The sequence below is a fragment of the Nocardia sp. NPDC050718 genome (genome assembly GCF_040654235.1).
Classification (GTDB): Bacteria; Actinomycetota; Actinomycetes; order Mycobacteriales; family Mycobacteriaceae; genus Nocardia.
On record NZ_JBFAHQ010000006.1, the window covers coordinates 1 to 56,255 of the forward strand.

The 56,255-nt window shown below is 70.6% G+C and carries 55 protein-coding genes, 2 rRNA genes and 1 pseudogene (1 of these 58 running past the window's edge); 35 read left to right on the plus strand and 23 right to left on the minus strand.

Going from position 1 to position 56,255, the window contains the following annotated elements; genetic code table 11:
- The 8 genes and pseudogenes from AB0H54_RS25615 to recN all read left to right on the plus strand — a co-directional run.
- Positions 1-145 (plus strand): 23S ribosomal RNA (locus AB0H54_RS25615); the annotation flags it as partial.
- Positions 146-262: 117 nt separating this feature from the next.
- A 5S ribosomal RNA gene (gene rrf, locus AB0H54_RS25620) occupies positions 263-379 on the plus strand.
- Between the two features lie 1,958 nt (positions 380-2,337).
- A pseudogene (locus tag AB0H54_RS25625) lies at positions 2,338-3,024 on the plus strand (hypothetical protein); the annotation flags it as partial.
- A 354-nt stretch (positions 3,025-3,378) separates the two neighbouring features.
- Complete coding sequence (locus tag AB0H54_RS25630) at positions 3,379-4,272, plus strand: HAD-IIA family hydrolase (protein WP_357348502.1); 894 nt, start codon at positions 3,379-3,381, stop codon at positions 4,270-4,272.
- A gap of 13 nt (positions 4,273-4,285) precedes the next feature.
- Positions 4,286-4,573: a hypothetical protein gene (locus AB0H54_RS25635; RefSeq protein ID WP_355281029.1), complete on the plus strand. Its 288-nt coding sequence runs from the start codon at positions 4,286-4,288 to the stop codon at positions 4,571-4,573.
- A 1-nt stretch (position 4,574) separates the two neighbouring features.
- Positions 4,575-5,396 carry a TlyA family RNA methyltransferase gene (locus AB0H54_RS25640; RefSeq protein WP_355281030.1) on the plus strand — a complete coding sequence of 274 codons (822 nt, stop codon included), beginning with the start codon at positions 4,575-4,577 and terminating at the stop codon, positions 5,394-5,396.
- Positions 5,393-6,349, plus strand: coding sequence for an NAD kinase (locus AB0H54_RS25645; RefSeq protein ID WP_355281032.1), 957 nt, complete (start codon positions 5,393-5,395; stop codon positions 6,347-6,349). Before AB0H54_RS25640 ends, AB0H54_RS25645 begins: the two co-directional genes overlap by 4 nt.
- Entirely contained in the window at positions 6,327-8,096 is a 1,770-nt protein-coding gene (recN, locus tag AB0H54_RS25650; RefSeq protein ID WP_357348505.1) for a DNA repair protein RecN, read from the plus strand. The genes AB0H54_RS25645 and recN overlap by 23 nt, the downstream gene beginning before the upstream one ends.
- Positions 8,097-8,144: 48 nt before the next feature.
- On the opposite strand, the gene AB0H54_RS25655 is transcribed toward recN, so the two are convergent.
- On the minus strand, positions 8,145-8,564 hold the full coding sequence (locus AB0H54_RS25655; protein WP_355281035.1) for an SRPBCC family protein: 420 nt from the start codon (positions 8,562-8,564) through the stop codon (positions 8,145-8,147).
- Positions 8,565-8,887: 323 nt separating this feature from the next.
- Between AB0H54_RS25655 and AB0H54_RS25660 the strand changes: the two genes are divergently transcribed.
- The 13 genes from AB0H54_RS25660 (at position 8,888) to AB0H54_RS25720 (ending at position 21,776) form a co-directional block, all read left to right on the plus strand.
- Complete coding sequence (locus tag AB0H54_RS25660) at positions 8,888-9,364, plus strand: hypothetical protein (protein WP_357348507.1); 477 nt, start codon at positions 8,888-8,890, stop codon at positions 9,362-9,364.
- A gap of 119 nt (positions 9,365-9,483) precedes the next feature.
- Entirely contained in the window at positions 9,484-10,683 is a 1,200-nt protein-coding gene (steA, locus tag AB0H54_RS25665; RefSeq protein ID WP_357348509.1) for a putative cytokinetic ring protein SteA, read from the plus strand.
- On the plus strand, positions 10,680-11,621 hold the full coding sequence (locus tag AB0H54_RS25670) for a copper transporter (RefSeq protein ID WP_357348511.1): 942 nt from the start codon (positions 10,680-10,682) through the stop codon (positions 11,619-11,621). The genes steA and AB0H54_RS25670 overlap by 4 nt, the downstream gene beginning before the upstream one ends.
- A 172-nt stretch (positions 11,622-11,793) precedes the next feature.
- The gene (locus tag AB0H54_RS25675; protein WP_355281047.1) at positions 11,794-13,515 is read left to right on the plus strand and encodes a CTP synthase; all 1,722 of its coding nucleotides are present in this window, start codon (positions 11,794-11,796) and stop codon (positions 13,513-13,515) included.
- A gap of 14 nt (positions 13,516-13,529) precedes the next feature.
- Positions 13,530-14,183 carry an NUDIX hydrolase gene (locus AB0H54_RS25680; protein ID WP_357348513.1) on the plus strand — a complete coding sequence of 218 codons (654 nt, stop codon included), beginning with the start codon at positions 13,530-13,532 and terminating at the stop codon, positions 14,181-14,183.
- Positions 14,184-14,215: 32 nt separating this feature from the next.
- Positions 14,216-15,154 (plus strand): site-specific tyrosine recombinase XerD, encoded by a 939-nt coding sequence (xerD, locus tag AB0H54_RS25685; protein WP_355281050.1) that lies wholly within the window; start codon positions 14,216-14,218, stop codon positions 15,152-15,154.
- Positions 15,155-15,407: 253 nt separating this feature from the next.
- Complete coding sequence (locus tag AB0H54_RS25690; RefSeq protein ID WP_355281243.1) at positions 15,408-16,241, plus strand: ParA family protein; 834 nt, start codon at positions 15,408-15,410, stop codon at positions 16,239-16,241.
- 17 nt (positions 16,242-16,258) lie between these two features.
- The gene (locus tag AB0H54_RS25695) at positions 16,259-17,122 is read left to right on the plus strand and encodes a segregation/condensation protein A (RefSeq protein ID WP_357349080.1); all 864 of its coding nucleotides are present in this window, start codon (positions 16,259-16,261) and stop codon (positions 17,120-17,122) included.
- A 70-nt stretch (positions 17,123-17,192) separates the two neighbouring features.
- On the plus strand, positions 17,193-17,849 hold the full coding sequence (gene scpB / locus AB0H54_RS25700; RefSeq protein WP_357348515.1) for an SMC-Scp complex subunit ScpB: 657 nt from the start codon (positions 17,193-17,195) through the stop codon (positions 17,847-17,849).
- Positions 17,850-17,857: 8 nt separating this feature from the next.
- Positions 17,858-19,117: a pseudouridine synthase gene (locus AB0H54_RS25705; RefSeq protein ID WP_357348517.1), complete on the plus strand. Its 1,260-nt coding sequence runs from the start codon at positions 17,858-17,860 to the stop codon at positions 19,115-19,117.
- 38 nt (positions 19,118-19,155) lie between these two features.
- A complete protein-coding gene (gene cmk, locus AB0H54_RS25710; protein WP_357349082.1) occupies positions 19,156-19,860 on the plus strand; it encodes a (d)CMP kinase in 705 nt (234 codons plus the stop codon).
- Positions 19,857-21,275, plus strand: a complete 1,419-nt coding sequence (der, locus tag AB0H54_RS25715; protein ID WP_357348519.1) for a ribosome biogenesis GTPase Der — start codon at positions 19,857-19,859, stop codon at positions 21,273-21,275. The genes cmk and der overlap by 4 nt, the downstream gene beginning before the upstream one ends.
- Positions 21,276-21,500: 225 nt before the next feature.
- Positions 21,501-21,776, plus strand: coding sequence for a YggT family protein (locus tag AB0H54_RS25720; protein ID WP_355281058.1), 276 nt, complete (start codon positions 21,501-21,503; stop codon positions 21,774-21,776).
- 25 nt (positions 21,777-21,801) lie between these two features.
- On the opposite strand, the gene AB0H54_RS25725 is transcribed toward AB0H54_RS25720, so the two are convergent.
- Positions 21,802-22,398, minus strand: a complete 597-nt coding sequence (locus AB0H54_RS25725) for a TetR/AcrR family transcriptional regulator (protein ID WP_357348521.1) — start codon at positions 22,396-22,398, stop codon at positions 21,802-21,804.
- A 102-nt stretch (positions 22,399-22,500) separates the two neighbouring features.
- Between AB0H54_RS25725 and AB0H54_RS25730 the strand changes: the two genes are divergently transcribed.
- A complete protein-coding gene (locus tag AB0H54_RS25730) occupies positions 22,501-23,388 on the plus strand; it encodes an alpha/beta fold hydrolase (protein WP_357348523.1) in 888 nt (295 codons plus the stop codon).
- A 39-nt stretch (positions 23,389-23,427) separates the two neighbouring features.
- On the opposite strand, the gene AB0H54_RS25735 is transcribed toward AB0H54_RS25730, so the two are convergent.
- From AB0H54_RS25735 to AB0H54_RS25750, 4 genes are all read right to left on the minus strand, one after another.
- Entirely contained in the window at positions 23,428-23,952 is a 525-nt protein-coding gene (locus AB0H54_RS25735; protein WP_357348525.1) for a hypothetical protein, read from the minus strand.
- On the minus strand, positions 23,949-24,809 hold the full coding sequence (locus tag AB0H54_RS25740; protein WP_357348527.1) for a metal-dependent hydrolase: 861 nt from the start codon (positions 24,807-24,809) through the stop codon (positions 23,949-23,951). The genes AB0H54_RS25735 and AB0H54_RS25740 overlap by 4 nt, the downstream gene beginning before the upstream one ends.
- Before the next feature lie 48 nt (positions 24,810-24,857).
- Complete coding sequence (locus tag AB0H54_RS25745) at positions 24,858-25,496, minus strand: TetR/AcrR family transcriptional regulator (RefSeq protein ID WP_357348529.1); 639 nt, start codon at positions 25,494-25,496, stop codon at positions 24,858-24,860.
- Between the two features lie 81 nt (positions 25,497-25,577).
- Positions 25,578-26,702: an ACT domain-containing protein gene (locus AB0H54_RS25750; RefSeq protein WP_357348531.1), complete on the minus strand. Its 1,125-nt coding sequence runs from the start codon at positions 26,700-26,702 to the stop codon at positions 25,578-25,580.
- A 201-nt stretch (positions 26,703-26,903) separates the two neighbouring features.
- Between AB0H54_RS25750 and AB0H54_RS25755 the strand changes: the two genes are divergently transcribed.
- Both AB0H54_RS25755 and AB0H54_RS25760 read left to right on the plus strand, forming a co-directional pair.
- Positions 26,904-28,160 carry an aspartate kinase gene (locus AB0H54_RS25755; protein WP_357348533.1) on the plus strand — a complete coding sequence of 419 codons (1,257 nt, stop codon included), beginning with the start codon at positions 26,904-26,906 and terminating at the stop codon, positions 28,158-28,160.
- A gap of 78 nt (positions 28,161-28,238) precedes the next feature.
- On the plus strand, positions 28,239-29,087 hold the full coding sequence (locus tag AB0H54_RS25760) for an alpha/beta fold hydrolase (RefSeq protein ID WP_357348535.1): 849 nt from the start codon (positions 28,239-28,241) through the stop codon (positions 29,085-29,087).
- A gap of 4 nt (positions 29,088-29,091) precedes the next feature.
- On the opposite strand, the gene AB0H54_RS25765 is transcribed toward AB0H54_RS25760, so the two are convergent.
- The gene (locus AB0H54_RS25765; protein WP_357348537.1) at positions 29,092-29,808 is read right to left on the minus strand and encodes a GNAT family protein; all 717 of its coding nucleotides are present in this window, start codon (positions 29,806-29,808) and stop codon (positions 29,092-29,094) included.
- Positions 29,809-30,020: 212 nt separating this feature from the next.
- The gene (locus AB0H54_RS25770; RefSeq protein ID WP_357348539.1) at positions 30,021-30,848 is read right to left on the minus strand and encodes an SAM-dependent methyltransferase; all 828 of its coding nucleotides are present in this window, start codon (positions 30,846-30,848) and stop codon (positions 30,021-30,023) included.
- 573 nt (positions 30,849-31,421) lie between these two features.
- Between AB0H54_RS25770 and AB0H54_RS25775 the strand changes: the two genes are divergently transcribed.
- Positions 31,422-31,712 carry a hypothetical protein gene (locus tag AB0H54_RS25775; protein ID WP_357348541.1) on the plus strand — a complete coding sequence of 97 codons (291 nt, stop codon included), beginning with the start codon at positions 31,422-31,424 and terminating at the stop codon, positions 31,710-31,712.
- A 12-nt stretch (positions 31,713-31,724) separates the two neighbouring features.
- Here AB0H54_RS25775 and AB0H54_RS25780 read toward each other — a convergent pair whose 3' ends face one another.
- Positions 31,725-32,207 (minus strand): TrkA C-terminal domain-containing protein, encoded by a 483-nt coding sequence (locus tag AB0H54_RS25780; RefSeq protein ID WP_357348543.1) that lies wholly within the window; start codon positions 32,205-32,207, stop codon positions 31,725-31,727.
- 145 nt (positions 32,208-32,352) lie between these two features.
- Positions 32,353-33,192, minus strand: a complete 840-nt coding sequence (locus AB0H54_RS25785) for an NAD(P)-dependent oxidoreductase (RefSeq protein ID WP_357348545.1) — start codon at positions 33,190-33,192, stop codon at positions 32,353-32,355.
- A gap of 105 nt (positions 33,193-33,297) precedes the next feature.
- Here AB0H54_RS25785 and AB0H54_RS25790 point away from each other — a divergent pair, with 105 nt between their 5' ends.
- Positions 33,298-34,035: a PaaX domain-containing protein, C- domain protein gene (locus tag AB0H54_RS25790; protein WP_357348547.1), complete on the plus strand. Its 738-nt coding sequence runs from the start codon at positions 33,298-33,300 to the stop codon at positions 34,033-34,035.
- Positions 34,036-34,193: 158 nt separating this feature from the next.
- Here AB0H54_RS25790 and AB0H54_RS25795 read toward each other — a convergent pair whose 3' ends face one another.
- Positions 34,194-35,051, minus strand: a complete 858-nt coding sequence (locus AB0H54_RS25795; RefSeq protein ID WP_357348548.1) for a TetR family transcriptional regulator — start codon at positions 35,049-35,051, stop codon at positions 34,194-34,196.
- A gap of 130 nt (positions 35,052-35,181) precedes the next feature.
- On the opposite strand from AB0H54_RS25795, the gene AB0H54_RS25800 reads away from it, so the two are divergent.
- From AB0H54_RS25800 to AB0H54_RS25810, 3 genes are read left to right on the plus strand one after another with little or no spacing between them, the layout of a single operon-like run.
- Entirely contained in the window at positions 35,182-36,390 is a 1,209-nt protein-coding gene (locus AB0H54_RS25800; protein ID WP_357348550.1) for an acyl-CoA dehydrogenase family protein, read from the plus strand.
- The gene (locus AB0H54_RS25805; RefSeq protein WP_357348552.1) at positions 36,387-37,409 is read left to right on the plus strand and encodes a phosphotransferase family protein; all 1,023 of its coding nucleotides are present in this window, start codon (positions 36,387-36,389) and stop codon (positions 37,407-37,409) included. Before AB0H54_RS25800 ends, AB0H54_RS25805 begins: the two co-directional genes overlap by 4 nt.
- Positions 37,406-38,149: an SDR family oxidoreductase gene (locus AB0H54_RS25810; RefSeq protein ID WP_357348554.1), complete on the plus strand. Its 744-nt coding sequence runs from the start codon at positions 37,406-37,408 to the stop codon at positions 38,147-38,149. Before AB0H54_RS25805 ends, AB0H54_RS25810 begins: the two co-directional genes overlap by 4 nt.
- Here the strand turns inward: AB0H54_RS25810 and AB0H54_RS25815 are convergent.
- Positions 38,146-39,126 (minus strand): diiron oxygenase, encoded by a 981-nt coding sequence (locus AB0H54_RS25815; protein WP_355281081.1) that lies wholly within the window; start codon positions 39,124-39,126, stop codon positions 38,146-38,148. The genes AB0H54_RS25810 and AB0H54_RS25815 overlap by 4 nt on opposite strands.
- A gap of 98 nt (positions 39,127-39,224) precedes the next feature.
- Positions 39,225-40,073 carry an SDR family NAD(P)-dependent oxidoreductase gene (locus AB0H54_RS25820; protein WP_355281083.1) on the minus strand — a complete coding sequence of 283 codons (849 nt, stop codon included), beginning with the start codon at positions 40,071-40,073 and terminating at the stop codon, positions 39,225-39,227.
- Between the two features lie 54 nt (positions 40,074-40,127).
- On the opposite strand from AB0H54_RS25820, the gene AB0H54_RS25825 reads away from it, so the two are divergent.
- Positions 40,128-41,126 carry an alpha/beta hydrolase gene (locus tag AB0H54_RS25825; protein WP_357348557.1) on the plus strand — a complete coding sequence of 333 codons (999 nt, stop codon included), beginning with the start codon at positions 40,128-40,130 and terminating at the stop codon, positions 41,124-41,126.
- On the opposite strand, the gene AB0H54_RS25830 is transcribed toward AB0H54_RS25825, so the two are convergent.
- The 3 genes from AB0H54_RS25830 to AB0H54_RS25840 are packed head-to-tail and all read right to left on the minus strand — an operon-like array spanning position 41,108 to position 43,214.
- Positions 41,108-41,698, minus strand: coding sequence for a dihydrofolate reductase family protein (locus AB0H54_RS25830; RefSeq protein WP_357348560.1), 591 nt, complete (start codon positions 41,696-41,698; stop codon positions 41,108-41,110). The genes AB0H54_RS25825 and AB0H54_RS25830 overlap by 19 nt on opposite strands.
- Positions 41,695-42,513, minus strand: a complete 819-nt coding sequence (locus AB0H54_RS25835) for a metalloregulator ArsR/SmtB family transcription factor (protein ID WP_357348563.1) — start codon at positions 42,511-42,513, stop codon at positions 41,695-41,697. Before AB0H54_RS25835 ends, AB0H54_RS25830 begins: the two co-directional genes overlap by 4 nt.
- Before the next feature lie 44 nt (positions 42,514-42,557).
- On the minus strand, positions 42,558-43,214 hold the full coding sequence (locus AB0H54_RS25840; RefSeq protein WP_357348564.1) for a TetR/AcrR family transcriptional regulator: 657 nt from the start codon (positions 43,212-43,214) through the stop codon (positions 42,558-42,560).
- A gap of 102 nt (positions 43,215-43,316) precedes the next feature.
- Here AB0H54_RS25840 and AB0H54_RS25845 point away from each other — a divergent pair, with 102 nt between their 5' ends.
- The 5 genes from AB0H54_RS25845 to AB0H54_RS25865 all read left to right on the plus strand — a co-directional run bounded on the left by AB0H54_RS25845 (position 43,317) and on the right by AB0H54_RS25865 (position 47,974).
- On the plus strand, positions 43,317-44,153 hold the full coding sequence (locus AB0H54_RS25845) for an SDR family NAD(P)-dependent oxidoreductase (RefSeq protein WP_357348566.1): 837 nt from the start codon (positions 43,317-43,319) through the stop codon (positions 44,151-44,153).
- 24 nt (positions 44,154-44,177) lie between these two features.
- Positions 44,178-45,101 (plus strand): ferritin-like domain-containing protein, encoded by a 924-nt coding sequence (locus tag AB0H54_RS25850; RefSeq protein ID WP_355281093.1) that lies wholly within the window; start codon positions 44,178-44,180, stop codon positions 45,099-45,101.
- The gene (locus AB0H54_RS25855; RefSeq protein ID WP_357348568.1) at positions 45,098-45,667 is read left to right on the plus strand and encodes an NAD(P)/FAD-dependent oxidoreductase; all 570 of its coding nucleotides are present in this window, start codon (positions 45,098-45,100) and stop codon (positions 45,665-45,667) included. Before AB0H54_RS25850 ends, AB0H54_RS25855 begins: the two co-directional genes overlap by 4 nt.
- Positions 45,664-47,148, plus strand: coding sequence for an NAD(P)/FAD-dependent oxidoreductase (locus tag AB0H54_RS25860; protein WP_357348570.1), 1,485 nt, complete (start codon positions 45,664-45,666; stop codon positions 47,146-47,148). The genes AB0H54_RS25855 and AB0H54_RS25860 overlap by 4 nt, the downstream gene beginning before the upstream one ends.
- Before the next feature lie 103 nt (positions 47,149-47,251).
- Positions 47,252-47,974: an HAD family hydrolase gene (locus AB0H54_RS25865; RefSeq protein WP_357348572.1), complete on the plus strand. Its 723-nt coding sequence runs from the start codon at positions 47,252-47,254 to the stop codon at positions 47,972-47,974.
- 4 nt (positions 47,975-47,978) lie between these two features.
- Here AB0H54_RS25865 and AB0H54_RS25870 read toward each other — a convergent pair whose 3' ends face one another.
- From AB0H54_RS25870 to AB0H54_RS25900, 7 genes are all read right to left on the minus strand, one after another.
- A complete protein-coding gene (locus AB0H54_RS25870; protein ID WP_357349084.1) occupies positions 47,979-48,407 on the minus strand; it encodes a cupin domain-containing protein in 429 nt (142 codons plus the stop codon).
- Between the two features lie 199 nt (positions 48,408-48,606).
- Entirely contained in the window at positions 48,607-50,784 is a 2,178-nt protein-coding gene (locus AB0H54_RS25875; protein ID WP_357348574.1) for an MMPL family transporter, read from the minus strand.
- Positions 50,781-51,977, minus strand: a complete 1,197-nt coding sequence (locus AB0H54_RS25880) for a peptide synthetase (RefSeq protein WP_357348576.1) — start codon at positions 51,975-51,977, stop codon at positions 50,781-50,783. Before AB0H54_RS25880 ends, AB0H54_RS25875 begins: the two co-directional genes overlap by 4 nt.
- 32 nt (positions 51,978-52,009) lie before the next feature.
- Complete coding sequence (locus AB0H54_RS25885) at positions 52,010-53,053, minus strand: NAD-dependent epimerase/dehydratase family protein (protein WP_357348578.1); 1,044 nt, start codon at positions 53,051-53,053, stop codon at positions 52,010-52,012.
- Positions 53,050-54,711 carry a fatty acid CoA ligase family protein gene (locus AB0H54_RS25890; RefSeq protein ID WP_357348580.1) on the minus strand — a complete coding sequence of 554 codons (1,662 nt, stop codon included), beginning with the start codon at positions 54,709-54,711 and terminating at the stop codon, positions 53,050-53,052. Before AB0H54_RS25890 ends, AB0H54_RS25885 begins: the two co-directional genes overlap by 4 nt.
- Positions 54,708-55,613, minus strand: a complete 906-nt coding sequence (locus AB0H54_RS25895) for a hypothetical protein (RefSeq protein ID WP_357348582.1) — start codon at positions 55,611-55,613, stop codon at positions 54,708-54,710. The genes AB0H54_RS25890 and AB0H54_RS25895 overlap by 4 nt, the downstream gene beginning before the upstream one ends.
- 8 nt (positions 55,614-55,621) lie before the next feature.
- Positions 55,622-56,255 carry the 3' portion of a 3-oxoacyl-[acyl-carrier-protein] synthase III C-terminal domain-containing protein gene (locus AB0H54_RS25900; protein ID WP_355281107.1) on the minus strand. Its footprint extends 416 nt past the window's final position, so the window shows 634 of its 1,050 coding nt (coding positions 417-1,050); its start codon lies off the right edge, out of view — the gene reads right to left on this strand; it ends in the stop codon at positions 55,622-55,624.

Genomic DNA, 56,255 nt, shown 5'->3' on the forward strand with positions numbered 1-56,255 from the left:
TAAGCGGGAAGCCTGTTCCAAGATGAGGTTTCTCTCCCACTTGATGGGTTAAGGCCCCCTACAGACCATGGGGTTGATAGGCCGGAACTGGAAGCACAGTAATGTGTGTAGGTGACTGGTACTAATAGGCCGAGGGCTTACTATCGAAGGTGTTACGCGTCCACTGTGCGGTATCTGAAACAACACACAGATCACCGAGACAACAATTCTCGACCCTTTGGGGTGGTTAGTTGTGGCTCTCTGTGTGACAGTTTCATAGTGTTACGGCGGTTATAGCGGTGGGGAAACGCCCGGTCCCATTCCGAACCCGGAAGCTAAGGCCACCTGCGCCGATGGTACTGCACTCGACAGGGTGTGGGAGAGTAGGACACCGCCGGAACATCCTTCGCGATAGGGGACCCAGAATTGGGTCCCCTATCGGCGTTTGTGGGCCGTGACGGCCCCGGCACGCCGGGCGGACGATGCCCCGTCCTCCGCCCGTGGTTGAATTCTTGTAGGCGGGGCCACGACAACACTCCCCGAGGTCGGGGAATCTAGAAAGGGATCGCCGTGTCGGAACACAACGACGGACGGAAGCCTTTCCGCCGGGACGGTGACGCCCGCGGCTTCGGCCGGCGCGGCGAACCGACCGATCGCCCCCGTGGCGGACACGGTGACCACCGTGGCGAAGGCGGCGGATTCCGCCGCAACGACGACAATCGTGGTGGCCGAGGCGGTTCCGAGGGCCAGCGTGGCGGCTTCAACCGCGACGATCGTGGCGGTGACCGTGGCGGTTTCCGGCGCAGCGACAGCGGTGACCGTGGCGGTTACCAGCGTCGCGACGACGCCGGTCGCGGCGGCTCGGGTGACCGGGGCGGCTTCCGGCGCAGCGACGACGACCGCCCCCGTGGTGGTGGCGATCGCGGCGGTTACCAGCGTCGTGACGACGCGGGCCGTGGTGGCTACCAGCGTCGCGACGACAACGACCGGGGCGGTTTCCGGCGTGGCGACAGCGACCGTGGCGGGTACCAGCGTCGTGACGACGCCGGCCGCAGCGGCTCCGGCGATCGTGGTGGCTTCCGCCGCCGCGATGAATCCGACCGTCCCGCAGGCGGTTTCGACCGCGGCGGTGATCGCGGCGGATACCGGCGCAATGACGACGACCGTCCCCGTGGCGGCTCGGACCGTGGCGGCGATCGTGGCGGGTTCCGGCGCAACGAGGGCGACGACCGCTCGCGCGGCGGCTACGACCGCGGCGATCGCGGCGGCTTCCGTCGCGACAACGACGACCGTCCCCGTGGTGGCTCCGGCTTCCGCAGGAACGAAGGCGACGACCGTTCGCGCGGTGGTTCCGATCGTGGTGGCGATCGCGGCGGTTTCCGGCGCAGCGACAGCGGTGACCGTGGTGGCTACCAGCGTCGCGACGACGCGGGCCGTGGCGGCTCCGGTGACCGGGGCGGCTTCCGGCGCGGTGACGACGACCGTTCGCGCGGCTCCTCCGATCGTGGTGGCTTCCGTCGCAACGACGGTGACGATCGTTCGCGCGGTGGCTCCGATCGCGGTGGCTTCCGGCGCAGCGAGGGTGACGATCGTTCGCGGGGCGGCTCGGACCGTGGCGGCTTCCGTCGCAACGAAGGCGATGATCGCTCGCGTGGCGGCGCCGACCGTGGCGGATTCCGCCGTAACGAGGGCGGCGAGCGCGGTGGTTTCCGTCGCGACGACCGCGACGATCGTTCGCGTGGTTCCTCGGATCGCGGTGGCTTCCGCCGTGGCGAGGGTTCCGATCGCGGTGGATACCAGCGGCGTGACGACAACGCTCGCGGCCCCCGCCGTGACGACGATCGCGGGCGCGGTGGATTCAAGCGTGGTGGCGATTCCGGCGGGAAGCGCTACGTCGGCGAGGACGGCGCACCGCTGGACGGCACCTACCGCGAGAAGCGGCGCGAGCGTGAGGGCGATGTCCTCGGCGTCGTGTCGTCGGCCGCGAATGCCGATGCCGCAGAAAGCGATTCGGCCGACATCGATTCGACGGTGAGCGACGACAGCGCCGCGTCCACTGAGCAGTTCGACGACACCTCGTCGGCCGAGGACCGCGCCGCGGACGTGGCGGACAGCGATCGGACGGAGTCCGCGGACGACGACGATCGCGCCGAAGCCATCGAGCCGACCGAGTCCGCCGACGCGGGCGACGACGATCGCGCCGAGTCGGTGGCCGTCGAGTCCGGTGACCGCGACGACGCGGCGGACCGCTCGGATCGTCGAGGCGATTCCGGCTACGGCGCCCGCGGCGGCGACGATCGGGACGACCGGCGTCGTGGCGGCGAGGGTGCCAGGACCGCGGGCGGACGGTCGTCGGACCGGCGTGCCGCGCGTCCGGACGAGCCGGATCTGCCGGAAGACGTGCAGGCCTCCGATCTCGATCCCGCCGTGCGCCGCGATCTGCTCAGCCTGGACAAGAACAACGCCGAGACCGTCGCACGGCACATGGTGATGGCCGTCGAGCTGCTCGAGGACGATCCCCGCCTCGCACTGGCCCACGCGCGGGCCGCGCGGCAGCGCGCGGGCCGGATCGCCGTGGTCCGGGAGACCGCAGGCGTGGTGGCCTATCACGCCGAGGAATGGGCGGAAGCGCTCTCCGAGCTGCGTACCGCGCGTCGGATGTCCGGTGGTTCCGGGCTGCTGGCGGTGATGGCGGACTGCGAGCGCGGTCTGGGCAGGCCGGAACGGGCCATCGAGCTCGGCCGCAGTGACGAGGCGCAGGCGCTCACCGGTGACGAGGCCACCGAGCTGCGGATCGTGGTCGCCGGTGCGCGAATGGATCTGGGTCAGTTCGACCAGGCCGTCGTGACGCTGCAGACCCCCGATCTGGACCCGGCGCGCACCGGCTCGGCCGCCGCGCGCCTGTTCTACGCCTACGCCGACGCGCTGGTCGCGGCGGGCCGCACCGACGACGGTCTGCAGTGGTTCCTCAATGCCGCCGCCGCCGATCTCGACGGCGAGACCGACGCCGAGGACCGCGCCGCGGAACTCACCGGCGACGCGTAATCCGGTAGCCAACGGCCGCCGGGCCGGGAAACCCTCGCGGGTTCCCGGTCCGGCGGCCGTTTCGCGTTCGTGGGTCAGCAGTCGCCGAACAGCGGGCCGGTCTCATTCCCGAACAGGCACGCCGGCACCAGGAACACGGCGAGCCGGAAGTGAGGTGACGGGAATCACCGCACCCCGCGACGCGCGCGAGGGCGGGCGCCGAAAAGCGGTACACCGTGCACGGACGGTTTCCGCATGCTCGATCATGAAGGGTGCGAGCGCGATTCGGCGGTTCCGCGGACGCGGATCTGTCGGTGGCCTCGCCTAGGGTCGGCGCAGGTGCTCGGCCCGGCAGTGACGACGGAGTGAGGGTGTGTGAACCGGCTACGCGATCAATACGACGCTTTGCTGCTCGATCTGGACGGAACGCTGTACCGCGGTCCCGAGGTGATCGACGGCGGCCCGAAAGCGCTCGCCCCGGACGGTGAATCGGCGCAGCGGCTGGTCTATGTCACCAACAACGCGGCCCGTGGGCCCGGTCCGGTGGCCGAGCATCTGGCGGAACTGGGTTACCCGGCGACCACCGAGGACGTGGTGACCAGCGCGCAGGCCGCGGCCGGGATGCTGGCGCATCGACTGGCTCCCGGTTCCCGCGTGCTCGTCGTCGGCACCGATGATCTGGCCGCCGAGATAACCGCGGTCGGGCTGGAGCCGATCCGGCGCTTCGGCGACACCCCGCCCGACGCCGTCGTGCAGGGCCATTCGCCCACCACGGCCTGGCCCGACCTCGCCGAAGCCGCCTACGCGCTGCGGGCGGGCGCGCTGTGGGTCGCCGCCAACACCGATCGCACCCTGCCCAACGAGCGCGGGCTGGCGCCGGGCAACGGCTCGATGGTCGCCGCGCTGCGCACCGCCTCCGACCGGGAGCCGCTGGTCGCGGGCAAGCCGTTCGCGCCGCTGATGGAAGACGCGCTGGAGCGCGCGGGCGCCCGTGCTGCGCTGGTCGTCGGCGATCGTCTCGACACCGACATCGAGGGCGCCAACGGGCTCGGGCTCGACTCGCTGCTGGTGCTCACCGGTGTCAGCACGCTGGCGGACGTCCTGATCGCGCCGCCGGCCCAGGTACCCACCTTCATCGCCACCTCGCTCGACGCGCTCAACGACGACATCGTGCCCGAGGCGGTCGCCCCAGCGGCGGTCGCGGAACTGTTGCGACAGCACCCCGGCCGGGCGGTACGCGTGCGCGCAGCCGATTCGGAAATCCGATAGCGTTGACGACACGATGAGTACTCCGAGTTCACCGACGCCCGGCGCGCCGCAGCCACCCCGTCCCGGGATCCCCCTGCCCGGCAGTCACCTGCCCGGTGGTCAGGCGCGGCAGGAACCGGCCGACCCGCATCGGATCAAGGCCGAGGTCGACGCGCTGCTGGCGGAGCTCGGCCAGGTACCGGTCGCGACCGGACCGGCCGAGAACACCGAGACGGGAGCCGACATCACCCGGCGTGCGCGCATTCTCGAGCAGGCGCACGACGTGCTGGTGGACGCCCTGGCGACAGTGGACAAGATCTGAGGTGGCCAGGCGAGCGCGTGTGGACGCCGAACTGGTTCGCCGGGGATTGGCGCGATCGCGAGAACACGCGGTCGAGCTGATCAGCGCGGGCCGCGTCCTGATTGCCGGCACCGTCGCCGTGAAACCGGCGACGGCGGTGGAGACCGGAACCCCGCTGATCGTGCGGGAGGAACCCGACGAGGTGTCGTGGGCGTCGCGCGGGGCGCACAAGCTGCTCGGCGCGCTCGAGGCCTTCGAGCCGCAGGGCCTCAGTGTCGCGGGCAAGCGCTGCCTGGACGCGGGCGCGTCGACCGGTGGATTCACCGATGTGCTGCTCTCGCGCGGCGCGAAGGAGGTGGCCGCGGTCGACGTCGGGTACGGCCAGCTGATCTGGCGGTTGCAGAACGACGACCGGGTCCAGGTGTACGACCGCACCAACGTGCGCAACATCACCCCCGAGATCATCGGCGGCACAGTCGAATCCGTCGTCGGTGACCTGTCGTTCATCTCGCTGGGCCTGGTGCTGCCCGCGCTCGCCGCGTGTGCCGCCGACGGCGCCGATCTGCTGCCGATGGTGAAGCCGCAGTTCGAGGTCGGCAAGGAGCGGGTCGGTTCCGGCGGTGTCGTGCGCGATCCGGCCCTGCGCGCCGAGGTGGTGGGCGAGGTGGCCGCCGCGGCGGGCGCGCTCGGGCTGCGGACCCAGGGTGTCGTCGCCAGCCCGCTGCCAGGTCCGTCGGGCAATGTCGAGTACTTCCTGTGGCTGCGCAAGGTCGGCCCGTTCGACTACGACGCCGCGGCGGTGGCAGCGCTGGTCGCCCGCGCGGTCGAGGAAGGTCCCCAGTGAACACGCACGACGACGGCAGGGAGATCCTGCTCGTCGCCCATCCCGGTCGCGCGGAGATCATCGAGACCGCGCACCGGGTGGCGAAGATCTTCGCCGAGGCGGGCATCTGCCTGCGGGTGCTGGCCGACGAGGCCGACAGCACCCGGTTCGAGAACGAGCCCGCCGGTTACCCGGTGCGGGTGGTGCCGCACAGCCCCTCCGCGGCGATCGGCTGCGAGATGGTGCTCGCGCTCGGCGGCGACGGCACCTTCCTGCGCGCCGCCGAACTCGGCCGCCCGTCGGGGGTGCCGGTCCTCGGCATCAACCTGGGCCGCATCGGTTTCCTCACCGAGGCCGAGGCCGAGCATCTCGACGAGGCGCTGGCCCAGGTGGTCGACCGCGACTACCGCGTGGAAGACCGGATGACCATCGATGTCACCGTCCGCGTCGACGACTCGATCGTCGAGCGCGGGTGGGCGCTCAACGAGGCCAGCCTCGAGAACGCCCAGCGCATGGGCGTGCTCGAAGTGGTGCTCGAGGTCGACGGCAGGCCCGTGTCGTCGTTCGGCTGCGACGGCATCCTCATCTCCACTCCCACCGGGTCGACGGCCTACGCGTTCTCGGCGGGCGGGCCGGTGGTGTGGCCGGAACTCGAAGCGATGCTGGTCATCCCGAGCAACGCGCACGCGCTGTTCGCGCGGCCGCTGGTGACCAGCCCGGAATCGCTGATCGCGGTGGAGACGGTGGCGACCGGGCACGACGCGATCGTGTTCCTCGACGGCAGGCGCACTCTGGCGCTGCCGCGCGGCGGCCGCGCCGAAGTGGTCCGCGGCGAACGACCGGTGCGGTGGGTGCGGCTGGATTCCGCGCCGTTCGCCGACCGGATGGTGCGGAAGTTCCAGCTGCCGGTCACCGGCTGGCGGGGCAGACAGCGAACGGAGAACAGCCGCGATGCTGACAGAGATCAGGATTGACGGACTCGGCGTCATCTCGACGGCCACCGCGCAGTTCCATGCGGGCCTGACCGTCCTCACCGGTGAGACCGGTGCGGGCAAGACGATGGTGGTCACCAGCCTGCATCTGCTCAGCGGCGCTCGCGCCGATGCCGGGCGGGTGCGGCTCGGGGCGGCCAAGGCCGTGGTCGAGGGGCGATTCGTCATCGACGACGTCAACGACGCGGCCCGCACGGCCGTCGGCGAGGTGCTGGAATCGGCCGCCGCCGAGGCCGACGAGGACGGCAGCGTGATCGCGGTCCGCACCGTCAACAGCGACGGGCGCTCCCGCGCGCACCTGGGCGGCCGCGGCGTGCCCGCCGCGGTGCTCGGTGAGTTCACCTCCCGGCTGCTGACCGTGCACGGCCAGAACGACCAGCTGCGGTTGCAGCGGCCCGAGCAGCAGCTCGCCGCGCTCGACCAGTTCGCGGGCGACGGCGTCGCCGGGCTGCTGCGCAAGTACCAGGTGCATCGCCGGACGTGGCTCGATGCCCGCTCGGAACTGCTGGAGCGGACCGCGCGCAGCCGGGAGCTGGCGCTCGAGGCCGACCGGCTCAAGCATTCGCTGGCCGAGATCGACGGCATCGCACCGGAACCCGGTGAGGACACCCGCCTGGTCGCCGAGATCCGCAGGCTCAGCGATCTGGATTCGCTGCGCGAGGCCGCGGTCGCCGCGCACGAGGCACTGTCCGGTCCGGCCGACTCCGCGGCCGACGGTGGCGGTGTGCTCGATCTGCTCGGCGGTGCGCGGGCCCGGCTGGATTCCGCCGACGACCCGGGGCTGACCGCGCTCGCGCCGCGGCTGGGCGAGGCGATCGCGGTGGTCGTCGACGTGACCACCGAACTCAGCGGCTATCTCTCGGAACTGCCGTCGGACCCGGGCGCGCTCGACTCGATGCTCACCCGCCAGGCCGAACTGAAGTCGCTGACCCGCAAGTACGCCCCCGACATCGACGGCGTGATCGCCTGGGCCGACGAGTCCCGCGCGCGCCTGGATTCGCTGGACGTGTCCGAGGACGCGCTGGCCAAACTGGCCGGCGAGGTGGAGACCGCGGCGGGCAAGGTGCGCGAGGCCGCGCGCAAACTCAGCGCGGCGCGCGCGAAGACCGCGGGCAAGCTGGCCTCGGCGGTGAGTACCGAACTCGGCGGGCTGGCGATGGGGAAGGCCCGGCTCGAGGTGCAGGTGCGGCAGCTGCCGGCGAACGCGCAGGACTCGGCGCCGATCGAGATCGACGGTGCGCGGCTGCACGCCGGGTCGCACGGGGTGGACGAGGTGGAGTTCCGGCTCTCGGCCCATTCCGGCGCGCAGTCGCTGCCGTTGAGCAAGAGCGCTTCCGGCGGTGAGCTCTCGCGGGTGATGCTCGCGCTCGAGGTGGTGCTGGCCAGCTCGGATCACGGCGCGACGATGGTGTTCGACGAGGTCGACGCCGGGGTCGGCGGCCGGGCGGCGGTGGAGATCGGCAAGCGGCTGGCGCGCCTGGCGCGCACCCATCAGGTGATCGTGGTGACCCACCTGCCGCAGGTGGCGGCCTTCGCCGACACCCACCTCGTGGTGAACAAGTCCGACGACGGAAAAGGCAAGGTGGACAGCGGAGTCCGCACGCTGACCGACGACGAGCGGGTGGTCGAACTGGCGCGCATGCTCGCGGGCCTCGACGACACCGAGACCGGCCGCGCGCACGCGGAGGAACTGCTGGAGACCGCGCGCGCGGAGCGCACGCCGGCCTGATCGCGCGGGTGGCGTCGCCCGCGCGAGACGCGGGCGACGCCGACGCGACTACTTCAGGGCTTTGCGGACGCCGCCGATGAGCTGGTTGGTCAGCTGACGCAGGCCGAATTCGAGGACCGGCGCGGGCACGGGCAGCGACGGCTCGGACTCCATCGTGTAGACCACACGGGTGCCGCCGGAGCTGGTGTCGGCGAAGGTGATGATGCCGACGTGGCGCTTGACCGGCGCGCCCTTGACGATCTTGTATTCCATCCGCTCGCCGGGGACCAGCGCGGTGATCTCCTCGGTGACGCCCGCCTTGCCGAAGCCGAGCACGTGCTGTGCGCCGACGCCGGTGGCCGGGTCGCCCTGCTTGATCAGCTTGACCTGGATCGGCAGGTAGGGGCTGACGGCCTCACGCTCGGTGAAAAGGCGGTAGACGATGTCACGAGGTGCGTCGAAAACCGTCTCGACGGTGCTGCGGGGCATGGATGGTCTCCTGTCCGAGGTATCTGTGACCCGCAGCATACGGGTAGATCTCGGCCCCGCTCCGACCTGGCCGCCATCACATCGAAGAACCAGTGGTATTTCGTGTTGTGGAACGCGGCGAAGCGCCACGCGCCGTCCTGGCGAACCGCGACATCGGGGGTGCACGCCACCTCGCTCGAGGTCGCCGGGAAGTTGCGGGAGAACGACGAGGCGTAACCCTCGTGCGGCGGCGTCCGACATACTGACCGGAGATCGTTGGTTAGCCGAACTTTGTGGATTGTCCCCGCCCCGGCGGTGGGCCGACCGAGAGGAAGCGCGAGACGATGCGATGGATCAGCAGGATCGGCGGAACGGCCGCGGTCGCCGCGGCGGCGGTGCTCGGCGCGACCGGCCTCGCCGCCGCCGAGCCGGTGACCACCACATTCCCCGGGGCCGCGGCCCTGTGGGGCTGGAGTATGAACGGGCCCGGCACCGACCATGTCACCGTCACGGCGACGACGGGTGAGCAGCCGGGGCAGACGTCCTTCGGTGTCACCGCCGTGCTGCCCTACAAGGGCGACGGTTCCCCGTGGTTGCGGGCCCGCGTGCAGTGGCTCAACGTGACCACCGGCGAATCGGGGATCGCCGACGTTCCCTACATTCACCCGTGTACCGATCCCGCGCAGTGTCCGGTCGGTCCCGTCACGGTGCGCACCGGCGCGGGCCATGTCGTCGCCGGTGTCTACTCGGTGTCCGTCGGCGGCAATGTCGGTCCGAGCGTGACCGTGCTGCCCGGCTACGGCACCTTCCAGGCTCGCTGAATCCTCACTCGGCGACGATGCCGGCGGGTTGCTGTGTTCGAGGATCACAGTGACGAATGTGACCGGTGATTCGGCGCGCCTCCACCAAAGGTTGAGGGTTTGCCCGCATCATCGGCCACATGAAGATGCCGGCGTTGTTGTCGAGGAACACGGAAACGCTGCCCGGTGTCACCGGGATCGCCCGGGTGGATCGCAACACCCGGCGATTGCTGCGGCGCGTCGGTCCCGGGGATGTCGTGGTCCTCGACGAGACCGACCTGGACCGTCACACCGCCGACCGGCTGGTCGAAGCGGGCGTCGTCGCGGTGATCAACACCTCGCCGTCCATCTCCGGCCGCTATCCCAATCTCGGCCCGGAAGTGCTGGTGGCCAACGGGATCGTGCTGATGGACGCGGTGTCGGCCGACGCCTTCGGCAAGATCAAGGACGGCATGAAGGTCCGCATCGACGAGGGCATCGTCTACGCGGACAAGATGACCAAGAAGGAACCCGAGGTCCTGGTCGAGGGCATCGAGTTCGACGAGTCGGCCATCGCCGACCGGATGATCGAGGCACGCAACGGCCTGGCCGATCACCTCGACGCGTTCGCCGGCAACACCACCGAGTTCGTCCGCACCGAGAGCGCGCTGCTCATCGACGGCATCGGTGTCCCCGATATCGAGCTGGAGTTGCGCAATCGGCACGTGGTCGTCGTCGCCGACGGGTCGGGGCACCAGGAGGAACTCCAGCGGCTCAAGCCGTTCATCAAGGAGTACGCGCCGATCCTGATCGGTGTCGGCCGGGGCGCCGACACCCTGCGCAAGCTCAAGTACAAGCCGGATCTGATCGTCGGCGATCCCGACGAGATCAGCACCGAGACCCTGCGATCCGGTGCCGAGATGATCCTGCCCGCCGACACCGACGGGCACGCCAAGGGCCTCGAGCGCATCCAGGACCTCGGCATCGGCGCGACCACGTTCCCCTCGTCGGGCTCGCCGACCGATCTGGCGCTGATGCTGGCCGATCATCACGGCGCTTCGCTGATCGTGCTCGCGGGCGCGCCCGCCTCGCTGGAGGACTTCTTCGATCGCGGTCGCCGTGACAGCAATCCGGCGACCTTCCTGACCCGGCTCAAGGTCGGCGCGAAACTCGTCGACGCCAAGGCCGTCTCCACGCTGTACCGGCAGCGGTCCTCCGGCGCCGCGCTGGCCTTGGTGGTGTTGGCGGCACTGGTCGCGATCGTGGTGGTGATCCTGGCCTCGCACAACGGATCCGAGGTGCTGGACTGGGCCGTCGAGTACTGGAACCGCTTCGTCCTGTGGGTGCGTGGTCTGCTGTGATCTCGCTGCGTCACCATGCCATCTCGATCGCCGCGATCTTCCTCGCCCTGGCCGTCGGGGTGGTGCTCGGCTCGCAGACCCTGGCCTCGGACATGCTGTCCGGGCTGCGATCGGACAAGGACGACCTGCGCGGCCAGGTCGACGCGCTGAGCGCGCAGAACGACCAGCTCACCGCCCGCCTCGACGCCGCCGACCGCTTCATCGCCGACTCCTCGGGCAGGCTGCTGGGCGGCACCCTGGCCGACCGCAGCGTCGTCGTGTTCACCACGCCCGACGCCGATCCCGGCGACATCGACGGGGTGAGCAGGGCGCTCGAGACCGCGGGCGCGCAGGTGACCGGCCGGATCGCACTCACCGACGCCTTCGTCGACGCGGGGGAGGGTGACCGGATGCGCTCGGCCCTGACCAATATCGTCCCCGCAGGCGCGCAGCTGCGGACCGGCGCCGTCGACCAGGGCAGCATGGCGGGCGACCTGCTCGGCCTGACCCTGCTGCTCGACCCGGCGACCAACCAGCCGCGCAGTACCGCCCCCGAACTCGCCCTGGTCCTGGAGACCTTGCGCGGTGGCGGTTTCCTCGCCTACGGCGACACTCCCGTGCGACCCGCGCAACTCGCCGTCGTGGTCACCGGCAACGGTGTCGCATCCGACAGTGGGCAGGGCGCGACTATCGCCCGCTTCACCGGCGCGGTGCGGGCCAGGGCGGCGGGCACGGTGCTCGCCGGCCGCGCCGGAGCCGCCGAGGGCAACGCCGCCATCGCCCACGTCCGGGCCCAGGCACCGCTGGCGACCACGGTCACCACGGTCGACAATATCGACCGCGAAATCGGCAGGGTCACAACAGCTCTCGCCTTCACCGAGCAACTCTCCGGCGGCGCGGGCCGCTACGGCACCGGCCCGACGGCGACGTCGTTGACGATGGTCGCGATGCCTCGCTGAATCGCTGCTTCAGGCGACGGATCGGGACAGCTGATTTCGATGGGACATGGGTAACTCGCCGGGTACGCCCAGAGGTCCGCGACCGCTGAACCGCCGGCCCGACGCGCGACACGCCCCCTCGCAAACGGCACGCAAAATACTCGGGGAGGCGGACCTGTTACTCTGGAGTTCCGTGGGTCAAACACGGAATCAGGCTCGAAATGCCACCAAGCACATCTTCGTGAGCGGTGGCGTCGCCTCCTCTTTGGGTAAGGGTCTCACCGCCTCCAGCCTCGGTCAGTTGCTGACCGCGCGCGGCATGCGGGTGACGATGCAGAAACTCGACCCGTATCTGAACGTCGATCCGGGCACCATGAACCCGTTCCAGCACGGCGAGGTGTTCGTCACCGAAGACGGCGCCGAGACCGACCTGGATGTCGGCCACTACGAGCGGTTCCTCGATCGCGACCTATCCAAGGACGCGAACGTGACCACCGGGCAGATCTATTCGACGGTCATCGCCAAGGAGCGCCGCGGCGAGTACCTGGGCGACACGGTCCAGGTCATCCCGCACATCACCGACGAGATCAAGAACCGCATCATGGCGATGCAGGGTCCCGATCTCGAGGGCCAGGTGCCGGATGTGGTGATCACCGAGATCGGCGGCACCGTCGGTGACATCGAGTCGCAGCCGTTCCTCGAGGCGGCGCGCCAGATCCGCCACGACGTGGGCCGCGACAACGTGTTCTTCCTGCACGTGTCGCTGGTGCCGTACCTGGCGCCCTCGGGCGAGCTCAAGACCAAGCCGACGCAGCACTCGGTGGCCGCGCTGCGCAACATCGGCATCCAGCCCGACGCGCTGATCCTGCGCTGCGACCGCGAGGTGCCGCAGGGGCTCAAGAACAAGATCGCGCTGATGTGCGACGTCGACGTGGAGGCGTGCATCTCCACCCCGGACGCGCCGTCGATCTACGACATCCCGAAGGTGCTGCACAGCGAGGGCCTCGACGCCTACGTGGTGCGCAAGCTCGGCCTGCCGTTCCGCGACGTGGACTGGGCCGTGTGGGGCGACCTGCTCGACCGCGTGCACTCCCCGCGCGAGACCGTCGAGGTGGCGCTGGTCGGCAAGTACGTCGACCTGCCCGACGCCTACCTGTCGGTGACCGAGGCGCTGCGCGCCGGTGGCTTCGCGCACCGCTCGAAGGTGAACATCCGCTGGGTGCCCTCCGACGAGTGCGAGACCGAGGCGGGCGCCCAGGCGGCGCTGCGCGACGTCGACGCGGTGCTGATCCCCGGTGGTTTCGGTATCCGCGGCATCGAGGGCAAGCTCGGTGCCATCCGGTACGCCCGGCATCGCGGGATCCCGCTGCTCGGCCTGTGCCTCGGCCTGCAGTGCGTGGTCATCGAAGCGGCGCGCTCGGTCGGCATCGACGATGCCAACTCGGCCGAGTTCGAGCCCGACACGAAGAACCCGGTCATCTCGACCATGGCCGACCAGGAAGACGTCGTCGCCGGCGAGGCCGATCTGGGCGGCACCATGCGCCTGGGCGCCTACCCGGCCACCCTGCAGAAGGGCTCGGTCGTCGCGCAGGCGTACGGCTCCGAGCACGTCTCCGAGCGGCACCGGCACCGGTTCGAGGTGAACAACGCCTACCGCGACGCCATCGCCAAGAGCGGGCTGGTGTTCTCGGGCACCTCGCCCGACGGGCACCTGGTGGAGTTCGTGGAGTACCCGGCCTCGGTGCATCCGTTCTTCGTCGCCACCCAGGCGCACCCGGAGCTCAAGAGCCGTCCGACCAGGCCGCATCCGCTGTTCGCCGCGCTGATCAACGCGGCGTTGAAATACAAACTGGCCGAACGCCTTCCCGTAGACTTCCCGGAGGAAGAGCTCGCGGAGCAGGCCGCGGATCTCTGAGAGAGAGCAGCGACGTGAGCCAGCCCGGTAGTCATGACTTCGAGACGGTCGCCAGCCGGGTGCTCTACAGCGGCGCGATCCTGGCCCTGCGCCAGGATCAGGTCGCGATGCCGGACGGGCGGGTCGCCGAGCGTGAGGTCATCGAGCACCACGGCGCGGTCGCGGTGCTCGCGCTCGACGCGGACGGCAATGTCGTCCTGATCCGCCAGTACCGGCATCCGATCGGTACCCGGCTGCTCGAACTGCCCGCCGGGCTGCTCGACATCGACGGCGAGGACCCGCTCACCGCGGCCAAGCGCGAGCTGGCCGAGGAGACGGGCCTGGCCGCCGCCGAGTGGTCGGTGCTGGTGGACGTCGCGTTGTCGCCGGGATTCACCGACGAGGCGCTGCGGGTGTTCTTCGCGACCGGGCTCTCCGCCACCGACCGGCCGGAGCCGGAGCACGAGGAGGCCGATCTCGAGCTGGTCCGGATGCCGGTCGCCGAGGCGGTCCGCGCGGCGCTGGCCGGGGAGATCGTGAACGCGACGGCGGTCGCCGGGGTGCTCGCGTACGCGGCGGCCGCGGCGGGCACGGTGCCGCTACGTCCGGCCGACGCGCCGTGGCCGGGTCAGCCGACGGCGTTCCTGCGGCGCAAGGCCGCCGAGGCACGCGGCGAAAGCGAATCGTGACAGTGGTCGGCGGGGACTAGGCGGCGTCGGGCGTGCTCGCGCGGGAGATCGACGCCTACCTCGACCATCTGGCGGTCGAGCGTGGAGCCGCGCGCAACACCCTCGGCGCCTACCGGCGGGACCTGGCCCGCTACCGCGCCTTCCTCACCGGACGCGGCATCGCGAATCTCGCGGCCGTCGCGCAGGGCGATGTCGCGGAGTTCACCATGGCGTTGCGGTCCGGCGGCGAGGATCATCCGCCGCTGGCCGCCGGGTCGGTGGCCAGGGCCTTGATCGCGGTGCGTGGCCTGCACCGGTTCGCCGCGGCCGAAGGTCTCACCGACACCGATGTGGCGCACGCGGTGAAACCGCCGGCGCCGGGTCGGCGGCTGCCCAAGGCGCTGCCCTACGACCAGGTGCTGCGGGTGCTCGAGGCCGCGGGTGGCGACGGTGACTCGGGTGGGGCCGACGGTGGACCGCGGGGATTGCGGGACCGGGCCCTGCTGGAACTGCTGTACTCCACCGGCGCGCGCATCTCGGAGATGGTCGGCCTCGACGTCGACGACCTCGACGCCGAACAGCGGTGCGTGGTGCTGCGCGGCAAGGGCGGCAAGCAGCGGCTCGTCCCGATCGGCAGGCCCGCGCTCGCCGCGGTCGACGCCTACCTGGTGCGTGGCCGCCCGACCCTGGCCGCGGCCGGAAAGGGTTCCGGGGGAGCCCTTTTCCTCAACGCGCGCGGCGGCAGGCTGTCGCGGCAGAGCGCCTGGCAGGTATTGCAGACCGCCGCCGAGCGCGCCGGGATCGGGGCCACGGTGTCGCCGCACACCCTGCGGCACTCCTTCGCCACCCACCTGCTCGACGGCGGCGCCGATGTGCGCGTGGTGCAGGAACTGCTCGGGCATGCTTCGGTCACGACGACTCAGATCTACACCCTCGTGACGGTGAGCACGCTGCGCGAGGTGTGGGCGACCGCGCATCCGCGGGCCAGGTGAAAGCGGCGGTGCGCGGTCGCGTCCAGCGGGTATCGTGCGAACACGCCCGGCGTTGCCATGCTGTACCTCACCGGTCCGAGCGGTAGCGTCTACCCCCAAGAGCTGGACCGTACGAAAGCGAGTCCGGGCCCGAATCGGCCTCGCTACCCTCGACAGGGGTTACCGGTAGGACACGTATAAGGAGCAGCGGATCGTGACGACAGCGGAAACACCGTGGGACGGTGGACCGGACGAGGTCGCCGAGGCCGTCGAGATGGGCCCGACCGGGCGCCCGCTGCGACTGGTACCCGAGCCGCCGCAGGTGCAGCGTCACGGTGACGCGCTGGTGGTGGCCATGTGCAACCAGAAGGGCGGGGTCGGCAAGACCACCTCGACCATCAATCTCGGTGCGGCCCTGGCCGAATACGGCCGCCGCGTCCTGCTCGTCGACCTCGATCCGCAGGGCGCGCTCTCGGCCGGGCTCGGGGTGGCCCACCACGATCTCGACCTCACCGTGCACAACCTGCTGATCGGCGGGAAGGCCACCGTCGACGACGTCCTGCAGACCACCAAGGTCGACGGGATGGACCTGTTACCCAGCAACATCGACCTCTCCGCGGCCGAGATCCAGCTGGTCAACGAGGTGGGCCGGGAGCAGTCGCTGGGCCGGGCGCTGGCGGGCGTGCGCGACCGCTACGACTACATCCTCATCGACTGCCAGCCCTCGCTCGGCCTGCTCACCGTCAACGCGCTGGCCTGCTCGGACGGCGTGATCATCCCGATGGAATGCGAGTACTTCTCGCTGCGCGGCCTCGCGCTGCTCAACGACACCGTGGAGAAGGTGCGCGACCGGCTCAACCCGCGCCTGAGCCTGTACGGCATCGTGGTCACCATGTTCGACGCCCGGTTGCTGCACTCCCGCCAGGTGATGTCGCGGGTGGTCGAGGTCTTCGGTGACCTCGTCTACGACACCGCCATCTCCCGCACCGTGCGGTTCCCCGACGCCAGCGTCGCCGGTGAACCGATCACCACCTGGGCCCCGAAATCGGCGGGCGCCGAGTCGTATCGGGCGATGGCACGCGAGGTCATCCACCGGTCGGGCCGGTGATCGACGCAACACCCGAGGTGCGTGAGGATCGGCAAGAAGCGGCTCCCGCCGCCGAGAACACCGGGTTCCACCTGCGGCTGAAGAACTTCGAGGGGCCGTTCGATCTGCTGCTGACGCTGATCAGCTCGCGCAAACTCGATGTCACCGAGGTCGCGCTGCATCAGGTCACCGACGAGTTCATCGCCTACACCAAGGCGCTGACCGCCGAGCTCGCCGAGAACACCAAGCTGCGCGCGGACAAGATCCTCGACCAGACCACCGAATTCCTCGTCGTCGCGGCGACGCTGCTCGACCTGAAGGCGGCCCGGCTGCTGCCCTCGGGCGAGATGACCGACGCCGACGACCTCGAACTTCTCGACGCCCGCGACCTGCTGTTCGCCCGCCTGCTCCAGTACCGGGCGTTCAAGCAGGTGGCCGAACTGCTCGCCGAGCTGGAAGCGGCCGCGCTGCGCCGGTATCCGCGCTCGGTGGCGCTGGAGGAGCAGTTCGAGGGGCTGCTGCCCGAGGTGACCCTCGGCGTCGACATCAGCGCGTTCGCCGAGATCGCGGCGGCGGCGTTCCGGCCGCGCCCGGTCCCGCAGGTCGGCCTCGCGCATCTGCACATGCACACCATCTCGGTCGCCGAGCAGGCCGAGCTCGTCCTGGCCCGGCTCAAGGAACGCGGGCCCGGCGGCTGGACGACCTTCGCCGAACTGGTGGCCGATTGCACGGTCCCGGTGGAAATCGTCGCCCGGTTCCTGGCGTTGCTCGAGCTGTACCGGGGCAAGACCATCGCGTTCGACCAGCCCGATCCGCTCGGCCCGCTGGCCGTGAGCTGGCTCGGTGAGCTGGATCCCGACGCCGAAGCGGCGGCGTTGAGTTTCGAGGAGGACTACGGATGATCGGGTCAAGCCCGGAGGCGGCAGCGCAGCGTAACCACGTAGGGCTCCCGATCAGCCAGGAGGGCACAGAATGACCGAGGTAGTGGCGGAGTTCACTTCCGAGCCGCTCGACGAGGCGGAACTGCGCTCGGCGCTCGAGGCGATGCTGCTCGTCGTCGACGCTCCCGCGCCGGTAGAACAGCTGGCCGCGGCCCTGGACGACACCGCCGAGCGGGTCGAGGCGACCCTGCGGACCATGTCGGCGGAGCTGACCGCGCGGGGCAGCGGCATCGACCTGCGTTTCGTCGGCGACGGTTGGCGCTTCTATACTCGACAGGAGTACGCGCCCTATGTCGAGCGTGTACTGCTCGACGGGGCTCGGACGAAGCTCACCCGGGCCGCCTTGGAGACCTTGGCGGTGATCGCCTACCGCCAGCCGGTGACCCGGACCAGGGTCAGCGCGGTTCGCGGGGTGAACGTCGACGGAGTGATGCGCACACTGCTGGCCAGGGGCTTGATCGCGGAAGCGGGTCAGGACCCGGAGACCAACGGCACGCTGTACCGCACCACCGAGTTGTTCCTCGAACGGATCGGGCTCGCCTCACTGGGCGACCTGCCACCGCTGGCGCCGCTGCTTCCCGGCGTCGACCTGATCGACGAGATCAGCGAGAGCCTGGAGACCGATCCCCGGTTCACCAGGCTGCAGAAACCGGCCGAGTCCGACATGGACCTCGGCACCGACGATTGACAGGACAGATGAATACTTCCGCTCGCCGAGATGGCACACCGGACCGAAGAAAACGCAGCGACCAGCCCCGTAGCGGCGCGAACCGGACCGCGGGAACCCGCGGCGGCACCGCGCGCACCGGGCAGTCGGGCAGCCGCGGCACCGGCGGATACGAGCGTGGTGAGTCGACCGGCCGCCGCAGCTCCTCGGGTGGCTTCACCCGCGGCGCCGACGACCGGCGCGGATCGACGGGACGCGGCTACCAGCGCGGCGCGACCGATGATCGGCGTGGCGGCTACGACCGTGGTGGCGACGACCGTCGCGGCGGGTACCAGCGCGGCGGCGACGACCGTCGTGAGGGTGGCTACCAGCCGCGCGGCACGCAGCGCGCGGGCAGCACCGCCCGCCCCGCGACCTCGCAGGCGCCCGTGCGCAAGACCAAGTCGGCCAAGCCGCAGCGCAAGGTCGTCGCGCCGACGATCCTGAACAACGCCAAGCCGGCCCGCCACCAGCACGCCGAGAACACCGAGGGCCCGAAGAAGCTGCCCTGGGGCGAGGGCGAACGGTTGCAGAAGGTGCTCGCCAAGGCCGGGGTGGCCTCGCGCCGCGCGGCCGAGGACATGATCGCCGCCGGTCGCGTCGAGGTCGACGGCAAGATCGTGCGCGAGCAGGGTCTGCGCGTCGATCCGGAGAACGCGGTCGTGCGCGTCGACGGCACCCGCGTCGTGGTCCGCGACGAACTCGTGCATCTGGTGCTGAACAAGCCCAAGGGCTGGCAGTCCACGATGGCCGACGATCTGGGCCGCCCCTGCGTCGGCGACATCGTCGCCGAGCGGATCGCCGCCGGTCAGCGCCTGTTCCATGTCGGCCGCCTCGACGCCGACACCGAGGGCCTGCTGCTGCTCACCAACGACGGTGAGATGGCGCATCGCCTGATGCACCCCTCCTTCGAGGTGCCCAAGACCTACCTGGCCACCGTCAACGGCGAGGTCAACTACCGCCTGGTGGGCAAGCGGCTGCGCGAGGGCGTCGAGCTCGAGGACGGCCCGGCCAAGGTCGACAAGTTCATGCTGCTCGAGGCCTACGAGGGCCGCTCGCTGGTCAAGCTCGTGTTGCACGAGGGCCGCAAGCACATCGTGCGTAGGCTGCTCGACGAGGTCGGCCACCCGGTGATCCGGCTGGTGCGCACCCACATCGGCCCGGTGGCGCTGGGCGACCAGCGTCCCGGCACGCTGCGCGTGCTCGGCCGCGACGAGATCGGCAAACTCTACGAGGCGGTGCAGCTGTGAACGGAGTGGATTTCCCGGTGGAGTTCGCCGGTGACCGGATGACCGGTGACGGCACGCTCGTCGTCGCGATGGACGGCCCGTCGGGCACCGGCAAGTCCAGTGTGTCGCGTCGGCTGGCCACCCGCCTGGGTGCCCGCTACCTCGACACCGGCGCCATGTACCGGGTCGCGACGCTGCGCGTGCTGCGCGCCGAGGTCGACCTGGCCGATGCCGACGCGATCGCGGAAACCGTTGCGGCGCTGCCGTTGTCGATCGGCACCGACCCCAGCCGCGAGGTGATCGAGCTCGACGGTGAGGACGTCTCCGCCGAGATCCGCGGCGACGCCGTGACCAAGGCCGTCTCCGCCGTGTCCGCGGTGGCGCAGGTGCGCGAGCAGCTCGTCGCCCTGCAGCGCGAGATCGCGGCCGTGTCCGGGCGCATCGTGGTGGAGGGCCGCGATATCGGCACCGTCGTGCTCACCGGCGCCGACGCCAAGATCTACCTCACCGCCTCCGCGGAGGCCCGCGCCCAGCGGCGCAACGCCCAGAACATCCGCGAGGGCCGCGGCGACGACTACACGGCCGTGCTGGCCGACGTGCAGCGCCGCGACACCCTCGACTCCACCCGCACGGTGTCGCCGCTGCGCCCCGCAGCCGACGCGGTGCTCGTCGACACCAGCGACCTGACGATGGACGAGACCATCGACGAGCTCTACCGCGTGGTGGCCCAGCAGCTTTCGGCCACGACAGGAGGGTCGCGATGATCGACGAAGAGGTTCTGGTCGGAGACGGCACCTGGTCCGACGAATCCGATTGGGAGATCGCCGATCTCGACGGCGAGCACGAAGGCGACGAGCATCTCGCGATGCCGACGGTCGCCGTCGTCGGCCGCCCGAACGTGGGCAAGTCGACCCTGGTGAACCGCATCCTCGGCCGCCGCGAGGCCGTCGTCGAGGACATCCCCGGCGTCACCCGCGACCGCATCTCCTACGAGGCCAGCTGGGCCGGTCGCCGATTCCTGGTGCAGGACACCGGCGGCTGGGAGCCCGACGCCAAGGGCCTGCAGCAGCATGTGGCCCGGCAGGCCGAGGTCGCGATGGCGACCGCCGACGCGATCCTGCTCGTCGTCGACGCGACCGTCGGCGCCACCGCCACCGACGAGGCCGCGGTGCGCAAGCTGCGCCGCTCCAAGATCCCGGTGATCCTGGTGGCCAACAAGGCCGACGACCAGAAGGTCGAACTCGAGGCCGCCAGCCTGTGGTCGCTGGGCCTCGGTGAGCCGCGCATGGTCTCGGCCGCGCACGGCCGTGGCACCGGCGATCTGCTCGACGACGTGCTCGGCGCGCTGCCCGAGACCCCGCGCGAGGGCACCGGCACCGCCGGACCGCGGCGCGTGGCGCTGGTCGGCAAGCCGAACGTCGGCAAGTCCAGTCTGCTGAACAAGCTGTCGGGCGACGAGCGTTCGGTCGTCCACGATGTCGCGGGCACCACGGTCGACCCGGTCGACTCGCTGGTCGAATTGGGCGGCAAGGTCTGGAAGTTCGTCGACACCGCCGGTCTGCGCCGCAAGGTGTCCAACGCCTCGGGCACCGAGTTCTACGCCTCGCTGCGCACCAAGTCGGCGCTGGAGGCCTCCGAGGTCGCGATCATGCTGATCGACGCCTCGGTGCCGATCACCGAGCAGGACCTGCGCGTCATCAGCCTGGTCGCCGACTCCGGTCGCGCGCTGGTGCTGGCGTTCAACAAGTGGGACCTGGTCGACGAGGACCGCCGCTACATGCTCGAGCGCGAGATCGACCGCGATCTGGTGCGGGTGCCGTGGGCCCAGCGGGTCAACATCTCCGCCCACACCGGCCGCGCCGTGGCCAAGCTGGTGCCGCAGATGGAGACCGCGCTCGAGTCCTGGGACAAGCGCATCTCCACCGGCCGCCTGAACACCTGGCTCAAGGAAGTCATCGCGGCCACCCCGCCGCCGATGCGCGGCGGCCGCCAGCCCCGCGTCCTGTTCGCCACCCAGGCGGGCACCCGCCCGCCGACGTTCGTGCTGTTCACCACCGGCTTCCTGGAGGCGGGCTACCGCCGCTTCCTGGAGCGCCGCCTGCGCGAGGAGTTCGGTTTCGACGGTTCGCCCGTGCGCATCTCGGTGCGCGTGCGTGAGAAGAAGGAACGCAAGAAGTAGCGCGTCACCACGCGAGCCCCGGGTCGACCGACCCGGGGCTCGCGGCGTCTCCGGACCCGTGACCGTGGTCGACGAGTTGTGCGGCGACGAGGCGGACGCGCCTGCGCGCTCCGGTGCGGTGGAGGGCTGATAATCGGCTGAGAACCATCGGGGTGGGACACTTCGGCGCGGGCTGGCGCGTTGATCGGGGTACGAGGCCCTGTGCGGCTTCCTAAGGAGTGCGTCATGAGTCTCATCGGAACCGTGGTCGGCTACGCGCTGACGGTGTTCATGTTCGTGTTGCTCGCGCGCATGGTGCTGGACTGGCTGGCGGTGGCGGGGAAGGGTCCGGACTGGGTGGGGAAGGCGCGGCAGGTCACCCATGCCGCGACCGAACCGGTGATCGCGCCGGTGCGGCGGATCCTGCCGCCGGTCCGGATGGGCGGGCTCGGCATCGACCTGGCCTTCACCCTGGTGTTCATCGCCGTGCTGGTCCTGCGCGCGATCGCCTTCAGCCTGTAGCGCCCCTCGCCTCGGCGAGTCGAGCTCAGGCGTCGACCACCCGGTCGAGCAGGTGCTCGACGAGTTGTGGTGCGCGAGCGGCCATGCCGTGGTCGGTGAGCATGCCCTGGGCCAAACCGGCGATCGTGAGCAGGACGACCTCGGCATCCGCGCGGATCGTCGGCTCCGCCGCCGCGGGCCCACGGAGCTGCCGGAGCTGGGTGGCGACCGCGTCGACGATGTAGTTGGGCGTGTCGGCGGTATCGGCGGATTCGAGATCGGGTCCGGTGAGTGTGGCCGCGTGGAAGATGCCGAGCAGGACGGCATCCTGCCTGCTGGCGTCGTCGAGCGGCAGCAGGCCCATCAGCACCGTGCGGACGATGTCACGCGGGCCCGCTTCCGGGCCGAGTGCGGTCAGGGCCCGGTGCAGCCGGGCGCCCGAGTCCGCGACGACCGCACGATGTGTCGCGAGCAGGAACTCCCTCTTGGTGCCGAAGTAGTACTGCACCGACCGCACCGAGACCCCGGCCTCGGCGGCGACCGATTGGAACGTCGCGGCATCGAGCCCGCCCCTGGCGATGACGCGCCGCGCGGCGCCGGTGATGGACCGGCGCCGTTCCTCGTGATCGGCCAACCGTGGCACGCCCGCCTCCTTCTGCTCCAGCTCGTCCCCTCCGATTCTTGATGGTACGCCCATACCATTTTTGTGGTACATTGATATCACCAACGAAGTAAAGGGGTGGTCATGGCCAAGATCGGGCGGTTCAAGAACGACAAGGCGCGCGAGGAGTACCTGCGGGCCTATCGGGAGCTGGAGAAGTCGCAGCCGATTCCGTCGACCACCGTCGACGTGCCGACGACCTTCGGCACCACCCGGGTCCGCACCTTCGGTCGCGGCGACGGCGTGCCGCTCGTGCTGCTGCACTCGCTCGGCGGAAACAGCCTGTCCTGGAACCACGTGATCGAGGATCTGGCGCGCGATCGGGTCGTCCACGCGCCCGAATTCCTGGGCACGCCCGGTCTCAGCGTCCAGACCGCGCCGATCGACGAAACACGGTTCGGCGCGTGGTTCACGGAGCTGCTCGACGGACTCGGCGTCGACCGGGTGCACCTGGTCGGGTATTCGCAAGGCGGCTGGGAGGCGATGGCGATCGCGGCGGGCGGCGCGCCACGGCTGGCGAGCCTGACGGTGATCGAACCCGGCGGCACCTTGGCGAAGATCCGCTGGGGCGTGCTGTGGAAGATGATCACCGTGGGCGCGCGCCCGACCGACAAGAACCTCCGCAAGCTGAACGCCTGGATGAACCCCGGCGTCACCCTGTCCGACGCCGAATTCGCCGGTGTGAAAGCCGCGTTGGGCTACATCCCCACGATCGGCTACCCCCGGTTGTTCACCGACGAGCGGCTGGCGACGATCTCCGTGCCGACCCTCGGCCTGTTCGGCTCGGAATCGATCGCCGCCGACGCGACCATCGCCGCCGGACGCCTGCGCGACAACGTGCCCACCTGCGAAACCGAGATCTACCCCGGCGCGGGCCACGGCATCTTCCACCAGATCCCGAAGCAGGTCACCGCGAGCATCCTCGACTTCACCCGCCGCTACGAACCGACCGAGGCCCGGCGCGGGGAATGATCGACCGCTGATCCGGAACACATTCGGCGACAGCGAATCTCACGGCTGTACCGCGGGCCCGATTCGCCGCCGCCGGTCGGTATCGAGCAGGCGGAGACCTTCGCCGATGGCCGCGTCGATCCGGAGTTCTGCGGTCCACCAGGTCGCGGTTCGCAATGGCAGACCACGCGGCCGGTACTTGCGCATGATCTCGACGTGGTCCGGGAGCGAGACGAATCTCCGCAGCCCGGTGTCGTCGGTCCAGATCGACAGTGACCCGACCTGGCGACGGGCCGGGCGCAGATAGGTCATCACGCCGACGGCGCCGTCGATCTTCGCCAGTTGATCACCCAAACTCTCCGCGGCGAGCCAGATATCGGGAATGTCGGTAAGCCGCCGCGGCGTGTACTGGGTCACGCTGATCAGGTAGGGGCCGTGTGCCGAGTCCCGTGGTCCGCTCTTCCACGCCGAGCCGAGCGTGAAGTCGGCCGCGGGTGCGCCGGTCGTGAGATGCCGGCGCCCGCTGCGCAGCAGCAGGGCCGGGGCATGGACGATGTCGGTCCAGGGGATTCGTCTCGTCGTCATCGTTGCCCCAGGTGGTCGGTGAGGGTGCCGTCGGCACCGAACAATTCGGTCGTCCAGTGGTCCAGGAGCGCGGTGTTGTCGGTGTCGTCGGGGTGGAAGCCGCGCTGGGTGTAGGCCCGCATCCTGGCGCGGACCTCACGCGTCAAGAACGGCGAGTGCCGAAGCGCGGCGAGGCTGCGGCCCAGCCGGATCGGGTGATAGGTGGCGCGATCGCCGAGGGTCGACAGCGTGGAGTAGGCGATGACGCTCGCGAAGAAGGAGACCATGATCCCGCGCATCGCCCAGATTCGTCTGCGCTCGGTTCCGCCGGCCGCGCGGTAGACATCGAAAGCGACCGCGCGGTGCTCGGATTCCTCGATCGCATGCCAGAGCAGCATCGATCGAACCTCGGTGGCGCCGAGCAGGGCCTGCGCCCGTTCGTCGCCGAGCAGTGTCTCCGCGAAAACGGCGGTGAAGTGCTCGAGCGCGGCGGTGATCGCCAGGCAGGTCAGTGGCGAGGTGAAGCGTTCGTACCGTCCGAGAACGCGGCGCGTCGCGCGATCCGCCCGTCCCATGGGGTAGCCCATCCGCTGCAGGCGTTCGTTGAGCGCGCGGTGCTCCCGGCCGTGGGTGACCTCCTGGCCGATGAAGCCCTGCACCCGCGACTTCAGCTCGGGATCGGTGATCTCGCCGGCGAAGCGGCGAACGGAACGGACGAAGAAGTCCTCGCCTTCCGGAAACGTCGCCGACAGGTGGGCGACGACGTGACTCATCACCAGATCGCCGTCGACGTAGTGGCGGTCGAGTGATCCGGACGGATAGTCGAAGTGGATGCGACGAGCGCGGATGAGGCGTCTCGCCGGGTCGGTGGCGTTCATGGAAATCCCCCTCGGTGTGTTGCGGTACGCGGTTGTGCCGGAACAGATTCAGTCGGTGGTCGGTGGTTGTGCGGTAGCGCCCAGGGTGGCGCGGATCATCGTCTTGAAAGCGGCGAGGACGCTGTCGGCCCGCATCGGCTCGTAGCCGTCGATGGACCGCGCTGTCGCCAGGCCGGTGAGCAGCGCGTAGACGACGTGCAAGCCCACCGCCCGATCCGGCGCCGGGTCGGTGCCCGCGTCGACGGGGAACAATTCGGTGTAGAGCCGTTCGCTGGCCCGCATGAACTGCCGGTCGATCTCGACCACGGCGCAGGCCAGTTCCGGATCGGTCCGCGCGGCCACCCACAATTCGTGCCACGCGGTGAAGGTGGGGCGCGCGTACATCGACCACAGCAGGTCGATCGCCGCGTCGAGCCTGTCCGCCGACGGGTCGAGCGCCGCCATCAACTCCCCGTACTCCTCGATCCGGCGCGCGAACGAGTGTGTGACCGCGCCGGTCAGGAGATCGGCTTTGGTGGGGAAGTGGTGCAGCAGCGCCCCCAGTGACACACCGGCACGCTGGGCGACTTCGGTGGTCGTCGTCGCCTTGAAACCCACCTCCACCAAGGCGTCGAACGTCGCGTCGAGCAGTGCGCGTCGCGTTTCGGCTGTGCGCTCGGCTTGTGTCCGGCGGCCGCGAGGTGGCATGTGCCGAGTGTGACGCACAAACCATAAACCGTCAATGTTTCTTGTAAGTGCGAAAGATGCTCCGCACGTATCGGTTCCGGCTCAGTCGTCGGTGCCCTCGATGCGCCAGCGGGTCGATACCTCGCGGACGCAGGGGGCGTCGGTGAGGGCGTCGATCGTGTCGGTGACGGCCGACTCGCGGGCGCGGTGGGTGAGGACGATCAGGTGGACGTCGGGGCCCTGGTGTTCCTGGCGGACGCGCGCGATGCTCACGCCGTTGTCGGCGAAAACGGCGGCGACCTGGGCCAGGGCGCCGGCGTGGTCGGTGACGCGCAGGTTGAGGTAGTAGCGGGTGGGGGTGTCGCCGAGGGGAGCAATGGGGAGCTGGGCGTAGTGCGAGGCGCGAGCGGCGCGGCCGCCGTGGACGCGGTTGCGGGCGGCGGTGATCAGGTCGCCGAGCAGGGCCGACGCGGTCGCGGTGGTGGCGGCGTCGCCGGAGAACATCAGCCTGCCCGCGCCCTCGGCTTCGACGGCGACCGCGCTCGACGGCGCCTCGACCCGGGCGAGCGGATCGGTCACCGGGAGCAGCGCGGGGTGGACGCGGACCGAGATCTGTTCCTTGCCGCCGTCTTCGGCGATCCTGGTGCAGACGGTGAGCGTGCGCAGGCGCAGACCCAGCGCCGCGGCGGCGGCGAGGTCGGCGGCCGCCGCGGGCCCGGACTCCTCGAAGTGCACGTCGCCGACCTCCACCCGGGTGTGGAAGGCCAGGGTCGCCAGGATGGCCGCCTGCGCGGCCGCGTGCCTGCTGTGCTCGGCGGGGAAGACCCCCAGGACCTGGTTCACCCGGTCACCCGAGAGGGACTGGGTCAGCGGCCGGACCACCGGAACACCGCCCGCCACCGCCGCTTCGAAGCACAGATCGGCGCCGTGCTGCTCGGCGGCCGCGGCCAGCCGGTGCCCGTGCTGGGCGATCAGCGCGGTGTTCGCGGTGATCACCGACCGTCCCGCGCGCAGCGCGTCGAGCACCGCCGTCACCGTGCCGACGTGCTCGGTCGCGTCCACCACCAGCTCCGCGGGCTCGGCGAGCATCAGCTCCGCACCGGCGCGTTCCCGCAGATCCCCGCCCGTGTCGCGGATGATCCGCTCGACCTCGGCGGCGAGTGCGCCGGTGCCGAGAACGGCGACCCCGAACGAGCCGCGTGGGGAACGAAAGAGCTGATTGGTCATGGGAATTCGCCTCACCGCCGAGAACTGCCGAGCCGGGAACGAACGCCGTGGCCGCCGCCCCCGCCCAGCCAGTATCGCGGCCGGATCGACTCGGCGGCAGCCGTTTTCACCACGAAACAGGACAGCCGTGCCAGAAATGCCGGGATACTCGGAGGGGTCACCCGCGGGTCGCGCGCGGGCGAGCAGGGGAGAGGACGAGGAATGGCCCTGGTTGTGCAGAAATTCGGCGGATCGTCGGTGGCGAGCGCCGAGCGGATCCGGCGGGTCGCCGAGCGGATCGTGGAGACGAAGAAGCAGGGTCACGACGTGGTGGTGGTCTGCTCCGCCATGGGCGACACCACCGACGAGCTGCTGGACCTGGCGGGCCAGGTGGCGCCCGCGCCGCCGCCGCGCGAGATGGACATGCTGCTCACCTCCGGTGAGCGCATCTCGAACGCGCTGGTGGCCATGGCGATTCACGCCCTCGGCGCGGAGGCCAGGTCGCTGACCGGCTCGCAGGCGGGGGTGATCACCACCGGCGCGCACGGTAACGCCAAGATCATCCAGGTCGACCCCGATCGGGTCCGGCGCGCCCTCGACGACGGCGAGGTGGTGCTCGTGGCCGGATTCCAGGGCGTCAGCCAGGACAGCCGCGACGTCACCACGCTCGGGCGCGGCGGGTCCGACACCACCGCCGTCGCCCTGGCCGCGGCACTGCACGCCGATGTCTGCGAGATCTACACCGACGTCGACGGCGTGTTCACCGCCGATCCGCGGATCGTGCCCGACGCGCAGAAACTCGACCAGATCTCCTACGAGGAGATGCTCGAGATGGCGGCCTGCGGCTCGAAGGTGCTGATGCTGCGGTGCGTGGAATACGCTCGCCGCTATCACGTTCCGGTGCACGTGCGCTCGTCCTATACCGACGCGATCGGCACCACCGTGTTCGGCTCGATGGCCGACATCCCCGCCGATCAAGCGGTGCTCACCGGCGTCGCGCACGATCGCAGCGAGGCGAAGGTGACCGTCGTCGGCCTGCCCGACGAACCCGGCTACGCGGCCCAGGTGTTCCGCGCGGTCGCCGACGCCGAGATCCCCATCGACATGGTCGTGCAGAACACCGGCACCGGCCGCACCGACATCACCTTCACGCTGCCCGCCGCCGACGGCGCCCGCGCGGTGGCCCTGCTGCGGGAACGTCGCGCCGATATCGGTTTCACCGATGTGCGCTACGACGATCGCGTCGGCAAGGTGTCGCTGATCGGCGCGGGGATGAAGAACCATCCCGGGGTCACCGCGACGTTCTGTGAGGCGCTGGCCGAGGCGGGGATCAATCTCGATCTGATCGCCACCTCGCAGATCCGGATCTCGGTGCTGGTCCGCGACACCGACCTGGACGCGGCGGTGCGCGTGCTGCACCGGGCCTTCGATCTCGGCGGCACCGAAGTCGCCGTCGTGCACGGCGGCACCGGCCGCTGACCAGAGGATTGACGGGCAACTGAACCACAGGTAATTTACCCATCAGTCAATTAGGCCGTCGATCGACCGGAGGGTCCCTTGAGCAACCGACTGACCTCCTACGCCCGGGTGGGACTGCGCTTCGACGTGGTGGACTCCGGTCCGATCGACGGCCCGGTCGTCCTGGCGCTGCACGGTTTTCCGCAGACCGCGAGTTCGTTCGGTGAACTCGCCCCGCTGCTGAACGCCCGCGGCTACCGCACCGTCGCCCCGAATCAGCGCGGCTACTCGCCGGGCGCCCGGCCGCGCGGCCGCTTCGCCTACCGGATCACCGAACTGGTCGACGACGTCCTCGCGCTGATCCGCGAGATCGACCGTGGGCCCGTCCATCTGGTCGGCCACGACTGGGGTGCGATGGTCGCCTGGTCGGTCGCCGCCGCGCGACCCGACCTGGTGCGCTCCCTGGTGACGATGTCGGTGCCGCACCCCGCCGCGTTCCGCCGTTCACTGCTCGGCAGCGACCAGCTCGCCCGCTCGTACTACATGGGGTTGTTCCAGATCCCGGTGCTCCCCGAGCGGTTGCTGCACGCGCGGCCCGGGATTCTCGACCGCGCGCTGGCGGGCACCGGCATGACACCGGAGATGATCGCCCGGGTGCACCGCGAGATCGTCGACACCGGCGCGCTCACCGGCGGGTTGAACTGGTACCGGGCGATGATCCTGCTCGGCCAGCGGGCCATCTCGGCGCCGGTTCAGGTGCCGGTGACCCATGTCTGGAGCTCCGGGGATACGGCACTGGCCCGCCGCGGCGCCGAGCTCACCGGGAACTACGTCACCGGCGCCTACCGGTTGGTCGTGCTGGACGGCGCCTCGCACTGGCTGCCCGAGGAGCGTCCGCGAGAGCTGGCGGAGATCATCACCGAGCGGATCGAGTCCGTCCGGGTCTGAGCCGTCAGCCGATCGGAGAGGCCAAGGGGCGCAACGACTCGGCGGTGGCCGGGATCAGCGGGGCCCGCGGCAGCATGGTGCGGGCGGCGAGCTGCTCGGTGATCCGCAGCCGCACGCCCGCCCACTCGTCGTGCAGGATCGAATAGAACGCGGTGTCGCGCACCGCGCCGTCGAGCCCGCGCGAATGTGCCCGGCGCACACCGTCGCTCACCGCGCCGAGCCGTTCGATCGCGGCGCGGGAGCGCAGGTTGCGGGCGTCGGCGCGCAGCGTCACCCGGCGCACGCCCCAGCCGTCGAAGGCGTGGGTCAGCATCAGCAGTTTGCACTCGAGGTTCACCACGCCGCCGCGCACCGCGGGCGTGAGCCAGGTGTTGCCGATCTCGACGGCGTCGGGGATCGCCCCGCCGGGCAGCGCGGTGACAGGCTCGGCGGCCAGCGGCCAGCTCAGCGGGCCCTGCCAGTAGTCGAGCCGGGTGAAGCGGGTGGCCCCGACCACGCAGTCGTCGGCCACGGTGACGATGGCGAAGGCCAGGGTGGTGCCGGCCAGCTGGGCGGACTCGGCCTGGAAGACGTAGGTGCGGGCCTCCTGCTCGCCCTGCGGGACGATGGTGAACCCCGCCGGACCGAGCGCGACCGAGGCCGCGGCCAAGCCGGGAACATGGTGGGGTGCCAGGGGTTCCAGCCGTGCGATGCGGCCGTGGAGGATAACGGGTGCGGGCATGGTGACCGGCGTCCTTCGTCTGATGAGGGTCGCCGAAAACACGAGGCGTGGATCTCACGCGGCACGTGATTGCGGCGAAGCGACACGAACGATCCAGCAGCATCGAGAAAACTAGATGCACAAGATAGCGGAACGTGACGCGTTCACCCGTGCGAACAGACGAGATGTCGTGGCCCGAATTTCACCGGGGTCACCGACCCGGACGAACCGCCCTAACGCTTGTCGGCGATGGCCGCGACGATGAGTTCCTCCCACACCGAGAGCTCCCGATCGGGCGAGCCGATGCGCGCCGCATCGTCGTCCTCGGCGGGCACGTTCTGGTGCCAGCGGGCGGCCGCGGCGACGCCGGGCTCCTGCAATTGCAGATCGCCGAACAGCGCGACGATCTCCGCGTCGGTGCGCCAGCGGCCACGGCCGAAGGTGGATTGCAGCTTGGCTTCGGCCTCGATGGTCTCGGCGTTGTCGCCGGAGCGGAAGTGCGAGATGAACACGCTGCTGCCGACCGGGATCTGCTCGGTCCAGTACTGCACGACCGCGCGCGGGTCCTCGTCGTCGTTGAGGTGGTGCAGGATGGCGCTGAAGATCAGGGCGACCGGCTTGTCGAAATCGATGAGCCGGTTCACCTCCTCGTTGGCGCGAATGCCGACGGAATCGCGGACATCGGCGTGCACGACGGTGGTGTTCTCGTTGGTCGCCAGCAGCGCGCGGCCGTGGGCGAGCACGATCGGGTCGTTGTCGACATAGACCACGCGCGCGTCGGGGTTCACCCGCTGGGCGACCTGGTGCACGTTGTCGGCGGTGGGCAGGCCGCTGCCGAAGTCGAGGAACTGGGTCAGACCCGCCTCGGCCATCTCGCGGACCGCGCGGGTGAGGGCCTGCCGGTTGGTGAACGCGATCGCCACCGAACCGGGCAGGTTGAGCTTGAAGTGGTCGCCGATCGCGCGGTCGACCTCGTAGTTGTCCTTGCCGCCGAGCAGATAGTCGTAGACCCGGGCGATGCTCGGACTCGACTGGTCGATCACATTCGCGTTGTCGCTCATCGTCGACGACCCCTCACGCTGTTACCGGTGTGTGCCGCCGCCCATCGTAGGAGAACGACGGCGGGTCGGCACGCTTTCCCTGTCGGTGATACCCGAAAACCGTTCCGGGCGTGTCGGTTCCGGTGCGCGCCGGGGTTCGGTGCGGTTCGTGCCCCGGCGAGGTCTCGATGCGGGTAGCGGTGGTGTCGCAGTTTGCTCACGGCGCGTTTTCGCACGTCAGGGCCGTAACGGTTCGATAAATCACAGGCTTGTCGGCATATTGAGCAAATGTCCAGTAGTGCACGGGTTTCGCCAGTTCCGAGGGGTGTTTGCCGGATATGTAACGTGCGTTATCGACTCGTGTCGCACGTATGTTCTATGTGATGCAGATCACATCGCCTGTCATTCGGCTACCGGGAGTGGCACGCTCGTAATTGCTGAACGTTAACCGTTTGTGATCAACGGCGAGGTCGACGCAGACCTTCCGTCACATTCGCCCTGTCCGTCCGCTCCGGCGTAGCGGGCCTCGAAAGATCCGGTATGGATCAGCAACCGGCCGTGTCGGGACGGCCACCCGGAAGGGGGCTCATGCTGATGAGCAGCATCTACTTCGAATCGAACAGCAATCTGTCAGTTACCGGCCGTGATGGTCGCGTCACCGCGTCCAGGCCCACCGAATCGTCGCTCGGCCCGTTGGGAATGCCCGGCTTGATCCTCGGCCTGCTCCTGCTCGGCCTGGGTATCGTCGCGCTGCTGCGCCTGGGGGAGTGGGCGGGCAGCTATGGCCCCGAGCTGGTCGTGCTGGCCTATGTCCTCTACATGGCCGCCGCGGCGTGGCTGGCCCTGTGGGGCGCGGCGACGGTGCGATCTCTGCACCGCCACTAGGTCCACCTCCGGTCAGCCGTCGTGCAGGATCTGCGCGGCGGCTGTCAGGCTGTCCGCGGACCCGACCACGATGAGGACATCGCCCGCCGCGAAGGCGAATTCCGGTCCGGGGGAGGCGAGTACCGCGCCGGCTCGCATCACCGCCACGATCGACGCCTTGGTGCGGGTGCGCATCCGGGTGTCACCGAGTGTGCGGCCGTCGTAGGGCGAGTGCGCCGCGAGCGGGAACTGCCGGGTGCGCACGCCGTCGAACTCGCGATGCTCGGCCTCGAGCTGGGCGACCACCCGTGGCGCGCCGAGCAGGCTGGCCAGGGCCGCCGCCTCCGCCGCCGACAACGAGATCTGCTCGGTGACATCGGGGTTGCCCGGCTTGCCGACGATCAGATCGATCGCGCCGTCGCGGTGCTCGACCACGCCGATGCGGCGCCCGCTCTTGCGCACCGCGAAATCCTTGCGTACCCCGACCCCGGGCAGCGGCGTGACGTCGATCTGCACCCTCTCCACTGTAACCGGGCAAAAGGGACGCGGGCTGGTCACAATTCCGCCGCCGGACGGTGACGGACAGTTATCGCCGATCGGCCACGGGTGTGTCGCTGGATCAGCGCACCGCGGTGGCGGCGAGCTGATCCAGCGCACGGTGTCAGGCCTGCGGCGGGTCGACGAAGATGTCGTACTCGAGGGTGCCCGAGCCGCCGTAGCCGGACAGGTCTGTGATGCCCTCGGCCGCCAGCACGTCGACGTCGAGGAAGGTGTTGCCGGTGGTGGTGCGCGCGTCGCGGCCGAGGATGGCGACGGCGGCGTCGGCCACGATCTCCGGGGTGCGGGCCTTGGCGATGGCTTCGTCGCCGCCGAGCAGGTTCTGCACCGCGGCGGTCGCGATCAGCGTCTGCGGCCACAGGCAGTTGGCGGCGACGCCGTGCTCGGCGTACTCGGCGGCCCAGCCGAGCGTGAGCAGCGACATCCCGTACTTGGCGACCATGTAGGCCGGATGCCCGCCGAGCCAGTGCGGGGCCATGTTCAGCGGCGGCGACAGGCTCAGGATGTGCGCGTTCTCGCTGTTGCGCAGGTGCGGCAGGCAGGCGCTGGAGAGGAGGTAGGTGCCGCGCAGCTGGATCTGCTGCATGAGGTCGAAGCGCTTGATCGGCAGTTCCTCGGTGGAGGCCAGCGCGATCGCCGAGGCGTTGTTGACGCAGTAGTCGATGCCGCCGAACCGCTCGACCGCCTGGCCGACCGCGTCGGCCACCGAAGCCTCGTCGCGGACATCGCCCACCACCGCCAGCGCCTGACCGCCCGCTTCCTCGATCTCGGCGGCCGCGGTGTGGATGGTGCCCGGCAGGCGCGGATCCGGGACATCGGTCTTGGCCAGCAGCACGATATTGGCGCCCTGGCGCGCGGCGGCGACCGCGATCGCCAGCCCGATGCCGCGGCTGCCGCCGGACATGATCATCGTGCGCCCGGCGAGCGGGTGGGTAGCGGTCATGGGCGAGGCTCCTTGTCGTCGGCGACGCCGGAGAGGCGGCTGATATCCGGCAACGTTACATATCTGAGATGGCCGTGGCAATAGTGAAATATGTAGACTCGATCCGTGCAACCCCCTGTGACCGGCCCCGATACCGAGGTCCGCCCGGTATCGGCCCGCTCGGCGCTGGTCCGGATTCTCATCGCCGCCGATTCGCCGACGATGACCTCACGTGAGATCTGTGCCGCCACCACCACCGTCGGCTACCCCGAGGCGACCGTCCGCGTCGCCGTGTCCCGCATGGTCGCCGCCGGTGACCTGGTGCGGGAGAACCGTGCCTACACCCTCACCCCCGTGCTGCGCGCCCGCCGCGCCGAGCTCGCCGCACCGGCCACCCTCCCGTGGACGGGTGACTGGGAGCAGGTCGTCGTCACCGCCACCGGCCGCCCCGCCGCCGACCGCGCCGCGCTGCGCGCGCGCCTGCTGTCGCTGCGCCTGGCCGAACTGCGGGAGGGTGTCTGGATGCGCCCTGCCAACCTGGACCGCGCCTGGCCCGCCGACCTCGACGACACCACCTTCCGCCTGCGCACCCGCCCGGTCGAGGAACCCGCCGACCTCGCCGCCCGCCTATGGCCGCTGGCCGACTGGTCCGCCCGCGCGCACGCCCTGCTGGCCGCCATCGACACCGCCGACCCCACCGCCAGATTCGCCGCCGTCTGCGCCGGTCTCGACCACCTCACCACCGACCCCGTCCTCCCGGCCGACCTCCATCCCGCCGACTGGCCGGTGACCCGCCTGCGCACCGTCACCGCCGACTACCTCGCCTGGTTCGCCGCGCTGCGCCCGGAACCGGTCGCGCCGTAGGCGATCGGGCTCCACGATGTTGTCCGCGGTCGTCCGGGTGTGGTTGCGCGAGAGATGAGGTCGTCCCGTCTACGATGGACCGTGCCGTGCGACGTGGCGGCGCCGCATGGTGCATGGGGAAGGGCCCGCCCCGAGAGTTTTCGGGGCGGGCCGCACCGTCAGCGGGGGATGCCCAGGACGCCGAGGGCGAAGTCGGCGTAGTCGGTGGCGATCTGTTCGGGTGTGGCCGGGCCGTCGAGGCGGAACCACTGCGGCAGGGCCGTGCACATGGTCGCGATCGCGCGTCCGGCGGCGCGCGCGTGTTCGGTACCCCGATGCTGCTCGGTGAGCGCGCTGTCGATATCCGCGTCGAGAAGATACTGGATCTCGTTGCGGGAGATCGTGATCCGGCGCCGGTCGGCCGGTTCGAGACTGCGCATCTCGCTGGCGCCGATGAAGGCGAGTTCGCGCCGGTGGGTGTGGAACAGCGCCAGCGCCTCGACGACCCGCGTGACCCGGTCGCGGCCGGTGCCCGCCTCCCGGCGGGCCGCGTCGACCCGCCAGTGCAGCTCGTCCATGGTCAGGTCGAGCGCGCGCACGAGCAGGGCCTGCTTGTCGCGGTAGTGGTGGTACACGCCGGGCACGCTCATGCCCGCGCGCTGCGCGATCGAGCGCATGGTGGCGCCGTGATAGCCGGTCTCGACGAAGGAGTCGATCGCGGCCGCGAGCACCGGATCGATGTCCAGCGGCGGGAATTCGCGCCACGCGCGGGCGTCCTGGTCCGCCGGGGCGGTACCGCGCGGCCGGGGTTCGGGGGCCCGTGCCGTCGGCTCGCCGATCAGCCACTGGGTGGTGGTACCGAGTTCGGTGGCCAGCGATCGCAGGCGCGGGACCGAGACGCCGGTCTTGCCGGTCTCGATCGCGCTGAGCGTGGCGGCGCTGACCTCGATCCGGCGGGCGGTCTCCCGCAACGACAGGCCCGCCGCGGTCCTCGCCGCACGCAGGCGGGCACCGAGCCCACCGTTCGATGTGTTCATGGTGTTCAGGATATCTGAACATAGTGGCCGGAGGGAATCTGTCGATTGACAGCAGTTATCGGGTCGTGTCACTGTCGTAGGCGTCCGATGCCGAGCGAACGTTCGGCCAAGTGAGTCGAGGAGTGGATCCGTGGCGATCGACCTGTCCCAGCCGCCCGAGGTGCAGCGTCTGGCCGAGCGCACCCGCGCCTTCATCCGCGGCCGGGTCCTCCCGCTCGAGGACGCGCACGACGGCGACATCACCGCCGCCGGTGGCGAGGCACTGCGCGTCGACCTGCAGCGCGAGGCCCGCGCGGCCGGGGTGTTCGCGCCGCACGCGCCGACCGAATTCGGCGGCCACGGTTTGGGCATGTCGGACCGCGCCCCGGTCTTCGAGGAGGCGGGCTACTCCCTGTTCGGTCCGACGGCCCTGAACATCGCGGCCCCCGACGAGGGCAATGTGCACATGCTCGCCCACATCGCCGACCCGGAACAGAAGCAGCAGTACCTGGCGCCGCTCGCGCGCGGCGAGGTCCGTTCGGCGTTCGCGATGACCGAGCCCGCGCCCGGCGCAGGCTCGGACCCCTCGGCCCTGGCCACCCGCGCGGTGCGCGCCGAGGGCGGCTGGCGCATCACCGGCCACAAGTGGTTCATCACCGGCGCCGACGGCGCCGGTTTCTTCATCATCATGGCCCGGACCTCGGGTGAACCCGGCGATCGTGGCGGCGCGACGATGTTCCTCGCTCCCGCCGATACCCCCGGCCTCCGGGTCGGCAGGCATATCGACACCCTGGACCGGTCGATGCTCGGCGGCCACTGCGAGGTGTTCTTCGAGGACCTGCTCGTCCCGGATTCGGCGGTGCTCGGCGCGGTCGACCGTGGCTTCGAGTACGCCCAGGTGCGGCTCGGCCCGGCCCGGATGACGCACGTGATGCGCTGGCTCGGCGCCGCGCGCCGCGGCCACGACGTCGCGGTGGACCGGGTGGCTCAGCGACGCGGATTCGGTTCGCGCCTGGGCGATCTCGGCATGATCCAGCAGATGATCGCCGACAACGAGATCGACATCGCGGCGACCCGCGCGCTGCTCACCCGTGCCTGCTGGGAACTCGATCGCGGTGAGTCCGCGGCGAACGCGACCTCCATCGCGAAGACCTTCGCCGCCGAGGCGATCTTCCGGATCATCGATCGCAGCATGCAGATGTGCGGCGGTCTCGGCGTCGCGGCGGACCTGCCGCTGGCGCGGCTCTCGCGGGAGGTCCGGCCGTTCCGGATCTACGACGGTCCCTCCGAGGTGCACCGGTGGGCCATCGCCAAACGCGCGGTGAGCGCCGCCAAGCGAGCGCACAGGGACGCCGAATGAACCTGCCCGGAATGGATATCGACGCGTTGGAGAAGTTCCTGCGCGACAGCGGCGTGCCGGTACGCGGTGACCTGCGCGTGGAACTGATCAGCGGCGGGCGCTCGAACCTGACGTTCACGGCCGCCGACGACGTGTCGACCTGGGTGGTGCGGCGTCCGCCGGTCGCCGGGCTCACCCCGTCCGCGCACGATATGGCGCGCGAGTTCACCGTCACCGACGCGCTCCAGGATTCGGCGGTGCCGGTCGCGCGCACGGTGGCCTTCGACGAGCGGGGCACCGCCCTCGGCGCGCCGATGACCGTCGTCGAGTACGTCGACGGCCGCGTGATCCGCGACCAGGACGACCTCGCCGCCCTCACCGACGAGCAGGTCGCGGCGAGCGCGACCGAACTGGTCGACGTGCTGGCCCGCCTGCACGCCGTCGACCCGGCGGCGGTGGGTCTCGGCACGTTCGGCCGACCCGCCGGTTTCGTCGAACGCCAGGTGAATCTGTGGGCGTCCCAATGGGATCGGGTGAAGACCCGCGAGCTCGCCGACGTGGCGGTGCTGCACGCCGCGCTGGCCGAGGCGGTGCCGAGTACCTCGGCGGCCTCGATCGTGCACGGCGACTTCCGCATCGACAACACCATCCTCGACGCCGCCGACCCGGGCCGGGTGCGTGCGGTCGTGGACTGGGAGATGTCGACCCTGGGCGACCCGCTCACCGATGTCGCGCTGATGTGCGTGTACCGGTCGCCGATCTTCGACCTGGTGCTCGGCTCGTCGGCCGCGTGGACCAGCGACCGCATGCCCACCGCCGACGCGCTCGCCCAGTCCTACGCGGCCGCCTCCGGTCGCGACCTCGGCGACTGGGGCTTCTACCTGGCGCTGGCCAACTTCAAACTCGGCGTGATCGGCGAGGGCATCACCCACCGGGCACTGCGCGGCTCCGGCGCGGGCGCCGCCGCCGAGCGCGCAGCGGAGGCCACCCCGGAGTTCATGGCCGCCGGCCTGCGCGCACTGGAAGGACACCGGAAGTGACCGCGAGCAAGTCCGCCCTGATCACCGGAGCGTCCCGGGGCATCGGCCTCGGGATCGCGAACCGGCTTGCCCAGCAGGGGTATTCGCTGACCATCACCGCCAGGGACGCCGACCGGCTGAACGCGGTCGCCACCGATCTGCGGGCGCTCGGTGCCCCCGGGGTGGTCGCCGTCGCCGCCGACATGGCCGACGAGGACGGCATCGCCCGCCTGCTCGCCGAGCACGCCGACCGGCACGCGACCCTGTCCGCGCTGATCCTCAATGCCGGTGTCGGCACCGCGGGCGCGCTCGCCGACTCCTCGATGAAGCGGTTCGACAAGACCGTCGCGGTGAATGTGCGCGCTCTACTGCAACTCGTCCAGGGCGCGTTGCCGATGCTGCGTGCGGCGGCCGCCGCCGATCCGGCCCACGGCGCGAAGGTCGTCGCGCTGTCCTCGATCACGGGCGTGTACGCCGAGGCGGGCCTGGCGGTCTACGGCGCGGCCAAGGCGGCGATGATCTCGCTGCTCGCCACGCTCAATGCCGAGGAGTCCGGCAACGGCGTCACCGCCACCGCCATCGCGCCCGCCTACGTCGACACCGACATGAGCGCCTGGATCCACGACCGGATCCCGCCCGAGCGGATGCTCGCGGTGAACGACGTCGTCGAGATGGTCGACTCGCTGCTGCGGCTGTCCGCCCGCGCGGTGGTCCCGACGATCGTCATGTCCCGCGCGGGCACCGACGGCTACCGCGCCTAGGCGGGGCGGCGGTCGGGCTCGCTGCGGTAGCGGGCCTGGCCGCCGTCGATCTTCAGCAGTTTCCACAGCGGCCTGGTCACCGGGTTCAGCAGGCCGAGCTCGCCGGCCAGGGCGCGCATGTCGCCGAAGAATCCGCTGAGGATCTTGCGGGAAGCGGGGCTGCGCCAGAACGCGTCCTTGAACACCTCGTCCGGGATGTCGAACTTGGTGGCGAACGACTTCGACGGCTTGACCAGTTCGTCGGCCAGCCAGCGCATGGCGATCGGAAAGGCCACGGCGCAGACCGCGGTGCTCACCGGATTCATCCGCGCGAGGTGGTTGCGCAGGAACTCGTTGGCGAAGGAGATGTGCCGGGCTTCCTCGGCGATGTGGATCTCCATGATCCGCAGCAGCGTCGGCTGGGTCGCATTGCCGGACCGGATCAGGGCCTTCTGATAGTGGTCGATCGGCTCCTCGCCGCCGAGGATGCCGATGAACAGGATGGCCCAGAAGTAGCCGCCCGCGACGCCGATGAACGGCGAGGCGACCCGGAACAGCGGCCGCATGCCCGGCACGTCGTCGCCGATGCGGTTGACCAGTTCCTGGAACATCTGGATGTGGTTGCACTCCTCGGTCATCTCGTGGAGGCAGTACCGGAACTCGGGCGACCCGTTGGGCAGCGCCATCGCGTATTGCATCATCCCGCGGATGAGGATGGACTCGAAGGCCAGCCCGACCTTGGCGGCATTGGCCTGGCGCCAGCGGCCGATCTCGATGCGGCGCTCGAGCGGCAGCGACTGGTACCACGCGGTGGCGCCCAGCGGATCGAGCTCGGCCGAGAGCACCCAGCGCGGGTCGTCCCGGTCGATCGCGAATTCCGGTGCGTCCCAGTCGATGTCGAGGAAGGGGTCGAATCTGCGGTGGACCGACCCCTCCGACAGCGTGAGCAGGGTGTCGGCGTAGTCCGGATCGGCGGCAGCGGTCTTCGAGAACGTCATTGTTTCTCTCCATCGTCACAGGGATCGCCGTCGAGCCGACTCTCCCTGATTTGAATGTAACGCACTGTCTCACCTAAATCCAGGGCTGATTTTTCCGCTCAATCGGCCCGGGGAATCCGGCCGTCGACGTCGGTGAATCCGTACTCGACGGCGAGGTCGGCGACCTTCCACGCGCCGCCGCCGCGGGTCAGCCGAGCGGGGTCGGCGGCCAGCGCGACGACCGCGCGACCGGGGAAACGCGGGGTCTCGGCGGCGTTGAGGTCGAAGGTGCCCTCGCCGGGCAGGGTCACCTCGCGGCGCCCGTTCTCGTCGGCCGGAACCATCTGCAGCAGTTCGGTGTCGACGATCCCGGGCCAGATCGAGACCGCGGTCGCGCCGGTGCCGAGCAGGTCGTGGGCCAGGTCGGCGGTGAGCCGGTCCAGCGCGGTCTTGGCGACGCCGTAGACGGCGTTGTGCATGTACCGCTGGGAGCCGGGGGAGGAGACGTTGACGATCAGCCCCGCCGACTCGATCAGCAGCGGCGCGGCGAACACGCTGGCCACGTAATGCGAGCGGACGCCGATGTCGAAGGTCTCGTCCCAGGCCTTCGGCGGGACGTCCCAGAACTTGCGGCCGAGCCAGCGCGCCGCGGCGGGGGAGTTGTAGACGTTGTTCACCAGCACGTCGAGCCGGCCCTGCTCGTCGCGCACCTGGGCGAAGAGCTTCTCGACCGCCGCGTCGTCGGCGTGATCGCAGACGACGGCCACGCCGTGGCCGCCCAGCGCGGTGATCTCCTCGGCGGTCGCGTGCACGGTGCCGGGCAGCCTGCCCGCGGTGGTGGTGCGGCCGGTCACGTACACGGTGGCCCCGGCCGCGCCCAGTTCCTGGGCGATGCCCTTGCCGATGCCACGGCTGGCGCCGGTCACCACCGCGACCCGGCCGGCGAGAATCTTGGGTGTTCCGCTCATGGCCTCCAGACATTACCGTCAAAAGAGGAACACGTTCTAGAAACGGAGACGGTAGTGGAGCTGACCCAACGATTCCTGGACACCGGCGGCGTCCGGATGCACGTCACCGAGCGGGGGCAGGGGTATCCGGTCGTCTTCTGTCACGGATTCCCGCACACCGGTTTCGTGTGGCACCGCCAGCTCGCGGCGGTGGCGGGCGCGGGCTTCCGGGCCATCGCGCCGGATCTGCGCGGCTACGGCCGCACCGACGCCCCAGTTGATCCCGCGGCTTACACCAACGCGGCGGTGATCGGTGATCTGCTGGCGCTGCTCGACGACATCGGCGCGGAGAAGGCCGTCTTCGTCGGCCTCGACTTCGGCGCCCAGCTCGTGTGGGAGCTGGCACTGCGGGCGCCCGAGCGCGTGGATGCCGTTGCCGTCCTGAACAATCCGTTCTCGCCACGTCCGCCGCGCGCGCCGTCGGAGTACTGGACCAAGGCCGCGCAGCGGCACTTCCTGCACCTGGCCTACTTCCAGGAGCCGGGCGTGGCCGACGCCGAACTGGCCGCGCGTTCCCGCGAATTCCTGGCCAGGGTCTACTACTCGCTCTCCGGCGACTACCACTACCTCGACACCTGGAAGAACCCGCCGGGCCTGGGCTACCTCGATGTCCTGCCGCAGGCCCCCGAGCTGCCCTGGTCCTGGCTGAGCGAGGCCGAATTCGACACCCTGGCAGCGGAGTTCGATCGCACCGGCTTCACCGGCGGCCTGAACTGGTACCGCAATCTCGACCGCAACTGGGCGCTCACCGAAGCCTTCGCCGGTGCCCGGGTGCCGGTGCCCACCTACTTCCTCTACGGCGAGAACGATCCGGACATGGAGGGGTTCAGCGGCCGTGATCCGCTGGCCGTGCTGCGCGCGAACGTCCCGGATCTGCGTGCGGTGGTGAAGGTGCCTGGCGCGGGGCACCTGGTGCAACTGGAACGCACCGACGCCGTCGACGAGTTCCTGATCGCGGCCCTGCGAGATCTCGGCGTCGGTGCGCTGCCGAGCGGTCAGCGCACCCGGTCGTAGACGAGCGCGACCTCGCCGAGTTCGCCCACCGCGTGGTGGGTGACGGTCCACCGGGTGCCGGGCAGGCCGTCGTCGAACAGCCGCGCGCCGCCACCGGCGATCTCGGGGCAGATCAGCAGGTACAGCCGGTCGATCAGGTCGGCCGCCAGCAGGTCCACGATGACGCTCGGGCTGGAGTTGACCAGGATGTCGCCGGTGCCCGCGGTCTTCAGTTCGGCGATCACGTCGGCCGCGGGTGCGTTCACCAGCCGGGTCCGCTCCCACGGCGCGTCGGTGAGCGTGGTCGAGAAGACCACCTTGTCGGTGTCGGCCAGCCACTTCGCGTAGGCACGATCGCGGGGGTCGGCGGCCTCGTCGGCGGCGACGGTGGGCCAGTAGGCGAGGAAGCCCTCGGCGTTGCGGCGGCCGAGCACCGCCGTCGTCGCGTCGGCCCAGAGGCGGGAGAGGTGCTCGCGCGCGACCTCGGTGGTCGCGTAGCGCACGATCGCCGCCGCGTCGGTGGGGCCGCCGGGTCCGTGATAGCGCCCGTCGAGGGTGAGGGCGAGATTGGCGGTCACGGTGCGTTCGGTCATGACTGTGCTTCCTTCGTCGCGGTGCCGCCGATCCGGGCGGCGAGATTGTCGAGAACCTGGCCCCAGCCGGTGCCGATTCCCGCGATGTACGGGACGGCCTCGACGGAGGTGTCGGTGATGGTCAGCCCGAGCCGCAGGCGTGTGCCGTCGCGGACGGGGTCGAGCGTCAGGTCGTAGTGGCCGGTGAACGACACCGCCCCGGACTCGTCGAGGACCGCGAGGTCGAATGCGAGGTGCCCGGGTTCCGTTGCGGCGCCGACCTTTCCCGCCGAGCGGTAGCGGCGGCCTTCGGGGTCGCGATAGTCGAGGACGGCGCGACCGCCCGGCCTCGGTTCGAGCGCGCAGTCGGTGATCGTCATCGAGGGCGGGGCCAGCCACGAGCCCAGCAGGTCGGCCTCGACCCAGTGCCGCCAGACGACCTCGCGGGGCGCGGCCAGGGTGCGATCGAAGGTGAAGGCGCGGCCGTCGGCCCACCGATCCCGTTCGGCGACCGCGGTTTCCGCGTCGATGGCGGCGCGGTAGCGCTCGACCACGTCACGCTCGTCCGCGTTCGCCTCGACGGTCTCGACGAGCAGGCGCAGCGCCCGTTCGAGCCCGGTGAGTGGCGCGGCCTCGAGCGCGTAGACGCGCCGCTGCCCGAGCGGGAACACGGTGACGAGACCCGCGCGGGCCAGCGTCTGGAGGTGCTTGGTGGTCTGCGGCTGCCGCAGACCGGTCAGCTCGGCCAGTTCTCCCACCGAGCGGGGTCGTTCGGCGAGGAGTTCGACGATGCGCCATCGCGCGCCGTCGCCCAGTGCCGCGGCGATCTCGTCCATGCGCAGAAGTATTCCTTGATAGGAATATTCATGTCAAGGAATACTTAGCGGTGATCGCCGATGATCTCCGGCGGGAGGAACATCGTGGCCAGCTGGGCGGCGATGGCGCTGGTGTGGTCGATGATGCGGTCGGCGTCGACGTCGAGGACGCCGGTGCGCCAGGCCGAGAGCAGTTCGATGAAGCCGCCGATGCCGGTCAGGGTGCTCATCCGGATATCGGTCTCGTCGACGCCGGGGCGCAGGTAGGGCCAGGCGGCGGCGATCAGCAGGTCGGTGGCGTCGGTGAGCATGGTCTTGCGGCGCTGCTCCAGCACGGCGCTGCCCGCGTGATCGGCCAGCAGGATGCGGGCGCGACCGCGCGGATCGGCTTGCAACTCGACCGCGCGGGTGATCGCCGCGCGCATGACCTCGAGCGGCGTCCGATTCTCGGTCTCGGCGAGTACGCAGGCCAGATCGGCGAAGACCTCGGCGCACACCTCGTCCCAGACCGCCGCCAGCAGTTCGTCGCGGTCGGCGAAATGCTCGTAGAAGTAGCGGTCGTTGAGGGAGGTCCGCTGGCAGACGCCACGCATCGTCACCGCGGCCCAGCCGTTCTCCAGCCAGATCGTCAGGGCGGCGTCGACCAGGCCGGCGCGTCGCTGCGCCCTGCGCTGGTCGGCGGTCAGCCCGCCCCAGGTTCGTGCCGGTGCGCGCACATCCATGGTTGACAAAGTACTCCGCCGCGAGCCTAATTGGTGTCAGGTGCGGCCAATGGTGGCAGATGCCACCAATTCGAGTCGTACCGGGTCGACCCGGGAGTTGCCATGCGACTGTTTCCCTTCGGCGGACGCCGCCGGACCACGAGCGCCGACGCCGTGGTGACCGGCGCGGGCAGCGGCATCGGGCGGGCCTTCGCCGTGGAACTGGGCAGGCGGGGCGGCCGCGTGGTCTGCTCCGACCTCGACCCCGACAGCGCGGCCGAGACCGCCGGACTCGTCGAGGCCGCGGGTGGGAAGGCGATCGGCACCGCCTGCGACGTCACCGCGATCGCCGAGGTCACCCGGCTCGCCGCCACCGCCGCGGACTGGTTCGGCGGCGCGCCCACCGTCGTGGTCAACAACGCGGGCATCGGCGCGGGCGGCCCGGTGATCGGGGAATTCGCCCTCGACGACTGGCAGCGCACGCTCGGCGTCAACCTGTGGGGCGTGATCCACGGCTGCCACGTCTTCGCGCCGATCCTGCGGGCGGCGGGACGCGGGGCCATCGTCAATGTCGCCTCGGCGGCCGCGTTCGGCGCCGCGCCGCGGATGGCGGCCTACAACGTCAGCAAGGCGGGCGTGCTCGCGCTCTCGGAGACCCTGTCGGCGGAGCTGGCAGGCACCGGCGTCGGCGTCACGGTGCTCTGCCCGACCGGCGTGAAAACCAATATCATGCAGGCGGATTCGCCGATGGACGAGACCGCCGAGCGGCTCGGCGGACTGCTCCTGCGCTGGACCGGCCGCGCGCCGTCGACCATCGCCCGCGCCACCCTCGACGCCGTCGACCACGGCGAGCTGTACGTGGTGCCACAACTCGAGGCCAAGGTGCTCTGGCAGGCCAAACGCTGGATGCCCGCGACCTACACCCGTTCGGCCGGCCTGCTGGAGCGGGTCGTGCGCTGATCCATCACCGAAGGAGATCGAACAATGACGTTCGCCTATCCCGACATGCTCGCCACGGTGCGCGCCAAGCAGTGGGCGCTGGCCGACATCGACTGGGACGCACCGGGTGCCGACACCATCACCGACGAGCAGCGCCCCCGGCTGGCCACCTTCATGGCCGATCTGGTGTGGATCGAACACGTCGGCGCGCGCGGGTTCGCCGCCCTGGTGCACCAGGCGCCGCCGGGCCCGCTGCGCGAGATCTACCGGTACTTCCACGCCGAGGAACAGAAGCACGCCAATGCCGAACTCGCGCTGATGCGCCGGTGGGGGATGCTCGACGGCGACGCGATGCCGGTGCCCAACAAGAACATTCGCCTGGTGATCAGCTGGCTCGACCGCTACGCCGACCAGCTGAGCCTGCCGGTCCTGGGCACCGTCATCCCCTCGCTGGAGACGGCGCTGGACGGCGCGCTGGTGAAATTCCTGCTCGACGAGGTCGACGACCCGGTGTGTCACGAGGTGTTCCGCCACATCAACAACGACGAATCCCGGCACCTGGCCGTCGGTTTCCAGGTGCTCGAACAGCTCGGGGCCGGTCCGATCCGCCGGATCGCCATCGAGACCGCCGGTTTCGCCGTGCGCCCGTCGTTCGTGCTCGGCGCGCTGCTGTACGCGCCGCTGCTGTCGCGGATGTCGACCAACATCATCGCCCTCGGGCTCGACGAGGAGAAGCTGTGGCAGGCGGTGCGCCGCTACGAGAACGTCGGCGAGCGCAGTCCCGCGATCCGGCGGGTGCCGCTGTATCACGTGGTGAAGACGCACGGTAAGGCCACGATTCACCGGCGTCAGCCGTTCCAGTTGCTGGCCGACGTGTCCAACGCCTGCATCGACCGGTTCCCGGTCCGGATGCTGGGCCGCAGGCCGTCCTGGTCCGACGAGCTCACCTACGAACCGGTGGCGAAATGACCACGCTCCGTTTCGCCGAGACCTTCACCGGCCGCCAGCTGCACCGCACAACCTTCGTCCCGCGCCACGAATTCACCGGCAGGCGGGTGGCGATCGTCGGTGGCGGGGCCGCGGCCGCGCGTCTGCTGCCCGGCATCGCCGCGGAGGCCGCGCGGGTGACGGTGTTCCAGACCGACGCGGTGTGGATCCTGCCGCGCGCGCCACTGCCCGGCGCCACGGTCCTGCGCGGGCTGCCGGAGCCGGTGGTCCGCCTGGCCGCGCGGATCAATCTGCGTGTCCAGGTGCGTGATTCGTGGCTGCGGCACCGGCTCACCCCGGACGAGGACGCCGGCGTCGCCGTGCACAACAGCTACTACCGCACCCTGCGCCGACCCCACTGCGCCCTGGTGACCTGGCCGATCGCGCGGCTGGTCCCGCTGGGCGTGCGCACGGTCGACGGAATCGAGCACCGGGTCGACACCATCGTCTACGCCGAGGACACCGGACACGTGGTCCGCGTCCTCGCCCGGCGCGGCCGCACCCACTACTCGCCCGAATTCGCCGGCACGACGAAGGAGATCGCATGACCACCACCGGGATCGACCACGAGATCGTCATCGTCGGGGCTGGATTCTCCGGCATCGGCGCCGCGATCGCGTTGCGCAATGCCGGATTCGACGACTTCCTGATCGTCGACGAAGCCGACGGCGTCGGGGGAACCTGGCACTGGAACACCTATCCCGGTGTGGCCGTGGATATCCCGTCGTTCAGCTACCAGTTCTCGTTCGAGCAGCGCACCGACTGGTCCCGGGTATACGCGCCGGGCCGCGAACTCAAGGCCTACGCCGAATCCTGCGTGGACAAGTACGACCTGCGGCCCCACATCCGCTTCGGTACCACGGTGACCGGGGCCGACTTCGACGAGCGGGACCGGCGCTGGGTGCTGCGCACCGCCGACGGCACCGAGCTGACGGCGCGGTTCGTGATCAGCGCGACCGGTGTGCTCACCCGGCCCAAACTGCCCGACATCCCCGGTGTCGAGGACTTCGCCGGGGTCACGATGCACACCTCGCGCTGGGACCACCGCCAGGATCTGCGCGGCAAGCGGGTCGCGATCATCGGCACCGGGGCCTCGGCCGTGCAGGTCGTTCCCGAGATCGCCCCGGAGGTCGAGCGGCTGACGGTGTTCCAGCGCACGCCGATCTGGTGCCTGCCGCGACCCGATATGCCCCTGCCGCTCCCCGCCCGCCTGGCGCTGAAGGTGCCGGGCGGACGCACCCTGACGCGGCTGGTGAGCCAGACCTACGTCGAGTTCACCTTCCCCCTCGCCGCCCACTACCACCGCTCGCTGCCGACCGCCGCGATCGGCGAACGCGCCGGCCTGGCCCATCTGCGCAGACAGGTGAAGGACCCGGCGACCCGGGAGGCGCTGACCCCGAAATACGCGCTCGGCTGCAAGCGGCCCAGCTTCTCCAACGACTATCTGTCGACCTTCAACCGGTCGAACGTGACCTTGGAGACCACGGCGATCAGCGCGATCACGCCGACCGGCGTGCGCACCGAGGCGGGCGTCGAACACCCCGCCGACGTGCTGATCCTGGCGACCGGCTTCAAGGTGATGGAGTCGGGCAACATGCCGACCTACGACCTGCACGGCGTCGGCGGCCGCGATCTGGAGACCTGGTGGGACGAGAACCGCCTGCAGGCCTACGAGGGTGTCAGCGTGCCCGGCTTCCCCAATTTCTTCTCCATCATCGGCCCCTACGGCTACAACGGCGCGTCCTACTTCACCCTGATCGAGAATCAGACCCGCCACATCCTGCGCTGCCTGCACCACGCCCGCAGCACCGACGCGGAGCGCATCGAGGTCACCGAGGAGGCCAACGACCGCTACTTCCGGGAGATGCTCGCCCGCCGCGGCGGTCAGGTGTTCTGGCAGGACAGCTGCGCCACCGCCAACAGCTACTACTTCGACAAGCACGGCGACGTCCCGCTCCGGCCCGCCTCCACCCTCGAAGCCGCGTGGCGCAGCGGCCATTTCGCCCTCACCGACTACGTCTTCAGCTAGCGGACGGCGCCGCGGCTGCGGGCGGGGCCGCGGCGCCGTGCCGACGTATGCGATGCTCGGGGCGGATGACGCCGGGGGAGCGTCGGAACGGAAAGGGGTGCCCATGCCGATCCACGGTGTGCTCTTCGACGTCGACGACACGCTGTTCGACTACTCGTCCTCGGAGGCGGCCGGGCTGCTCGCGCACCTGCGCCAGGACGGCTCGCTCGACCGGTTCGCCGACCCCGCGGCGGCGGTGGCGCTCTGGCGCGAGATCACCGAGCTCGAATACACCCGGTTCGTCGTCGGGGAACTCTCCTTTCCCGAGCAGCAGCGGGCCCGCGCCCGCACGTTCCTGTCGCGGCTGCGCGGCGTCGCGCCCACGGCGGTGACCGATCCCGACGCGTCGGCCTGGTTCACCGGGTTCGCCGCCCACCGCCGGGCCGCCTGGTCGGCGTTCCCGGACGCCGAGCCGGTCCTGCGGCACCTGGCGCCCGGCTACCGGCTCGGCATCGTCTCGAACGCCGCGGTGCCCCAGCAGCAGCGCAAGCTCGCGGCCGTGGGACTGCTCGACTATTTCGGGGACCGGGTGGTCTGCAGCGAGGAGCACGGCGCGCCGAAGCCCGAGCCCAGCATCTTCCTGGCCGGCTGCGCCGTGCTCGGGCTCGCGCCGGACGAGGTCGCCTACGTCGGCGACAAATACGCGGTCGACGCCGTGGGCGCGCACGACGCGGGCCTGCGATCGTGCTGGCTCGACCGCGCGAACATCCACTCCCACACCGAGATCCGCGACGGCATCCACGTCATCGCCAGCCTCGAACACCTTCCGCCCCTGCTGACGGGATAGGCCCTCAGCTGCGGAAGTCCGCGAAGTCGAACCCCGGCGCGACAACGCAGCTCACCAGGACCTCTTCGTCTGCGGCGGGTCGCGCGGCCTGCCAGTGACCGCCCGGGACCACGTACTGCACCTGCTGACCGGCGTCGACCAGCGGACCCAGGGTCACCACCGTCGCGGTGCCCGGCGCGTCGCCGTCACCACCCAGGCTGAGCTCGAGCGGCCCGCCCCGATGCCACAGCCACACCTCGTCGGAACGCACCGCGTGCCAGATCGAGTGTTCGCCGGGCGGCAGCAGAAATAGGATCCCGGTCGCGGCCGCGCGGGCGCCCGGATAGCCGGCGGGCGCGAAGGTGTGCGCGCTGCGCCAGGTCTCCCGATACCAGCCGCCCTCCGGATGCGGTCGCAGATCCAGTGCCGCCGCCGTCGTCGGCCGACGCAGCACCTGAGTGTGCTGTCCGTCCGGTCCACGCCGCACCCACCGCACGTCCTCGACGGCGGCGACCGGCACGCTCGCGGCGGCCGACCCGAACCCGGGCACGGTCAGCGCCAGCACCTGGGCGGTCGTTGGCAGGGTATCGGCGGCGCGCAGCGCGGCCGCGTCGTCGGCGGCGTGGAGGACCTCCGCGCCGATCCGCAGCCGGTCATCGGCCGACTGCCACCTCTCGCGGGTCGTCACGATCATCAGAGCTGTCCTGCGGTAAAGAGTCGGGCTGTCTCCATGGTGCGCTCCGGCGCGTGTTCGTGCACGCCGGCGACCGGTCGGCTCGCCACGGCAGCCACCAATTGGCGGGGCCCATCAACTGCACGAGGGCGGGGACGAGGAGCATGCGGACCAGCGTGGCGTCCAGGACCAGGGCGATGATCATGCCGAGGCCGAGGAAGCGCATCGGCGTCAGCGGCGAGAGCGCGAAGGCGCCGGTGACCAGCACGAGCAGGACGGCGGCCGCGGTGATGACGCGGGCGGTCTTCACCGTGCCGACGCGCACGGCGGTCGCGGTGTCGGCGCCCGCGCGGTGCGCCTCGGCCATCCGGGAGAGCAGGAACACCTCGTAGTCGGTGGACAAGCCGAAGACGACCGCGATGATCAGCACCAGCATGCCCGCCGGGATCGGCCCGGCCGTGATACCGAGCGGGCCGGCGAGATGGCCGTGGTAGAAGATCATCGTCAGCACGCCGAAGGTGGCCGCCAGGCTGAGGAACGCCATCGCGACGGCCTTGAGCGGCAACATGATCGAGCGGAACGCGACCGTCAGCAGCACCAGGGTGGCCAGCACCATCACCGCGATCATCAGCGGCATCCGCCCGACCGTCGACGCCACGGTGTCGACGGTCGCCGCGGTGTCACCACCCACCGCCAGCGTCGTGCCCGCCGGTGGTTCCAGCGCCCGCAGGGCGTGGACGGCGGCGGTCGCGTCCACGCTGCGGTCGGCGGCGGTGAGGAAGGCGTGCAGGACGACGACATCGTCGGCGCGCCCGACCTGCACGACATCGCCGACGCCGGGGACCGCGTCGACCTCGTCGAGCACGGTGGCGACCGCGGCCGACTGCGGTGGGCCGTCGATGCCGCGGAGCAGCACGGTCGCGCCGCTCGCCGCGGCCGGGAAGGTCGCGGTGAGCTCGTCGACCGTGCGGCGCATCTCGCTGTCGGGCGGCAGGGCGCGGTGGTCGATGTCGCCGAGCCGGATGCCGGTCAGCGGTGCGGCCAGGGCGAGCAGGATCGCGCCGACGACGACGGTGACCACGCCGGGGCGCCGCAGCACGGCGTCGACCACCCTGGTCCAGAAGTGCTCGGTGCGGGTCGTCGGCCTGGCCCGGCCGATCCGGGTGCCGAACAGCGCCAGCAGGGCGGGCAGCACCGTCAGCGACAGGCCGGCGGCCATGGCCACCGCCGCGATGGACCCGATGCCCAGCGACCGCAGCACCGCCTGCGGGAACACGAAGGTGCCGGCGAACGCGCACATCAGCAGCAGCGCCGACAGCGCGACGGTGCGCCCGGCGGTCGCGTAGGTGCGGGCGATGGCCGCGGGCACGTCGCGGCTCTCGGCGTATTCCTCGCGGAATCGGTTGACCAGGAACAGCCCGTAGTCGATGGCCATGCCGAGGCCGAGCAGCGAGGCGATGTTCACCGCGAAGGTGGTCACTTCTGTGGTCTCGGTGAGCAGCCGGATCACCCCCAGGGACCCGGCGACCGCGAGCGCGCCCACCAGCACCGGCAGGGCACCGGCGAGCAGCCCGCCGAACACCAGCACCAGGATCAGCAAGGTCAGCGGCAGGGAGATCGACTCCGCCACCACGAGATCACGCTGCGAGCGCGCGACGATCTCGGAGTTGAGCGCGCTGTAGCCGGAGAGCCGGGTGTCGACGCCGGGCACCCGGAGCGCGTCGGCGATCGCGGGAAAGGCGGCGATGCGCGCGGTGTCGTCGCCGGCGGCGAACACCACCGCCACGGCGTGGCGCCGATCCGGCGAGACCAGGAAGTTCCGCATCGGCGCGGCGGCCTGCCAGTAGCTCTGCGTCGGCCGCGCCAGCAGGGCCGGGTCGATCCGGTCCAGTGCCGCGGTGACCTGCGGCCCGATCTCGTCGACGGTCCGGCCGTCCGGCGCGGTGAAGAGCGCGATCACATCGGGACTCTGCGGACCGAACTGCGCGGTGACCGCCCGGTCCACCAGCGCCGACTCGCTGCCCTGATCGGCGAAACCCCCGGCGCTGAGCCGCTGGGTGACATCGGCGCCGAAGGCCGCGCACAGCCCGATGAATACCACGACGACGGCCAGTACCGCCCGCGGCCGGGCGGTGACCAGGCGGGCCAGCACCGTCACAGCGTTCGATCCAGCCGGGCCGGTGCCGATTCGAGCATCTCCACGATCCGGTCGAGCAGTGCCTCGAGCCGGGCCTCCACCCCGTCGCCGTTGCGCGCCGACACCGTCAGATCGGTCCGGCCGTCGAATTCGGTGAGCCCGAACAGCAGTGGCATCGCGACACTGTGCTGGGGCAGCACATACAGCCCCGTCGGCCGGAAGCCGGGCACGGCCAGCTCGTCGGCGGTGAAGCGGCCCATGTGGGACACGGTGGCCGAGGCCAGGTTCCGGCCGAGGCGGGCACCGAGCCAGTTCGTCGTGTGCAGGACACCACGATTGATCGGGTCGGGCACCAGGGTGATCCGGGTGTTTGCCAGCTGGTTCAGCTCGCGTCGTTCGCGCAGGCCGGTCGTGATCTGCTCCTTGATCGACGTCCAGTCGCTGCCGGACTCGATGTCGAGGAACAGCGGCAGGGCCAGATTGGCGGTCGAGCGCAGCGCCGGATCGTGCCTGCGCAGGTCGACCGGCATCATGATGCGCGAGGTCCCCGGCGTCTCGGCGGCCAGCAGCGCGCAGACCCGGGCCAGCGCGCCGGGGGCCGCGGCGTCGATTCGCCGGTGCCGCAGCAGATGTCGCGCCACACCGCGTCGCTGCCTGCCGCGGCCGGTCGCGCTGCGGTAGCGCGGCACCATCGCCGCCGGCTTGCCCGGCGCCCCGACCCGGTCCACGAGTTCCTGGTCGGCCACCGGGTCGAGCTGGGGGATCGGGTCCTCCCCGCGCAGCGCGCGCAGGACGTTGGTCACCCACAGCACCATGCCCATGCCGTCCATCACGCCGTGGAAGACCCGGAAGACCAGCGTCACCGGCGCGCCGGTCAGCAGCAGCACCTCGACCGTCGTCTCCGGCGTCGGGCCGATCGGGCTGGTGAGCACCGGGTCGGACTCGAGGACGGTCGCGGGGAGCACATGGCCCGGCACCACCCGGACCGCGGGCGCGGTGCCGGCGTCGACCCAGTCGGTGCCGCGACGCACCAGTCGCGCGCCCGGGGTCACCGTCGCGGCCAGCGCCACCGCGCGGCGCAGCCGGTCGGGGTCGAGGTCGCCGTCGCCGGGGACGACCAGCTGCATGAGGAACGGCGGCGCCAGGTCGCGCATGGGGAAGTACATGCGCTCGGTCGTCGAGATCGGGCGACGGAAGGGACTGCTGCCGTTCATGATTGCCTCCGGTACTTCGGTCGTGCGGTGACTTACCGCAGGTCCCTGGTGAGCGTTTCGATGCCACCCTCGGCATCGAGCCAGGTGAGGAATCCGGCCAGCCCGGTGTCGCGATCGATGACCGGCGTGTAGCCGAGATCGCGGCGGGCGGCGCCGGTGTCGTAGGTGGCACTGCGGGTCATCAGCGCGACGGCGTACCGCGACAGCGGCGGCGACCAGCGGGTGGCCACGGCCGGGATCCGCCACACGGCCTCGACGGCCGCCACGACGGCGGTGAGCACGCGGCGGTTCGGCCTGCGCGAGGGCGGCGCGTAACCGAGCCCGGTCGCGACCGCGCCGAGAAACGCCCACACATCGGTCTTCTCGGCATCGGCCACGAAATACGCCCGGCCGCCGACGGATTCCGCCGTGAGCGCGAGCACGCACGCGCGCACGATGTTGTCCACGTGGCACAGCGACGCCTCGACCGTGCGGCCGTAGGACAGATCGGGCAGCGACCCGGTCGCGGTCCGGCCGAGCAGCCGCACGATCGGTCCCGAACGGTCACCCGCGCCCCAGATCGCCCGCGGCCGCAGCGCGACGGTGGTGAAGCTGTCGGTGTTCGCGGCGAGCACGGACCGTTCGGCGGCGGCCTTGGTCTCGGAGTAGAAGTTCAGGTAGCGGTGCGGGTAGGGCAGTGCTTCGTCGACGTCGAGCTGGTCGCCGCCGTCGCGGTCCATCAGCGCGCTCGGACTGGACACGAAGACGAACCGGGCCGCGCCACCGCGCCGGGCCGCGTCGAGCAGCGTCTCGGTGGCGGTCACGTTCTCCGCCCAGAAGCGGGCCCTGGTGCCGCGTTCGTCGACCCGGGCCGCGCTGTGCACCACGACGTCGATGCCGGCGGTCGCGCGGGCCAGCGAGGCCGGGTCGGCGAGGTCGCCGTACACGACCGTGACCCGCTCGCGGGCCGGGCCGAGATCGTCGAGCACGCTGGTGGGCCGCACCAGGATCGATACGTCGTGGGCGCCCTCGGCGACCAGCGCGCGCACGAGCGCGCCACCGAGGAACCCGGACGCGCCGGTGACCAGGACCTTCATCGCTGTGACTCCTGCTTCTTCGCCGCCCACCGGGCGAGTTCCTCACGACCGATCTTGGCGTTGTGCCGGATGTCGACCGGGAACCCGGGATGGACGAGGAACTCCGTGACGGGCGCCGTGATCTCGAATTCCACGGCGCGGGTACGCAATCGGGTCAGGGCGGCGGCCGGATCGGCACCCGGTTCGAGCTCGACGCACAGCACCGGCCGCTGGATACCGCGCGCGCCGAGGCCGACGAGCGCGGTCCGCGCGACCCCGGGCACCACATTGAAGACCTGCTCGACCTGCACGGTGAACATCGGCCCGCGCGCGGTCTCGACGCGCTGACTCTTGCGCCCGCAGAACCAGATCCGGTCCTGCTCGTCGATCCAGCCCAGGTCACCGGTGCGGTGCCAGGTGCGGTCGCCGTCGGCGATCTTGCCCGCCACGTTGGCCGCCGCGGGCCAGTAGTAGCGGGTGCTGACATTCGGGCCGGTGACGACGATCTCGCCCACCGCGCGTGGCCCGGCCGGGCGAACCGCCTCGTTCCAGTCGGCCACCGGATCGTCGGTGATGGCGAGCAGGCGCACCTCGACCCGGTCGGCGGCGCGGCCGATGCAGGTGCCGTCCCCCTGGTGGGCGCGCTCGACCAGTCCGTCGAGCAATTCCCTGGACTCGATGGTCGACATCGGCAGCGCCTCGGTCGAGCCGTAGCCCGCGTAGATCTCGGCGTCGGGACTCAGGACTTCGCGCAGCCCCGCGACACACCAATCCGGCACGGGCGCACCGCCGGAGAACACGCTCGACAGCGTGCTCAGCGCGGCCGGGTGCGCGCGCAGGTGCTCGAGCAGCGGGATGAGCAGGGCGGGGGAGGCGAACATGGTGCGCACGTCGAAGCGGTCGATCGCGTCCACCACGTGCGCCGGATCGGTCGACCCGACCTTGCTCGGGATCAGCGGCGGCAGCACGCAGCGCGCGCCGAGCAGCAGATCGAGCACGCCCACCAGCGGCAGGGTGATCAGCGAGGTCCCCGGCGGGGTCCCGCCGCGGGCGGCGTGCACCTGCTCCACCATCGCAGCCAGATTGCCGTGGGTCAGCTCCACCGCCTTGGCCGGACCCGTACTGCCGGTGGTGAATCCGATGATCAGCACGTCCTCGGGCGCGGCGGCCACCCGCTCGGGCAGCGGGCCCGACGGTGTCCGGCCCCAGGCCCGCAGCGTGGGTCCGCCCCAGAACCAGCGGCGTCCCACCGTCAGCGTGGTGCGCACGCGACGGAAGCTGCGCGGGAACAGCACCCGCAGCGCGTGCGCCGGGGGAATCCCGATGAACGCCTCCGCCTCGACCGCGCGCAGGCAGTGCACCATCCGGCGCACCCCCATGCCCGGGTCGATCACCACCGGCACCGCGCCGATCTTCAACAGCGCGAACAGGATCGCGTACAGCTCCGCGCTCGGCAGCACCAGCACGATCGTCCTGGTCCCGCTGCCCACCCCCGACCCGAGGAGCTGCTCGGCGATCGCGTCCGACCACAGATCCAGCTCCTGATAGGTGATCCGCCGGTAGTCGGGCAGACCGGCGGCGGTCTGCCCGTCGGGGTAGATCACCGCGGCCCGATCGGGTTCGGCCTGCGCGAAACGCCGGAAGTCGTCGATGGTCCGCCAGTAGGTCGCCGTCGTCACGCGGTGGTCTCCGCGGGTAGCCGGTACAGGGTGGCGGCCGCCGACGGACCCGCGCCCGCCGCGACGAACAGCACGTGGGTGCGGCCGGTCAGTGAGCGCTCGGCGACCGCGCGGTCGTAGGCCAGCGGCAGCGCGGCGGTATGCGGGTCGCCGTCGGTGAGGTCGGGCGTGCGCACCGCGTCCTGGTCGATGCCGAGGGCGTCGGCGAGCCGCTTCGGGAAGTGCGGGGTCGGCGTCGAGGCGATCAAGGCCAGGCCGGCCGGGTCGATCTCGGCGGCGGCCAGGGCGGCGCGCGCCGCGTCGCAGGCGACGGCCAGGATCCGGTCCTCGAAATCGGCGTCGCGCTCGATGGTCATCAGGCTGCGGCCGATCGCGCCCATGGTCGCGGTGTCGACATAGGCGACCTCGGCGGGACTGCCCGTCGACCGCGCGGAGTGCACCGGCCCGAACCCCTCCGGGCCGTCGACCTGCTCGAGCAGCAGCGCGGCACCGGCGGTGGCATAGGGGAATTCGGCGTCGGCCGTGCCGCGGGTGAGCGAGGGATGGGTGTCGCCCGCGACGACGAGCACGTGCTCGGTGCTGCCGGTGGCGAGCACCGACCCGGCGACCCGGACGGCGTCGAGCACCCCGACGGCGCCGTTCATCAGGTCGAAGGAGAACGTCCGCGGATCGTCCCTGGTGTAGTCGAGGCCGATGCCCGCCGCCTTCTGGATCAGCGCGGAGACCGCCGGTTCGACCGTGTTCGAGTCACGGAAGATCCCGGTGTTGATCAGCACGCCCACCTGGTCGGGCCGGATATCGGCTCGCTGCAGGCATTGCCGCGCGGCGCGGCCGCTGTGCTCGACGATGCTGTGGGTGTCGGCGGCCCTGCTGGCGCCGGTGGCTCGGATACGCACGCCCATGACGAACCTCAGACCTTCAGCGAAGAGATGGTGGTGGACAGGAAGCCGGCGACGACACCGGAGGCGGCCGGAACCATGAGGAGCTTGGACCCGGTCTCGATGCGCTGCTCCGACAGCTGGTCGTGCAGCACGATGAAATGCGAAGTGGTCGAGGTGTTTCCGTACTTCTCGATCACGTTCAGGTCCGGCGGCATCGGGGTGCCGAACTCGCGGGCGGCGACGCCGTTGATGTACGGCACGGCCGCCGCGCCGAACTGGTGATGAATGATGTAGTCGAACTGCTCGTCGGCGAAGGTGCGGCCCCGCTGTTCGAGGAAGGTGCCCTGCGCGTCCGGCCACAGCATGAACCTGGCCTCGTTGTGCATCTTGCGGTTGTCGGTGTAGAGCGCGACACCCGCCGACTTGTCGCTGGGCATGCCCAGGCACAGGTGCGAATGCTCGGCGGCGGTGAACAATTCGACGTAGTGGATCATGTCCGCCTCGTCGACGGCCTGGTCGAGCACGACCGCGCACCCCGAGTCGCCCACCGACAGCGAGGCGAACTGCAGGTCGTACTTCTCGGAGATCTCGTTCACGGCGGTGTCGGCGATCGGGGTGATCGACTCACCGCTGACGACCATGCCGTTGCGCACCACACCCGCC

Excerpts from the sequence above, each read along its gene's own strand:
- AB0H54_RS25660 (WP_357348507.1), top strand. The coding sequence starts at position 8,888 with ATGCGATGGATCAGCAGGATCGGCGGAACGGCCGCGGTCGCCGCGGCG.
- AB0H54_RS25845 (WP_357348566.1), top strand. The coding sequence starts at position 43,317 with ATGCGACTGTTTCCCTTCGGCGGACGCCGCCGGACCACGAGCGCCGAC.
- AB0H54_RS25805 (WP_357348552.1), top strand. The coding sequence starts at position 36,387 with ATGAACCTGCCCGGAATGGATATCGACGCGTTGGAGAAGTTCCTGCGC.
- AB0H54_RS25655 (WP_355281035.1), bottom strand. The coding sequence starts at position 8,564 with ATGCCCCGCAGCACCGTCGAGACGGTTTTCGACGCACCTCGTGACATC.
- AB0H54_RS25745 (WP_357348529.1), bottom strand. The coding sequence starts at position 25,496 with ATGCCACCTCGCGGCCGCCGGACACAAGCCGAGCGCACAGCCGAAACG.
- AB0H54_RS25750 (WP_357348531.1), bottom strand. The coding sequence starts at position 26,702 with ATGACCAATCAGCTCTTTCGTTCCCCACGCGGCTCGTTCGGGGTCGCC.
- AB0H54_RS25740 (WP_357348527.1), bottom strand. The coding sequence starts at position 24,809 with ATGAACGCCACCGACCCGGCGAGACGCCTCATCCGCGCTCGTCGCATC.
- AB0H54_RS25850 (WP_355281093.1), top strand. The coding sequence starts at position 44,178 with ATGACGTTCGCCTATCCCGACATGCTCGCCACGGTGCGCGCCAAGCAG.
- der (WP_357348519.1), top strand. The coding sequence starts at position 19,857 with ATGATCGACGAAGAGGTTCTGGTCGGAGACGGCACCTGGTCCGACGAA.
- AB0H54_RS25795 (WP_357348548.1), bottom strand. The coding sequence starts at position 35,051 with ATGAACACATCGAACGGTGGGCTCGGTGCCCGCCTGCGTGCGGCGAGG.
- AB0H54_RS25840 (WP_357348564.1), bottom strand. The coding sequence starts at position 43,214 with ATGGATGTGCGCGCACCGGCACGAACCTGGGGCGGGCTGACCGCCGAC.
- cmk (WP_357349082.1), top strand. The coding sequence starts at position 19,156 with ATGACCGGTGACGGCACGCTCGTCGTCGCGATGGACGGCCCGTCGGGC.
- AB0H54_RS25865 (WP_357348572.1), top strand. The coding sequence starts at position 47,252 with ATGCCGATCCACGGTGTGCTCTTCGACGTCGACGACACGCTGTTCGAC.
- AB0H54_RS25635 (WP_355281029.1), top strand. The coding sequence starts at position 4,286 with ATGAGTACTCCGAGTTCACCGACGCCCGGCGCGCCGCAGCCACCCCGT.
- AB0H54_RS25775 (WP_357348541.1), top strand. The coding sequence starts at position 31,422 with ATGAGCAGCATCTACTTCGAATCGAACAGCAATCTGTCAGTTACCGGC.
- scpB (WP_357348515.1), top strand. The coding sequence starts at position 17,193 with ATGACCGAGGTAGTGGCGGAGTTCACTTCCGAGCCGCTCGACGAGGCG.
- AB0H54_RS25770 (WP_357348539.1), bottom strand. The coding sequence starts at position 30,848 with ATGAGCGACAACGCGAATGTGATCGACCAGTCGAGTCCGAGCATCGCC.
- AB0H54_RS25730 (WP_357348523.1), top strand. The coding sequence starts at position 22,501 with ATGGCCAAGATCGGGCGGTTCAAGAACGACAAGGCGCGCGAGGAGTAC.
- AB0H54_RS25855 (WP_357348568.1), top strand. The coding sequence starts at position 45,098 with ATGACCACGCTCCGTTTCGCCGAGACCTTCACCGGCCGCCAGCTGCAC.
- AB0H54_RS25830 (WP_357348560.1), bottom strand. The coding sequence starts at position 41,698 with ATGACCGAACGCACCGTGACCGCCAATCTCGCCCTCACCCTCGACGGG.
- AB0H54_RS25705 (WP_357348517.1), top strand. The coding sequence starts at position 17,858 with ATGAATACTTCCGCTCGCCGAGATGGCACACCGGACCGAAGAAAACGC.
- AB0H54_RS25690 (WP_355281243.1), top strand. The coding sequence starts at position 15,408 with ATGGGCCCGACCGGGCGCCCGCTGCGACTGGTACCCGAGCCGCCGCAG.
- recN (WP_357348505.1), top strand. The coding sequence starts at position 6,327 with ATGCTGACAGAGATCAGGATTGACGGACTCGGCGTCATCTCGACGGCC.
- AB0H54_RS25785 (WP_357348545.1), bottom strand. The coding sequence starts at position 33,192 with ATGACCGCTACCCACCCGCTCGCCGGGCGCACGATGATCATGTCCGGC.
- AB0H54_RS25835 (WP_357348563.1), bottom strand. The coding sequence starts at position 42,513 with ATGGACGAGATCGCCGCGGCACTGGGCGACGGCGCGCGATGGCGCATC.
- AB0H54_RS25820 (WP_355281083.1), bottom strand. The coding sequence starts at position 40,073 with ATGAGCGGAACACCCAAGATTCTCGCCGGCCGGGTCGCGGTGGTGACC.
- AB0H54_RS25880 (WP_357348576.1), bottom strand. The coding sequence starts at position 51,977 with ATGAACGGCAGCAGTCCCTTCCGTCGCCCGATCTCGACGACCGAGCGC.
- AB0H54_RS25815 (WP_355281081.1), bottom strand. The coding sequence starts at position 39,126 with ATGACGTTCTCGAAGACCGCTGCCGCCGATCCGGACTACGCCGACACC.
- AB0H54_RS25860 (WP_357348570.1), top strand. The coding sequence starts at position 45,664 with ATGACCACCACCGGGATCGACCACGAGATCGTCATCGTCGGGGCTGGA.
- AB0H54_RS25755 (WP_357348533.1), top strand. The coding sequence starts at position 26,904 with ATGGCCCTGGTTGTGCAGAAATTCGGCGGATCGTCGGTGGCGAGCGCC.
- AB0H54_RS25720 (WP_355281058.1), top strand. The coding sequence starts at position 21,501 with ATGAGTCTCATCGGAACCGTGGTCGGCTACGCGCTGACGGTGTTCATG.
- AB0H54_RS25885 (WP_357348578.1), bottom strand. The coding sequence starts at position 53,053 with ATGAAGGTCCTGGTCACCGGCGCGTCCGGGTTCCTCGGTGGCGCGCTC.
- AB0H54_RS25895 (WP_357348582.1), bottom strand. The coding sequence starts at position 55,613 with ATGGGCGTGCGTATCCGAGCCACCGGCGCCAGCAGGGCCGCCGACACC.
- AB0H54_RS25735 (WP_357348525.1), bottom strand. The coding sequence starts at position 23,952 with ATGACGACGAGACGAATCCCCTGGACCGACATCGTCCATGCCCCGGCC.
- steA (WP_357348509.1), top strand. The coding sequence starts at position 9,484 with ATGAAGATGCCGGCGTTGTTGTCGAGGAACACGGAAACGCTGCCCGGT.
- AB0H54_RS25765 (WP_357348537.1), bottom strand. The coding sequence starts at position 29,808 with ATGCCCGCACCCGTTATCCTCCACGGCCGCATCGCACGGCTGGAACCC.